The organism is Actinacidiphila oryziradicis, assembly GCF_005047355.1.
GTDB lineage: Bacteria > Actinomycetota > Actinomycetes > Streptomycetales > Streptomycetaceae > Actinacidiphila > Actinacidiphila oryziradicis.
Genome location: NZ_SUMC01000041.1, coordinates 1 through 56,877, shown reverse-complemented (window position 1 = coordinate 56,877; position 56,877 = coordinate 1). Strand labels below are relative to the sequence as shown.

At 69.9% G+C, this 56,877-nt stretch carries 49 protein-coding genes and 2 pseudogenes (1 of these 51 only partly in view); 34 read left to right on the top strand and 17 right to left on the bottom strand.

Annotated elements, in window-relative coordinates:
• Positions 1-904: the 3' portion of an APC family permease gene (locus FCI23_RS32750; RefSeq protein ID WP_211265542.1), read on the top strand. Its footprint begins 320 nt before the window's first position; 904 of the gene's 1,224 nt are visible here — the last part of the coding sequence; its start codon lies beyond the left edge, outside the window; its stop codon occupies positions 902-904.
• 233 nt (positions 905-1,137) lie between these two features.
• On the opposite strand, the gene FCI23_RS32745 is transcribed toward FCI23_RS32750, so the two are convergent.
• Entirely contained in the window at positions 1,138-2,193 is a 1,056-nt protein-coding gene (locus FCI23_RS32745) for a DUF2786 domain-containing protein (RefSeq protein ID WP_136727663.1), read from the bottom strand.
• Positions 2,194-2,273: 80 nt separating this feature from the next.
• The gene (locus FCI23_RS32740; RefSeq protein ID WP_136727647.1) at positions 2,274-3,155 is read right to left on the bottom strand and encodes an LLM class F420-dependent oxidoreductase; all 882 of its coding nucleotides are present in this window, start codon (positions 3,153-3,155) and stop codon (positions 2,274-2,276) included.
• Between the two features lie 232 nt (positions 3,156-3,387).
• Between FCI23_RS32740 and FCI23_RS32735 the strand changes: the two genes are divergently transcribed.
• Positions 3,388-5,817, top strand: a complete 2,430-nt coding sequence (locus FCI23_RS32735) for an endonuclease/exonuclease/phosphatase family protein (RefSeq protein ID WP_136727646.1) — start codon at positions 3,388-3,390, stop codon at positions 5,815-5,817.
• A gap of 148 nt (positions 5,818-5,965) precedes the next feature.
• Complete coding sequence (locus tag FCI23_RS32730) at positions 5,966-7,177, top strand: S8 family peptidase (protein ID WP_136727645.1); 1,212 nt, start codon at positions 5,966-5,968, stop codon at positions 7,175-7,177.
• 338 nt (positions 7,178-7,515) lie between these two features.
• Here the strand turns inward: FCI23_RS32730 and FCI23_RS32725 are convergent, their stop codons facing one another.
• Positions 7,516-9,702, bottom strand: coding sequence for a SpoIIE family protein phosphatase (locus tag FCI23_RS32725; protein WP_136727644.1), 2,187 nt, complete (start codon positions 9,700-9,702; stop codon positions 7,516-7,518).
• A gap of 636 nt (positions 9,703-10,338) precedes the next feature.
• Between FCI23_RS32725 and FCI23_RS32720 the strand changes: the two genes are divergently transcribed.
• Positions 10,339-11,286 carry a terpene synthase family protein gene (locus FCI23_RS32720; protein WP_136727643.1) on the top strand — a complete coding sequence of 316 codons (948 nt, stop codon included), beginning with the start codon at positions 10,339-10,341 and terminating at the stop codon, positions 11,284-11,286.
• A 55-nt stretch (positions 11,287-11,341) separates the two neighbouring features.
• Here FCI23_RS32720 and FCI23_RS32715 read toward each other — a convergent pair whose 3' ends face one another.
• The 7 genes from FCI23_RS32715 to rho all read right to left on the bottom strand — a co-directional run bounded on the left by FCI23_RS32715 (position 11,342) and on the right by rho (position 17,567).
• Positions 11,342-12,805, bottom strand: a complete 1,464-nt coding sequence (locus FCI23_RS32715; protein WP_407646062.1) for a cytochrome P450 — start codon at positions 12,803-12,805, stop codon at positions 11,342-11,344.
• Positions 12,802-13,443 carry a GTP-binding protein gene (locus FCI23_RS32710; RefSeq protein ID WP_136727642.1) on the bottom strand — a complete coding sequence of 214 codons (642 nt, stop codon included), beginning with the start codon at positions 13,441-13,443 and terminating at the stop codon, positions 12,802-12,804. The genes FCI23_RS32715 and FCI23_RS32710 overlap by 4 nt, the downstream gene beginning before the upstream one ends.
• Positions 13,424-13,783 (bottom strand): DUF742 domain-containing protein, encoded by a 360-nt coding sequence (locus FCI23_RS32705; protein WP_136727641.1) that lies wholly within the window; start codon positions 13,781-13,783, stop codon positions 13,424-13,426. Before FCI23_RS32705 ends, FCI23_RS32710 begins: the two co-directional genes overlap by 20 nt.
• Positions 13,780-14,184, bottom strand: coding sequence for a roadblock/LC7 domain-containing protein (locus FCI23_RS32700; RefSeq protein ID WP_211265544.1), 405 nt, complete (start codon positions 14,182-14,184; stop codon positions 13,780-13,782). The genes FCI23_RS32705 and FCI23_RS32700 overlap by 4 nt, the downstream gene beginning before the upstream one ends.
• 5 nt (positions 14,185-14,189) lie before the next feature.
• Complete coding sequence (locus FCI23_RS32695) at positions 14,190-15,758, bottom strand: sensor histidine kinase (protein ID WP_211265543.1); 1,569 nt, start codon at positions 15,756-15,758, stop codon at positions 14,190-14,192.
• A 420-nt stretch (positions 15,759-16,178) separates the two neighbouring features.
• Entirely contained in the window at positions 16,179-16,373 is a 195-nt protein-coding gene (locus FCI23_RS63195) for a hypothetical protein (RefSeq protein WP_211265541.1), read from the bottom strand.
• Between the two features lie 51 nt (positions 16,374-16,424).
• Positions 16,425-17,567: a transcription termination factor Rho gene (rho, locus tag FCI23_RS32685; protein WP_136727638.1), complete on the bottom strand. Its 1,143-nt coding sequence runs from the start codon at positions 17,565-17,567 to the stop codon at positions 16,425-16,427.
• Between the two features lie 643 nt (positions 17,568-18,210).
• Between rho and FCI23_RS32680 the strand changes: the two genes are divergently transcribed.
• From FCI23_RS32680 to FCI23_RS32600, 17 genes are all read left to right on the top strand, one after another.
• The gene (locus tag FCI23_RS32680; RefSeq protein WP_211265540.1) at positions 18,211-19,092 is read left to right on the top strand and encodes an ABC transporter substrate-binding protein; all 882 of its coding nucleotides are present in this window, start codon (positions 18,211-18,213) and stop codon (positions 19,090-19,092) included.
• Positions 19,092-20,696, top strand: coding sequence for an amino acid ABC transporter permease/ATP-binding protein (locus tag FCI23_RS63190; protein ID WP_136727636.1), 1,605 nt, complete (start codon positions 19,092-19,094; stop codon positions 20,694-20,696). Before FCI23_RS32680 ends, FCI23_RS63190 begins: the two co-directional genes overlap by 1 nt.
• Positions 20,693-21,103, top strand: coding sequence for a RidA family protein (locus tag FCI23_RS32670; protein ID WP_136727635.1), 411 nt, complete (start codon positions 20,693-20,695; stop codon positions 21,101-21,103). Before FCI23_RS63190 ends, FCI23_RS32670 begins: the two co-directional genes overlap by 4 nt.
• Positions 21,100-22,215 carry an acetamidase/formamidase family protein gene (locus FCI23_RS32665; RefSeq protein WP_246144272.1) on the top strand — a complete coding sequence of 372 codons (1,116 nt, stop codon included), beginning with the start codon at positions 21,100-21,102 and terminating at the stop codon, positions 22,213-22,215. Before FCI23_RS32670 ends, FCI23_RS32665 begins: the two co-directional genes overlap by 4 nt.
• Positions 22,216-22,318: 103 nt before the next feature.
• On the top strand, positions 22,319-23,035 hold the full coding sequence (locus tag FCI23_RS32660; protein ID WP_136727634.1) for a FadR/GntR family transcriptional regulator: 717 nt from the start codon (positions 22,319-22,321) through the stop codon (positions 23,033-23,035).
• A gap of 208 nt (positions 23,036-23,243) precedes the next feature.
• Positions 23,244-23,597 (top strand): hypothetical protein, encoded by a 354-nt coding sequence (locus FCI23_RS32655; protein WP_136727633.1) that lies wholly within the window; start codon positions 23,244-23,246, stop codon positions 23,595-23,597.
• A 1-nt stretch (position 23,598) separates the two neighbouring features.
• Positions 23,599-25,617: an erythromycin esterase family protein gene (locus tag FCI23_RS32650; protein WP_136727632.1), complete on the top strand. Its 2,019-nt coding sequence runs from the start codon at positions 23,599-23,601 to the stop codon at positions 25,615-25,617.
• 50 nt (positions 25,618-25,667) lie between these two features.
• Complete coding sequence (locus FCI23_RS32645) at positions 25,668-26,096, top strand: DUF2267 domain-containing protein (protein ID WP_136727631.1); 429 nt, start codon at positions 25,668-25,670, stop codon at positions 26,094-26,096.
• 1,162 nt (positions 26,097-27,258) lie between these two features.
• Positions 27,259-29,439 carry a hypothetical protein gene (locus FCI23_RS32640; protein ID WP_211265539.1) on the top strand — a complete coding sequence of 727 codons (2,181 nt, stop codon included), beginning with the start codon at positions 27,259-27,261 and terminating at the stop codon, positions 29,437-29,439.
• 50 nt (positions 29,440-29,489) lie between these two features.
• Positions 29,490-30,980 carry a GT4 family glycosyltransferase PelF gene (pelF, locus tag FCI23_RS32635; RefSeq protein ID WP_136727630.1) on the top strand — a complete coding sequence of 497 codons (1,491 nt, stop codon included), beginning with the start codon at positions 29,490-29,492 and terminating at the stop codon, positions 30,978-30,980.
• A 470-nt stretch (positions 30,981-31,450) separates the two neighbouring features.
• On the top strand, positions 31,451-32,872 hold the full coding sequence (locus tag FCI23_RS32630) for a hypothetical protein (protein ID WP_136727629.1): 1,422 nt from the start codon (positions 31,451-31,453) through the stop codon (positions 32,870-32,872).
• Between the two features lie 52 nt (positions 32,873-32,924).
• The gene (locus tag FCI23_RS32625) at positions 32,925-33,929 is read left to right on the top strand and encodes an SDR family NAD(P)-dependent oxidoreductase (RefSeq protein WP_136727660.1); all 1,005 of its coding nucleotides are present in this window, start codon (positions 32,925-32,927) and stop codon (positions 33,927-33,929) included.
• A 16-nt stretch (positions 33,930-33,945) separates the two neighbouring features.
• Positions 33,946-34,659, top strand: a complete 714-nt coding sequence (locus tag FCI23_RS32620) for a nucleotidyltransferase family protein (RefSeq protein WP_136727628.1) — start codon at positions 33,946-33,948, stop codon at positions 34,657-34,659.
• A gap of 10 nt (positions 34,660-34,669) precedes the next feature.
• The gene (locus tag FCI23_RS32615; RefSeq protein ID WP_136727627.1) at positions 34,670-35,581 is read left to right on the top strand and encodes an NAD-dependent epimerase/dehydratase family protein; all 912 of its coding nucleotides are present in this window, start codon (positions 34,670-34,672) and stop codon (positions 35,579-35,581) included.
• Positions 35,578-36,366, top strand: coding sequence for an endo alpha-1,4 polygalactosaminidase (locus FCI23_RS32610; RefSeq protein ID WP_136727626.1), 789 nt, complete (start codon positions 35,578-35,580; stop codon positions 36,364-36,366). The genes FCI23_RS32615 and FCI23_RS32610 overlap by 4 nt, the downstream gene beginning before the upstream one ends.
• A gap of 42 nt (positions 36,367-36,408) precedes the next feature.
• Positions 36,409-37,056 (top strand): spherulation-specific family 4 protein, encoded by a 648-nt coding sequence (locus FCI23_RS32605; RefSeq protein ID WP_246144271.1) that lies wholly within the window; start codon positions 36,409-36,411, stop codon positions 37,054-37,056.
• Positions 37,057-37,191: 135 nt separating this feature from the next.
• Positions 37,192-37,974 carry a meso-2,3-butanediol dehydrogenase gene (locus FCI23_RS32600; RefSeq protein WP_136727624.1) on the top strand — a complete coding sequence of 261 codons (783 nt, stop codon included), beginning with the start codon at positions 37,192-37,194 and terminating at the stop codon, positions 37,972-37,974.
• 47 nt (positions 37,975-38,021) lie between these two features.
• Here FCI23_RS32600 and FCI23_RS60395 read toward each other — a convergent pair whose 3' ends face one another.
• Positions 38,022-38,183 carry a hypothetical protein gene (locus tag FCI23_RS60395; RefSeq protein WP_246144269.1) on the bottom strand — a complete coding sequence of 54 codons (162 nt, stop codon included), beginning with the start codon at positions 38,181-38,183 and terminating at the stop codon, positions 38,022-38,024.
• Between the two features lie 290 nt (positions 38,184-38,473).
• Between FCI23_RS60395 and FCI23_RS32590 the strand changes: the two genes are divergently transcribed.
• A complete protein-coding gene (locus FCI23_RS32590; RefSeq protein ID WP_136727623.1) occupies positions 38,474-38,698 on the top strand; it encodes a hypothetical protein in 225 nt (74 codons plus the stop codon).
• Positions 38,699-38,838: 140 nt separating this feature from the next.
• Positions 38,839-40,083: an MFS transporter gene (locus tag FCI23_RS32585; protein ID WP_136727622.1), complete on the top strand. Its 1,245-nt coding sequence runs from the start codon at positions 38,839-38,841 to the stop codon at positions 40,081-40,083.
• 319 nt (positions 40,084-40,402) lie between these two features.
• Here the strand turns inward: FCI23_RS32585 and FCI23_RS32580 are convergent, their stop codons facing one another.
• On the bottom strand, positions 40,403-40,615 hold the full coding sequence (locus tag FCI23_RS32580) for a zinc-binding dehydrogenase (RefSeq protein ID WP_246144268.1): 213 nt from the start codon (positions 40,613-40,615) through the stop codon (positions 40,403-40,405).
• 317 nt (positions 40,616-40,932) lie between these two features.
• On the opposite strand from FCI23_RS32580, the gene FCI23_RS32575 reads away from it, so the two are divergent.
• The 7 genes and pseudogenes from FCI23_RS32575 to FCI23_RS63980 form a co-directional block, all read left to right on the top strand.
• A complete protein-coding gene (locus FCI23_RS32575; protein WP_136727620.1) occupies positions 40,933-41,745 on the top strand; it encodes an FAD:protein FMN transferase in 813 nt (270 codons plus the stop codon).
• Positions 41,742-43,166, top strand: a complete 1,425-nt coding sequence (locus FCI23_RS32570) for a ferredoxin reductase family protein (RefSeq protein ID WP_169317038.1) — start codon at positions 41,742-41,744, stop codon at positions 43,164-43,166. Before FCI23_RS32575 ends, FCI23_RS32570 begins: the two co-directional genes overlap by 4 nt.
• A gap of 47 nt (positions 43,167-43,213) precedes the next feature.
• Positions 43,214-43,735 (top strand): FMN-binding protein, encoded by a 522-nt coding sequence (locus FCI23_RS32565; RefSeq protein ID WP_136727618.1) that lies wholly within the window; start codon positions 43,214-43,216, stop codon positions 43,733-43,735.
• Positions 43,736-44,230: 495 nt separating this feature from the next.
• Positions 44,231-46,294 (top strand): carbohydrate binding domain-containing protein, encoded by a 2,064-nt coding sequence (locus FCI23_RS58440; protein ID WP_211265538.1) that lies wholly within the window; start codon positions 44,231-44,233, stop codon positions 46,292-46,294.
• A gap of 32 nt (positions 46,295-46,326) precedes the next feature.
• Positions 46,327-47,808: a carbohydrate binding domain-containing protein gene (locus FCI23_RS32555; protein WP_136727617.1), complete on the top strand. Its 1,482-nt coding sequence runs from the start codon at positions 46,327-46,329 to the stop codon at positions 47,806-47,808.
• 23 nt (positions 47,809-47,831) lie between these two features.
• Positions 47,832-48,311, top strand: a pseudogene (locus tag FCI23_RS63985) (ricin-type beta-trefoil lectin domain protein); the annotation flags it as partial.
• Positions 48,312-48,326: 15 nt separating this feature from the next.
• Positions 48,327-49,004, top strand: a pseudogene (locus FCI23_RS63980) (polysaccharide lyase family 7 protein); the annotation flags it as partial.
• Positions 49,005-49,092: 88 nt separating this feature from the next.
• Here the strand turns inward: FCI23_RS63980 and FCI23_RS32545 are convergent.
• The 4 genes from FCI23_RS32545 to FCI23_RS32535 form a co-directional block, all read right to left on the bottom strand.
• Positions 49,093-49,533 carry a hypothetical protein gene (locus FCI23_RS32545; protein ID WP_211265537.1) on the bottom strand — a complete coding sequence of 147 codons (441 nt, stop codon included), beginning with the start codon at positions 49,531-49,533 and terminating at the stop codon, positions 49,093-49,095.
• Positions 49,534-49,652: 119 nt separating this feature from the next.
• The gene (locus tag FCI23_RS32540) at positions 49,653-50,147 is read right to left on the bottom strand and encodes a peptidylprolyl isomerase (RefSeq protein ID WP_136727614.1); all 495 of its coding nucleotides are present in this window, start codon (positions 50,145-50,147) and stop codon (positions 49,653-49,655) included.
• A 15-nt stretch (positions 50,148-50,162) separates the two neighbouring features.
• Positions 50,163-50,333 carry a hypothetical protein gene (locus FCI23_RS56890; RefSeq protein WP_169317036.1) on the bottom strand — a complete coding sequence of 57 codons (171 nt, stop codon included), beginning with the start codon at positions 50,331-50,333 and terminating at the stop codon, positions 50,163-50,165.
• Positions 50,334-50,584: 251 nt separating this feature from the next.
• On the bottom strand, positions 50,585-51,271 hold the full coding sequence (locus FCI23_RS32535; RefSeq protein WP_136727613.1) for a DUF2848 domain-containing protein: 687 nt from the start codon (positions 51,269-51,271) through the stop codon (positions 50,585-50,587).
• Positions 51,272-51,378: 107 nt separating this feature from the next.
• Between FCI23_RS32535 and FCI23_RS32530 the strand changes: the two genes are divergently transcribed.
• Both FCI23_RS32530 and FCI23_RS32525 read left to right on the top strand, forming a co-directional pair.
• A complete protein-coding gene (locus FCI23_RS32530; protein ID WP_136727612.1) occupies positions 51,379-52,746 on the top strand; it encodes an MFS transporter in 1,368 nt (455 codons plus the stop codon).
• Between the two features lie 67 nt (positions 52,747-52,813).
• A complete protein-coding gene (locus FCI23_RS32525; protein WP_136727611.1) occupies positions 52,814-53,611 on the top strand; it encodes a carbon-nitrogen hydrolase family protein in 798 nt (265 codons plus the stop codon).
• Between the two features lie 57 nt (positions 53,612-53,668).
• Here the strand turns inward: FCI23_RS32525 and FCI23_RS32520 are convergent, their stop codons facing one another.
• Positions 53,669-54,316, bottom strand: coding sequence for a GntR family transcriptional regulator (locus FCI23_RS32520; RefSeq protein WP_246144267.1), 648 nt, complete (start codon positions 54,314-54,316; stop codon positions 53,669-53,671).
• A 144-nt stretch (positions 54,317-54,460) separates the two neighbouring features.
• Between FCI23_RS32520 and FCI23_RS32515 the strand changes: the two genes are divergently transcribed.
• Together FCI23_RS32515 and FCI23_RS32510 are read left to right on the top strand one after the other, a co-directional pair.
• Positions 54,461-55,249 carry an RNA polymerase sigma factor gene (locus FCI23_RS32515; RefSeq protein ID WP_136727610.1) on the top strand — a complete coding sequence of 263 codons (789 nt, stop codon included), beginning with the start codon at positions 54,461-54,463 and terminating at the stop codon, positions 55,247-55,249.
• Between the two features lie 187 nt (positions 55,250-55,436).
• Positions 55,437-56,186 carry an SDR family oxidoreductase gene (locus tag FCI23_RS32510; RefSeq protein WP_136727609.1) on the top strand — a complete coding sequence of 250 codons (750 nt, stop codon included), beginning with the start codon at positions 55,437-55,439 and terminating at the stop codon, positions 56,184-56,186.
• Positions 56,187-56,877: the final 691 nt, after the last annotated feature.

The window sequence follows — 56,877 nt, the reverse complement described above, 5'->3', positions numbered from 1 at the left end:
GCTGACCGCCGGCTCCTATATATGGCCGGGACAGGAGCGCGCGGTCGCCGTGGCGGCGGTGGTGGCGCTGACCGCCGTCAACTACCTGGGCGTGCAGAAGGCGGCGTGGCTCACCCGGGCGATCGTGGCGATCGTGCTGGCGGTGCTGGCAGCGGTGGCGGTCGCCTCGTTCGCGGGAGGCAGCGCGCGGGCGGCACGGCTGGAGTTGGGCGGCGACGCGTCCGCGGAAGGGGTGCTGGAGGCGGCGGGACTGCTGTTCTTCGCCTTCGCGGGATACGCGCGGATCGCGACGCTCGGGGAGGAGGTCCGGGACCCGGCCCGGACGATCCCGAGGGCGATCCCGGTCGCGCTGGGGATCACCCTGGTGGTGTACGCGGCCGTGGCCGCCGCCGTACTGGCGGTGCTGGGCCCGGACCGGCTCGGGCATGCCGCCGCGCCGCTGGCGGAAGCCGTGCGCGCGGCGGGGGCACCCGGGCTGGCGCCGGTGGTGCGCGTCGGGGCCGCTGTCGCCGCGCTGGGCTCGCTGCTGGCGCTCATTCTCGGCGTATCGCGTACGACGCTGGCGATGGCACGCGACCGGTATCTGCCGACGGGCCTGGCGAACCTGCGCCATGCCGAACTCGCCGTCGGCGCGGTGGTGCTGGCGGTCCTGGCCACCGGGGCGGACCTGCGTGGCGCGATCGGCTTCTCGTCATTCGGCGTCCTCGCCTACTACGCGATCGCCAATGCCAGCGCATGGACGCTGCGGGCCGACGAAGGCCGCCTGCCCCGCGTCGTCCCGGCCCTCGGGCTGGCCGGGTGTGTGACGCTGGCCTTCGCTCTTCCGCCGTCGTCCGTCGTGGCCGGCATCGCGGTGCTGGCGGTGGGCGCGGCCGCGTACGGGGTGCGCGCGGCCCGCACGTAGGGCCTGCCCGGCCGGGCTCCGCGGGAGGGGATCCCTGCGACCGCAGGGAGGGGCGGAGGTGGTGGTACCTCCCTCACAGCGGTGGCTGGCGGAGACGGCGACGGCACCATCGTCGACCGACGACAACGACGCGTGTGCCGGTGCCGGGCGGCGCGACCGCCACGGCCACGCCGCGCCGGCGGCATATCGGCCGCAGAGGCCGGACATGCCGTAACGCCCCGGCGGCCCCGTACTCACCGCCCCAGGGCAGCCCGGTCCGCCGCCGCTGTGCCGTGCTCCCAGCCCTCGCCGTCCCGGACCCGGAGGCGGTGGGTGGTCGTCTCGGGGAACATCCGCTGGGCGGCGGCCCCGACCGCGACCTCGCGTGCGGCCAGTACGGGGAGCAGCCGGGGCCCGGCGGCCTCCTCCTCCGCCGCCGCCTCGGCCGCCGCCTCCCCGGTCGCGGCGGCCAGCCGCTCCCGGATCCGGCCGGCGTAGGCGATCAGGAAGGACTGCCGGAAGTTCTTCGACCGGGAACGGCCCCGGTTCAGCGCCTTGTCCGCCTGCACCAGCAGCGAGGTGTAGAGCAGCTCGACGGCTTCGAGGTCGGCCTCGTATCCGACGACCGTCGAGAATCCGAACTCCGACGACCACACCGCCTGGCACCGGTTCGCCGCCGCCACCGCGTCCAGCAGCAGCGCCTTCGCCCCCTCGTACGGCGGGTCCACCCCGACCCGCCGCGCCCCGGGGCCGTCCCCCGTCGCCCCCGCTCCGGCCGCTCCCGCGAGCAGCGCCTCGTCGATGCTGTGCCGCGCCATCAGGTGCTGCGCTTTCGCGCTGAGCGCTTCCGCCTCCTCCGGGAAGGCCGTCGACTCGGCCTTGGCGAGCAGCGCCCGGATCCGCCCCAGCATCTTGTGCTCACCGCCCCGGTGGTCCCCGGCGGGTACCGCCAGCGGCGTGATCCTCGGCAGCCGCCCCCACAACCGCAGCAGCTCCAGTACACACGTCGCCGCCCCGAACCGGTCGAGCCTCTCCAGCCGCAGGCCCCCGCCCCCGCTCAGCTCCTCGGCCGGCCGCACATGGGCCGCCCCCAGCTCGCGCCGCGCCATCCGTACCAGGTCCGCCGCCAGCCACCCCCGGTCCTCGCACGCCCGCACCACCCGCGCCGCCAGCGCCTCGGCCGCCGCCAGGCCGCCGGGCGCCGCCGCTATCACCGACGCCCCGGCGTCGACCGCCGCCTCAACGCCCCGGTCGGGGGCGTTCAGCGCCCCGAGGTACGCCGCCTCGACAGCCTGTGCTGTTTCGTTCATACGTGCTGCCACGCCGCCCAGCATCGCATCCGGCGCCGACCGCCCTCCCCCGGGCGGGGCCCCGTTGGGTCAGTGCGCGGTCAGCCGAGCTCGGCCAGGCGCCGTGCCGCGGGTGCGCAGCGGCTCTCGATCCACGTGGCCGCGACGGCGTCCTCCGGCGCGACGATGGCGGTCTCGATGCCGAGCTTGGCGTAGCCGGCCATGTCGTCGACGAACGCGTCGATGTCACCGTCCCGGATCGAGGCACCGACGTAGATCATGGTCTTGCGGATGCGGGAGTAGTCGCGTCCGGCCTCGTCGCAGTGCCTGCGCAGCACGTCGAGCTTGTGGGCGACCTCGGCCTGGGACGAGCCGAAGAGGTTGCAGGCGTCCCCGTACTGGGCGACCAGCCGGAGCGTCTTCTTCTCGCCCCCGCCCCCGATCATGATCTCGGGGCGCGGCGCGCTCACGGGCGGCGGCGTGCACCTGGTCTCGGCGAGTTGGTAGTGCTTCCCCTCGAAGGGGCCGTTGTTGTCCTGGTCCCACATCTGCAGACAGATGCGCAGCGTCTCCTCCAGGCGCTCGAAGCGCTCGGCGAGCGGCGGGAACGGCACGCCCAGGCCCTGGTGCTCGCGCTCGTACCACGCGGCGCCGATGCCCAGGGTCGCCCGGCCGCCGGAGAGGATGTCGAGCGTGGTGGCGATCTTCGCCAGCAGCCCGGGGTGGCGGTAGGTCGTCCCGGTGACGAGCACCCCGAGCCGCACCGAGGAGGTGTGGGCCGCGAGGTAGCCCAGCGTCGTGTAGCACTCCAGCATCGCGGCCTCGGCGCCGCCGTTGTGCTCCATCTGGAAGTAGTGGTCCATCACCGACAGCCAGCTCACGCCGGCTGCCTCCGCGGCCGCGCCGGCCGCGGCCAGCTCCGGCCCGAGACCGGCGGACCCCTGGGGGTGATCGAACTTGTTGATGTGTACACCCAGTCGCACGTGGGTCTCCGTCCGCGTCGTCGTCTAGACAGTCACGACGGTATGCCTTGGAGCGTGCTCCAGGTCAAGGCCGTCAGCCCTTGCCGGCGGCACCAAAGGCGCAGCCGGGAGGCGTCGAGGGTTATCCCGACGCATTGGCCCGACGCACAGATTTAACCTCCGACATCTTGTCATGTCCAGTTCTACGCGCGTAACTTGGGCCGACTTCAGGCTGAAGGAGACGAAACCGCCCATGGCCCACGCCCGAACGCCCAGACGCCGCATCGCGCTGATACCGGCCGCGATCGCCACCTCGCTCGTGCTGACCCCGCTCCCGGCGGCGTTCGCCGCGCCCTCCGCCACTGCCGTGATCTCCGAGGCGTACGGCGGCGGGGGCAACTCCAGCGCGACACTGACCCGCGACTTCGTCGAGCTGGCGAACCGCTCGACGACCGCATACCCCCTGGACGGCTACAGCGTCCAGTACCTGCCCGCCGCCGCGAGCGCGAGCTCGGCGTGGCAGGTCACGCCGCTCACCGGCGCGCTGGCGCCCGGCGGCAGCTATCTGGTCGCCGAGGCGGCGGGCAGCGGCGGTACGACGGCGCTGCCGACCGCCGACGCCACCGGCACGATCTCGATGGCGGCGGCGAGCGGCACGGTCGCGCTGGTGTCCGGCACAACAGCGCTGACCTGCAAGACAGCCGCGGACTGCACCGGCGACAGGCGGGTGGTCGACCTGCTGGGCTATGGCACCGCCGTGGTCAGGGAGGGCACGGCCGCACCGGCCGCGAGCAACACCACCGCCGTGGCCCGAGCGGCGAGTCTGGCCGACACGGACGACAACTCGGCGGACTTCACCGCCGCCGCCCCGGCCGCCGTCAACTCGGCGGGCGAGACGGCTTCCGGCGGTGACGGCGGAGGCCCGACGGGCCCGACCGAGCCGGGAGCGTTCCGGATCCACGATGTGCAGGGCACGACCCGGCTCTCACCGCTCGCCGGGCAGAAGGTGACCGGGCTGCCGGGCATCGTGACCGGCGTCCGTACGTCGGGCTCGAAGGGGTACTGGATCCAGGACCCGGCGCCGGACGCGGACCCGCGCACCAGTGAGGGCGTGTTCGTCTACACCGGCAGCGCCGCGCCGACGGTCGCGGTCGGGGACTCGGTGCTGGTCAGCGGCAAGGTCAGCGAGTACTACCCGAGCAGCACCGCCCAGTCCGTCACCGAGCTGAGCAGCCCCGCCGTCACCGTTCTCTCCTCCGGCAACGCGCTCCCGGCGGCCGTCACCCTGGACGCCTCGTCCATACCCGCCGAGTACACGCCCGCCGCCGCCGACGGCGGCAGCATCGAATCGCTCGCCCTGAACCCGACGACGTACGCCCTGGACTTCTACGAGTCCCTGGAGGGCGAGCGCGTCCAGGTCGACAACGCCCGCGTGGTCGGCGCCACCACCGCGTACGGCGAGGTATGGGTCACCGCCAAGCCCGGCGAGAACCCGTCCGTGCGCGGCGGCACCGTCTACGGCTCCTACGACCAGCCCAACACCGGCCGCGTCAAGGTGATGTCACTCGACCCCGCGAACCCCGTCCCGACCGCGAACGTCGGTGACACCCTCGCCGGCACCACCACCGGACCGCTGGACTACGACACCTACGGCGGCTACAACCTCCAGGCCACCGCCGTCGGCACGCTCACCTCCGGCGGCATCACCCGCGAGGTCACCAAGAAGCAGCGGCGCGACGAGCTGGCCGTCGCCACGTACAACGTGCAGAACCTGGACCCGGGCGACAGCGACGCGAAGTTCGCCCGGCTCGCCGAGGGCGTCGCCGTCAACCTCTCCTCGCCCGACATCGTCGCCCTGGAAGAGATCCAGGACAACAACGGCGCCACCGACGACGGCACCGTCGCCGCCGACCAGACCATAGTCAAGTTCACCGACGCCATCGTCGCGGCCGGCGGCCCCCGCTACGACTGGCGCTCGATCAACCCGGTCAATGACCAGGACGGCGGCGAGCCCGGCGGCAACATCCGCCAGGTCTTCCTCTTCAACCCCAAGCGGGTCTCCTTCACCGACCGCGCCGGCGGCGACTCCACCACCGCCGTCGCCGCTGTGAAGACCAAGCACGGCGTGCGGCTCTCCGTCTCTCCCGGCCGGATCGACCCCACGAACGACGCCGCCTGGGCCGACAGCCGCAAGCCGCTGGCGGGCGAATTCCGTTTCCAGGGCGAGAGCGTCTTCGTCATCGCCAATCACTTCGCCTCCAAGGGCGGCGACCAGCCGATGACCAGCCGCTACCAGCCGCCGGTGCGCAGCTCGGAGACCAAGCGCGTACTGCAGGCGGCAGAGGTCCATGACTTCACCGCCCAGCTGCTCGCGGCCGACAAGAACGCCAAGGTCGTGGTGCTCGGTGACCTCAACGACTACGAGTTCTCGAACACCGATGCCATCCTCACGAATGGTGGCGTCCTCACCGACCTGCTGACCACCCTCCCGGCCGACGAGCGCTACACCTATGTCTACGAGGGCAATTCCCAGACCCTCGACCACATCCTGACCAGCCCCGCACTGGACGACGTGGACTACGACGTGGTGCACCTCAACGCCGAGTTCGCCGACCAGGCCAGCGACCACGATCCGCAGATCGTACGGATCGACGTCAAGAACTGCGGCAAGCACCGGAAGTAGTACCGGGCGGCTGCTGGGCCCAGGGCCTGTCCGCCGGACAGGCCCTGGCACGCGTTTGGCCCAGCAGCGCTCGCAGGGCGGACGGCACCGCTGTAGACAGGCTCTGAGGGGGCGTAAGGATCACCAGCCTGTCAAGGAGCTCGCCGCAATGCGTCTGTCCCGCCGCTGGACCGCCTTCGCCGCCGTGGCGGCGGCGGTCGCCGCGCTCGCCGTGCCGGCCGCTACGGCCGCCTCTCCCGCTCCCACGCCGGGCACCAGGGCTGTCCCCGCCCCGTTGCTTTCCGTGCGGGACGCCATCCCGGGGGAGTACATCATCACACTCACGCCGGGCGCCGACCCGAAGACGGTCACCGACAAGGTGGGGGTGACGCCCCGTTACGTGTACCGGAGCGCCCTGCTGGGCTTCGCGGCGCCCCTGACCGGGCCGCAGCTCGCCACCGTACGGGGCATCAAGTCGGTCGCCGCCGTCGAGCAGGACTCGACGGTGACGGTCCCGCCGGAGGAGCGGATCGCTGCCCGCACGGTCCGTCGGGCGGGCCGCGGCACCCCGTGGGGCCTGGAGCGGATCAACCAGCAGGCGCCCAACCAGCACGGCTTCTCCGTCAAGTCGACCGGCGGCAAGGTCACCGCGTACGTCATCGACAGCGGCATCGAGTACACCCATCCCGAGTTCGGCGGCCGGGCCGTCCCCGGCACGGACCAGACCAACCCGGCCGGCAACGGCGAGGACTGCGCCGGTCACGGCACCCATGTGGCGGGCACCATCGGCGGTACGACGACCGGGGTGGCCCGGCAGGCGACGCTGGTCTCCGTCAAGGTCCTGGACTGTACGAACACCGGCCCCAACTCCGGCGTCATCGCCGGGATGAACTGGGTGGCCGCCAACGCCAAGAAGCCCGCCGTCGCCAATCTCTCACTCGGCGGCTACTACTCGCCGACCATGAACAGTGCCGTGGACGGCCTCGCCCGCTCAGGCGTCTTCCCGGTCGTCGCGGCCGGCAACGACAACGTCAACGCCTGCATCACCTCCCCCGCCAGCGCCTCCCAGGCCTTCACCGTCGCCGCCACCGACGAGAACGACCGCAAGGCGTCCTTCAGCAACTACGGCAGCTGCGTCAATCTCAACGCCCCCGGTGTCGGCATCACCTCGGCCTACCTGGACAACTCGTACGCCGACATGAACGGCTCCTCCATGGCCGCCCCGCACGTCACCGGCATCGCGGTCCTCTACAAGGCCACGCACGGCGATGTCCCCTTCGAGACCCTCAAGAAGTGGCTCGTCGACAACGCCACCCCCAATGTCCCGCTGGCCGCGCCCTGGGGCACGCCCCGGAAGCTCGCCTTCACCGGAGGGCTGTGACGTTTCTCCGCCGGTGGGTCACCGGGAACCTCCGAGGATGCCCCGGCCTTCAGGCCGGGGAGGAATCGGACTCCTGCGGAGCAGGGCAGGGAACGGGGTTTCGCCCCCAGGGCGAAAGACCGCCCACCCGGTCGGGTACACCGAGCGCCGTGCGTTGCGAGAACGAAGCGCGTAAACCGTGCTGATCGAGAGCCAAGACAGCACACGCACCTCCGAGCTTTGCTGTAGCGACCCAGGCTGGTTTCAACCCGGCTGGCGTTGATCGTGGAAGACCTGCTGGGTCGCTGACCCGCAGGCAGCGTGAGCCAGGAATCCCGCTGCTTCAACTGGGGGAGGATTCAATGCTGTCCATCATCCGCGGTCTGGTCTTCATGTTCGCCCCGCAGAAGTACTGGCGAAGCGGCATCCTGCTGGGCAGCCTCCGGTAGCGCCTCGCTCCCCAGGGTCTGCTCGGCCCAGATGGTCTTGCCGGCGGGGGTCTGCCTGCTGCCCCAGCGCTGGGTGAGCTGGGCGACCAGGAGCAGGCCCCGGCCGCCTTCGTCGAAGATACGGGCCCGACGCAGGTGGGGGGCTGTGGAGCTGGCGTCGGAGACCTCGACGATGAGGGTGGCGTCATGGATGAGACGGAGCTGGATGGGGCCGCCGGCGTAACGGATGGCGTTGGTGACGAGCTCGCTGACGACGAGCTCGGTGGTGAAGGCGACCTCGCCCAGGCCCCAGGTCGACAGCTGCTCGCTGACCTGTTTGCGGGCCTCGGCGACCACGGCCGGCTTGGCCTCCAGGTCCCAGATGGCGACCTGCCCGGCGTCCAGCGCCCGGGTGCGGGCGAGGACCAGGGCCATGTCGTCGACCCGGCGATTCGGCCGGAGCTCGCGGATTACCTGTTCGCAGAGGTCCTCCAGTGAGGACCCGGGGTCCTGGAGGGTGCGGCGCAGCAGGCCGAACCCGTCGTCCATGGAGCGCTCGGCGGACTCGACGAGGCCGTCGGTGTAGAGGGCGAGCAGGCTGCCCTCGGGAAGCTCCACCTCGGCGGACTCGAAGGGCAGGCCGCCCACGCCGAGCCGCGGCCCCTGCGGTAGGTCCAGGAAGTCGGCGGTGCCGTCGGGGCGCACGACGACGGGCGGGGGGTGCCCGGCCCGGGCGACGGTGGCTCGGCGGGAGACGGGGTCGTAGACGGCGTAGAGGCAGCTGGCGCCGACCTCGCCGACGTCACCGGCGAGGCGGCCCGCGGTGTCCTGCTCGCGGTCCAGGCGCAGCACGAGGTCGTCGAGCTGGGTGAGGAGTTCGGCGGGCGGCAGATCGACGTCGGCGAGCGTGCGGACCGCGGTGCGCAGGCGTCCCATGTGGGCGGAGGCATGGATGCCGTGGCCGACGACATCGCCGACGACGAGCGCGACGCGGGCGCTGGAGAGCTGGATGACGTCGAACCAGTCACCGCCGACGCCTGCCTGGGAGTCGGCGGGCAGATAGCGGGAGGCGACCTCGACAGCGGCCTGGCGGGGCAGGCGCTGCGGGAGCAGACTGCGCTGGAGGGCCAGGGAGGTCTTGCGCTCACGGGTGAAGCGGCGGGCGTTGTCGATGCTTACGGCGGCTCGCGCGGTGATCTCGTCGGCCAGGAGGAGGTCGTCCGAGCTGAAGGGATCCGGGGTGCGATGGCGGATGAAGAAGGCCATGCCGAGGGTGGTGCCACGGGCCCGCAGTGGCACGAACATCAGCGAGTGCACGCCTACTTCCTTGGCCGCGCGGGCGCGGATCGGGTCGTTCGCGATCCATCTGCGGATCACCGGGTCGCCGACCGAGTGCCGGGTGGCCCGGCCGCTGACGACCGCGCGGGCGATGTAGTCGGGGTAGCTGTGCGTGCTGCCCACCGCCACCACCGATTCGGGGGCCCCGTCCAGGACCGACTGGTGCGCGGTCCGGCGCAGCTCGACCGGTTGCCCGTCGGCGGGCGGCGCGGGCTCCTCACCCTGCAGTACGGACTCGAACAGGTCGACGCTGACGAAGTCGGCGAGTCTCCCGGCGGAGGCCTCGGCCAGCTCCTGGGCGGTGCGGGTGACGTCGAGGGTGCTGCCGATGCTCTTACTGGCTTCGTTGAGCACGGCGAGCCGCTCGCGGGCCCGCAACTGCTCGGTGGTGTCGAAGACGGCGGCGGATACGCCGTGGACCCGGCCGGTCTCGTCCTTCAGCGGGAAGAAGTACATCGTCCAGGCGTGCTCGCGGGTGTCGCCGGGGGCGCGGGCGTAGGTTTCCAGGCGTACCGTCTCGCCGGTCCGGATCACCTGCTCCTGAAGCCGGTCGTACTCGGCGAAGGCCGGCAGTGGCATGAAGTCCTTGAGCCGCTTGCCGACCAGCTTGTCCATGGGCATGCCGATCTGCCGCCCCATGGCGTCGTTCGCCTCCACCAGCCGCGCCTCATGGTCGTAGACCGCCAGCGGGATGGGTATCTGGGCCAGCGTCCAGTCCCGCAATTCGGCGGCCGAGGCCGTGCCGGTGCCGTCCGGCCTTTGGGCCGGGTCTGCTTCCATACCTGCCTGTCTCTCGCCCACACCGCGCCCCGGCCCGGGTCCTCCGCAGGTCCGGAATACACGGCTCCACCCTCTGCATCCTCCCTCTCCCGGGCCCCGGAGACCACCCCAGAACGGCCAATCCGGTATTCATCACCCCCAGGCCGATCTTCCCTGGGAGGCACTTTCAAGCCCCTCCGCCGATCGGGCACCGCGCAGCGCGGGCGCACCCGTGCGCTCCGTGACAACTCCATCACCACGGCGCACAGCCCTGCACACCGCCCATGAAGTCCTGGCGCGTGCGACGGCTTTGCCAGGTGCATGTTCGCGCCAACCAACACCCAGAAATGGTCAATTCAGCCATTTGATCAGGTGGTTAATCGACACATCCGCAATTGAGAGTAATGGTGGACGGACGTCTTCCGTTGGCCGAAAAATCACCTTCCGGCCGGTACACAGGAGGCCAGGCATGCCGCCGACAAGGAGAAGAAGAGCATGACGGACTTAGCGGATACCGCGCGCGCGGAAACTCGAACACCAGTTCAAGAATCACCGCAGACACCGGTGCAAGCCCTGGCCGTCAAGCCCTTTTACTGCCCGATAGCCCCTGCCGTACATCCAGGTGAACGCGCATTCGATACAGCGTCCATCGCGTGGATGTTCCAACACGGCCTCGACACCGACCACCGGCAGCGCCAGCGTCTCGCGCTCTGCGACTTCGGCGGCCTCACCGCCAAGACCATGCCCTACGGCCAGTCAGCCCCGCTGACCCTCATGGCCAAGCTGCACTCGGTGCTCTTCTCGCTCGACGACGGCCTCTGCGACGAGGTCGGTGCCACCGCACACGGCCTCGCCCATGAGACCCAGCGCATCCTGCGCGCCCTGGAGGCCCCCGCTCCCCAGTGGCCCGATGACACCCCATGGGCCGCCGCCCTCCGCGAGATCCGGCTGGAGCTCGCCCAGCACGCCACCCCGAGCCAGGTCCGGCGCTGGACCGAGGGCATGCGCACCTACCTCTCCGGCCTGGTCTGGGAAGCGGCCTGCCGCCACGATCCTGTACTGCCGTCGCTCAACGACTACGTCACGATGTGGATGCGCGCGATCGGCATGGCGCCGTCCACGACAATGATCGACATAGTGGGCGGCTTCCAGGTCTCCGACCACGACCTGGAGCGGCCCGAGGTCCGCGCCCTCACCGAGATGACCTGGACCCTGGTCAGCTGGGACAACGACTTCTACTCCCGCAACAAGGAGATCCTGCGCGCCGAGGACCACCTCAACCTTGTCGACGTCCTTGTCCACGAGCGGGGCCACGAAGCGGCCTACGCCCTCGAAGAGGCCAATATGATGCGCGACCGCGTCATGGTCCTCTTCCTCCGGCTCCGCGAGCAGGTCCTCCCGACCGCCAACGACGTTCTCCGCCGCTACCTCGACGGCCTCGCCCAGTTCGTCCGCGGCCACCTCGACTGGGCCCAGGTCTGCGCCCGCTACGCCGACGGCATACCCTCGGGCACCGGCTGGTGGAAGCCGAGCCCCTACGACGACAGCCTGGAACCGTTGCCCATCCCGACCATCGCCTGGTGGTGGGACCAGCTGAACCGCTAGCGCGGTGCCCGGTCCTCAAACGCCGGACGGGCTGGATTGCCCGCGCGTCAGCGCGTCAGTGGCGGCGCAGGCTCCGCAGCAGCCTGACCCACCACGACCTGCGCAGCTGCGGCTCGCTCACCCCCGCCACGGCGACAACCGCGGCATCCGGAAGGGGCGCCCCGGCCGTGGCGACGGTGAGCGGGAGTTCGGTCTGGCCGGTGGTGCCGCCCTGGGCGATGGCACGGTGGGGGCTGAATTCCACCGGCAGGGCGACGAGGTGCCGGGACATGATGGAGGAGACCCAGCGCAGTTCGCCCTCGGGGACGGCGAGCCGGAGATCGGGCAGCCGTGCGAGCAGGGCGTCGATGCCGGTGTCGGCGATCGCGCGGGCCATGTCCTGGCCGGGGCATTCGTGGGGGCCGCCGCTGAAGGCGAGGTGCGAGCGGTTGCCGTGCACGGGCACCGAGAGATCGGGGCGGATCTCGGGGTCGACATTGCCGGCGGCGAGCCCGGAGATGATCAGGTCGCCCTTGCGGATGGGCTTGCCGCCGAGCTCGGTGTCGCCGGTGGCCCAGCGGCCGAGGAGGGTGATGAAGGGCGGCTCGTCCCAGAGCACCTGCTCCAGCGCGTCCGGGAGGGTCATGTGGCCGCCGGCCAGATTGGCACGGAAGCGGTGGTCGGTGAGCACCATCCGCAGGGTGTTGGTGATCAGGTTCGCGGTGGTCTCGAAGGCGGCGATGAGGACCAGCCGCAAGTGCTGCTCCAGCTCCTCGTCGCTGAGCTCGGAGTGGTGGGTGATGAGCCAGGTGGTGAAGTCCTGGGCGGGCTTCTCACGCTTGTTCGCGACCGTCTGCCGCAGCGTCATGACGACGTACTCGTTGCTGGCGACGGCCGTCTCGGTGCCCTTGAGCATGTCGCGGGCGGCGGAGACGAGACGGGGGCCGTACTCGTCGGGCATGCCGAGCAGCTGCGTCATGGCGAGCATCGGCAGGTGCTCGGAGAACTGGCTGACCAGCTCGGCCCGGCCGTCGGCGGAGAACTCGTCGACCAACTGGTTGGCGAAGCGGGTCACATGGCGGCGGATACCGCGCCGGTCGAACCGTCCCATGGACTCGGTGATCGCCTTGCGGTACCGCTCGTGCTCCTCGCCCTCGGTGAGGTTGGCGATCGGCTGCCAGGTGGTGAGGGGGGCCAGCGGGTGGTCCGGCGGGACCTTCCCCTCCTGCATCTCGCGCCAGTGCCGGGAGTCCCGGGAGAACCGGGACGGTGTGCGGGCGAGCTCCATGTTCTCCCGGTGGCCGAGCACGATCCAGGCCGGGATGTCGCCGTTGACCAGGACCGGGGCGACCGGGCCGTGTTCGGCGCGCAGCCTCTCGTACAGCCCCATGGGGTCGGTCTCGGCCTCGTGCCCGAAGAGCCGTCGCAGACCGCCGGGGCCCAGGCCGTGCGCGGGGCAGCCGGGGGGCGGGGCGGCGGAGGCCGCGGGCGTGGGGCCGACGGCGCTGTCGGCGTCGGAGGAGAACGAGGGGGAGGTCACGATGTGGGCTCCGGAGTCACGGCGAGGGAGTGGAGATAGCGCATCAGCGTCATCAGCACGTCACGGCTGGACGAACGCAGCCGGGCGTCACAGTTGACAATCGGTACATAAGGCGGCAGGTCCAGGGCCGCCCGCAGGTCCTCGAAGGGGTAGCCGGGCGCCTCAGCGAAGGTGTTTATCGCGACGACGAAGGGCACACCGCGCTCCTCCAGCCGCCCGATGACATCGAAGCTGACCTCCAGGCGGCGGGTGTCGACGAGTACCACCGCGCCCAGGGCGCCCTCGAACAGGCCGTTCCACAGAAACCAGAAACGCTGCTGGCCCGGTGTGCCGAACAGATACAGCACCAGCTCCTCGTTGAGGCTGATCCGTCCGAAGTCCATCGCGACCGTCGTCGCGCTCTTGCGTTCGATGCCGACGGTGTCATCGACACCGACGCCGGCCTGGGTCATGGTCTCCTCGGTGGTGAGCGGACGGATCTCGCTCACCGAACCGACCAGGGTCGTCTTGCCGACCCCGAAGCCGCCCACGATCACGACCTTCACCGCGGCTGTGGCCGATGACGGCAATATGTCCTCGGTCCGCGGCCCCACGACCGTGTCGGTCACGCCGACGGTGTCAGAGCTTTTGAAGTCCATGCATCACCGCCTCCAGCAGTGCAGCGTCAGGAAGTAGGGCGGGCGGCACCGGCGCGCGGGCCACCACCTTTTTGTCGCCCAGCAGATCGGCGAGGAGTACGGTCACCACGCTGATCGGCAGGCACAGATATGCGGAGATCTCGGCCACCGACAGAGGGGAGTGGCACATCCGTACGATCGCGGCGTGTTCCGGCTGCATCCCCGGCCGGGGCCCCGACTGGGCCACGATCAACGTGACCAGGTCGAGACCGGCATCCCCGCCGGAGGCACTGCGCCCCCCCGTGATCACATACAGCCGCTCGGGATCGTCCTCCCCCCACCCCGGGTCCGAATCACTCATGCAACCTGCCCGTCGCTACGCGGTGGGCTGCTGAGGTGTTCACCGATCCGGGCCACCAGGTCGCGCATCCGCGCTCCGATCAGCCCGGCGTCAACCCCGTCGTCGGCCAGTACCGCCAGATACGCTCCGGCGCCGGCCGCCATCAGGTAGAAGAGGCCGCCGGTGACCTCGATCACCACCAGCCGCATCCGACCGTCGCTGCCCGGGAACTCGGAGGCGACCGCGACCGCCAGGCTCTGCAGCCCGGCACAGGCCGCCGCCAGACGGTCGGCGCTGTCGGTGTCGGCGCCGTACTGGGCCATCCGCAGGCCGTCCGCCGACAGCACCACCACCTGACGGGTCTGCGGAACGCTCTCCGCCAGGTCCTTGAGCATCCAGTCCATATTGGCCCGCTGCTGCATCACGGCTACTCACCCTTATCTGACGACTCGTCACTGTTTTGGCGGACAGGAGCGGTCGTCGGGGTCTCACCGTTCACTCCGCTCATGAAGTCCGCCAGCCACATACCGGGCTGCACGGGCTGCTGCTCGTCCGTCGCCGAGGCAGGCGAAGCAGTGACAGGACCGGCGGCGGCAGGCGCGTCGGCCGTCCGGGCCGTCGGAACCGTCGGGGTACGACGGCGGCGCTGAGGCAGGCCGTTGGAGTTGCGCTCGGTGACGATCGGGGCATCGTCGTCCAGCTCGACGGGCCGGGGCCCGGTGACCGGCCGGGCGGCCCGGACCGGCGCGGCGGCCGGCGCAGCCTCCGGGGCCGGGGCCGCAGTGGTGGGAAGCGGCTCCGGGCGCGGCCCGGACGAGGCGCCGATACCGTGCGCCCGGCCGGTCGCCGGGGCCGTGGTGACCAAATCCTGCGGCACGATCAGCACGGCGCGCACACCGCCGTACGCGGACGAGCGCAGCGACACCTGGAACCCGTACGCCTGCGCCAGCCTGCCGACCACGGCCAGGCCGAGGCGCGGGGTCTCGCCCAGGTCGTTGAGGTCGATACCGGCCTGCGCCTGCTGGAGCATCCGCTCGGCCCTGGACCGGGCCTCCTCGCTCAGGCTGACGCCGCCGTCCTCGATCTCGATGGCGATCCCGGACTGCACCTCGACCGCGGTCAGGTGCACCCGGGTCTGCGGCGGCGAGTAGCGGGTCGCGTTGTCGAGCAGCTCAGCGAGCGCGTGGATCAGCGGCTCGACGGCGGGGCCGGTGACGGCGATCTCGGTCACCGCGTGAAGGTCGACGCGCTGGTATTCCACGATCCGCGACATGGCGCCGCGCAGCACGCTGAACAGCGGCACGGCCCGGCTCCACTGGCGGCCGGGGCGGGCACCGCCGAGCACAGCGATGGAGTCGGCGAGGCGGCCGATGAGCGCGGTGCCGTGGTCGAGCTTCAGCAGGTCTCCGAAGACCATCGCGTCCCGGCCGTGCCGGTCCTCCATCGCCCGCAGGTCGGTCGCCTGCTGGTGCACGATCGCCTGCACACGGCGGGCGATGTTCACGAACGCCCGCTGCGCGGACTCGCGCAGATCCTCCTCGGCCTGAACCGCCTCCACGACCGAACGCAGCACCTCGCCGTGCGCGGCCTTGAAGTCGGCGCTGAGGTCTTCTTCGTTCTCGTAACTCACCCTGGACAATGCGTCGTCGGCGAAATTGCCCTGCTGCATCCGGGCCACCACCTGTGGCAGCAGCTTCTCGGCCAGCCGTACCGTCTCGGCCTCCTGCCGCCCCAGCTGATGCTGCAGCGCGGCCTCCCGCTCGGCGAGCCGCTCGCGCATCGCGGCGAGCGCCCGCCCTCGGCGGGCGGTCTCCGCGGCTATGACCGCCACGGCTATGGTCGCGGCCACGCCGCACCACATGACGGCGGTGCGCGCCCCGGCATCAACGGCCAGCACGGTGAGCGCGGCAGCCGCAGCGGTCACCACCGAAGGCAGTAACCACACAAGGGCAGAGGCACGGCGTTGGCCTCCGGGTGACGATCCAGCATGAACCATCAGCATCCTCAAACCATCAAAAGACTATGGAACTGGAACGACAACGCAAATGAATACGGCGCCGACGACGGCCCGCGGGGGCCCAAAACGCACGGCCCGAGCAGCGGCAGCGATCAGTGGCAACAACGTACGGCAATTGCCCCGTCACGCTGAGCCGCAAGCAGCATAACGGGTTCCCATACGTACTGAGTCACCGTCACTGGGTATTCGATTCACGGCAGTTGGCGGAATGCGCTTGCTTCGGTCATACGTTCAGAAAGATACGTACGTGCGTTTGCGCTATCGAATACAGCTTCGTATCGACCGAATACGCTCCCCATTTCGATCAGGGATACTGGTTTGAGTCACGAGCGTGCGTACGAGTGCCTTGGGCGGTTGGGGCTCGTGCGGCGCGAGGGCGCGGTCCCCCGTCCACAGGCGCTACGTCGTGGGGCTCACGTCCAGGAGCTTGGCCAGACGCTCGACCGAGGCCGGGGCCTCGCGGTGCAGGGCGGCGATGTCCAGCCCGTCGTCGCCAAGGATCACCAGCAGCGCCTGCTCGCCGATCAGCTCGCCAGGAAAACGCCTGGCAGGAAAGTATCCGAATCCCTGGGACGCGTCCCGCGCTGATGGCATGAGGGCCGACCGCGCAGGCCCGCCCGGCGCCCGGGGGTCAGGCGCCGGGACTCAGGCACCGGGGACGGTCTGGTGGATCTGCTGGAGGAACGCCGCGTTGCTCGGCGTCTTCTTGATCTTCTCCAGCAGCACCTCGAGCGTCGTGTGCGACTCCCTGCCGAGCAGGGCCCGGCGCAATCCGTGCACGGCTGTCAGTTCCGCCGCCGGAAGCAGGAGTTCCTCACGCCGGGTGCCGGACTGGATGACATCGATCGCCGGGAAGATCCGCTTGTCCGCGAGCGAACGGTCCAGCCGCAGCTCCATGTTGCCGGTGCCCTTCAACTCCTCGAAGTAGTAGTCGTCGGCCCGGGAGCCGGTGTCCACCAGCGCGGTGGCGAGAATGGTCAGCGAGCCGCCCTCCTCGGCGAGGCGCGCCGTGCCGAAGAGCCGCTTGGGCCCTTGCAGGGCTGCGGCGTCGACGCCGCCGGTGAGGGTGCGGCCACCGCTGGCAGCCGCGTTGTTGTAGGCCCGGCACAGCCGGGTCAGGGAGTCCAGGAGGATGACCACGTCCTGGCCGAGTTCGACCAGCCGCTTGGCGCGTTCCACGGCGAGTTCGGCGAGCGCGATGTGCTCCTTGGCCGGGCGGTCGAAGGTCGAGGCGAGCACCTCGCCGCGTACGGAGCGGCGCATGTCGGTGACTTCCTCGGGCCGCTCGTCGAGCAGGACCACCATCAGATGGCAATCGGGGTGGTTGTCGGCGACGGCGGCGGCGAGTTGTTGCAGGAGCACGGTCTTGCCGGTCCTGGGGGGCGCCACGATCAGGCCGCGCTGCCCTTTCCCGACGGGGGCGACCAGGTCGACGACACGGGTCGTCAGAATGCCGGCCGAGGTCTCCAGTCCCAGCCGCTGCCGGGGGTGGAGCGGGGTCAGGTCGCCGAAGTGCACCCGTCCGCGCAGTGCCTCGGGCGGACGGCCGTTGACACGCTCCACCTGGGCGAGTGAACGCGGCCGGCCCGTGACGCCTTCGATGGCGTCGCCCTTGCGCAGGCCGTACTGATGGATCTGAGCCGGCGGCACCTGTACGTCACCCGACGTAGGCAGATAGCCGGCGGCGCGCAGGAAGCCCTGGCTGTTCACGATGTCGAGGACCCCGGCGACCGGGACGGCCTGAAGGTGCTGTTGGCGGGCAAGCGGGCGTTCAAGAGTGCTGGTCATGCAGAGTCCTTTCAACGGACAAGGTGAGACAGAGGCCCGGCGGTCCGGCGGGGGCGGAAAAACCACGCCACACGCGGGAGGCCAGGGGCCGGGGAGGTAAGTACGACAGCGCTGGATTGCCGATCAGAGAAGGACGGGCCCAGCCGCGCCGTCAAGGGCATTGAAGCACCGGCGCCGGAGACCGGCGTACACAAGTGCTGGTTCCCATGATAACACCCCGGGAGCGGAAACGCCATGAACGCCCGCACGGCCAGGGGCGCGCCCGCCATCCGCCCTCGGGCCCAAGCTCGGGCCCGGGCTCGGGCCCAGGCTCGGGCTCGGGCCTCGGTCCGACGGAAGCTCCTCCCGTGCCGGTTCGACGAGCACTCACCGAACCGGCGGGTACCCGCCGGGGAGGACGTGACGTGACGCCGCGGCCGGCCGCAGCATTTGCGGCGGTCCGGTTTCGCCTGGATGTCCGGGACCTCCATGGCGGCCTCAGTTTGTTGCATTCCTGTAAGAACGGGTTAACGTTTGCGGTCGGCTACTGACGGACGGGCGTTCGCAGGTGACTCTGAATTGGTCGGACCATCCGTCCACTGACTCCCCCGCACCAGTGACCGAGAGGCACAGCCCTATGCGCCACCTTCTGCCGATAGCAGCGGTGTCCGCCGCTTCACTCGCCCTTCTGACGGCCTGCGGCTCAAGCTCGGGCTCGGGCTCCGGCTCGACAACAAACGCCGCAGCATCCACCGCCCCGGTCTCGGCCGCCTGCAAGCAGCTGCAGACCACGTACCCGACGCTCAAGGGCAAGACGTTCACGAACGCGATCAACCCGCACACGCCGGGCTACGAGGCACTCGATCCCAAGGATCCGAGCAAATACGTCGGATTCGACATCGATCTCGGCACCGCCCTGGGCGACTGTCTGGGCTTCAAGCTGAACTACAAGGCGGTGGCCTTCCCGGCGCTGCTGACCACGCTGCAGAGCGGCCAGGCCGACCTCGTCATCTCCGACATCTACGCCACCGCCCAGCGCGCCAAGGCGGCGGACTTCGTCACCTACTCCAAGGTCTACGACGGAGTGCTGGTGCGCAAGGGCAACCCGAAGAAGCTCACGGGCATCAACACCTCCCTCTGCGGGTCCACGGCCGCGCTCAACACCGGCTTCGTCGAGGTGCCGCTCGTCCAGAACCTCGCCAGTGCGTGCAAGGCCGCCGGCCGTCCTGCTCCGCAGGTGCAGCTGTACGACAACAACGCCCAGTGCATCCAGGCGATCCTCGCCGGCCGGGCGGACACCTACATCAACGACGTCAACACCGTGGACCAGGCGGTCAAAGCGAACCCGGGGACCCTGGACAAGGCGACCGCCGTGACGCTGCCGTACTCCATCGGCATCGCCGTACCGAAGAACAAGACCCAGTTCCGCGACGCCATCAAGGCCGCGGTCACCGAGGTACAGAAGAGCGGCACCGAGACGAAGCTGCTCAAGAAGTGGGCGCTTCAGACGGGCACTCTGGAGGCACCCAAGCTGGTGACCGGCTGATGTCCGGCTTCCTTCACTACCTGGAGATGCCGTATCTGCTGCAGGGCATCCTCATCACCCTGCAGCTGACCGCGCTGGGGCTGCTCGGCGGTCTGGTGCTGGGGTTGGCACTGGCGAGCATGCAGTTGTCCAGGCATCGGGCGCTGTCCGCGGTGGCGCGCGGATACACGGTCATCTTCCGGGGCACCCCGCTGATCCTGCAGCTGGTCTTCGCCTACGACGCCCTGCCGCACATCGGGCTCATGCTGAGCCCGATGATGGCGGCCGGACTCGCGCTCGCGGCCAACGAGGCCACCTTCATCGCGGAGGTCTTCCGGTCCGGTGTGCTCGGGGTGGACAAGGGCCAGGTCACCGCCGGCCAGGCGCTCGGTATGACACCGCGCGTGATCATGAGGCGCGTTGTCGCTCCGCAGGCGATCCGCCTGATGGTCCCGGCCCTCGGCAACGAAGCCGTGACGACGCTCAAGAACTCCTCGCTCGCCTCGTTCATCGCCGTCCAGGAACTGACCCTGCGCAGCACCCAGCTCGCCTCGTCCACCTTCGACTTCTTCTCGATCTTCTTCGCGTCAGGGGTGATGTATCTCGCCCTCACCGGAGCCATCAGCGCCATACAGCTGGCGGCCGAGCGCGCGCTGGACCTGGATCGCCCCGCGTCCCGGTCGTGGGCGGCCCGGCTGCTGCCGGTCCGCCGGCCGGTCGCACCGCTCGCGGAGAAGGACGCCGGTGCCGCGGCGCCCGCCGAGGCCGAGGAACCATGGCTGCCGCCGGCCCCGCCCGAGCCGTGGGAACGGGAAGCCCGCGCCGCGGCGCTCAACGGCGCCCCGGCGGCCGTCGAGGTCCGCGACCTGCACAAGCGGTACGGGGAGCACGTCGTGCTCAACGGGCTGGACATGACCGTGACGACCGGCGAGGTCGTCGCTCTGCTCGGCCCCAGCGGGTCCGGCAAGAGCACGCTGCTGCGCGGCATCAACCACCTGGAGGACGTGGAGTCGGGGGCGGTCCTGATCGGCGGCCGCCGTATCGGCTACACGGACGACGGCAGGCCGCTCTCCCCCACGAAGGTCGCCGGTGCCCGCGCGCAGGCCGGAGTTGGCATGGTCTTCCAGCACTTCAACCTCTTCAGCCACCTCACCGCCCGTGAGAACGTGGCGGGACCGCTGCGGTGGGTGCACGGGATGCCGGCCGCGCGGGCCGAAAGCAGGGCGGACGAGCTGCTGGAACAGGTCGGTCTGGCCCATCGGGCGGACGCCCTGCCGCGGCACCTGTCGGGCGGTCAGCAGCAGCGCGTGGCCATCGCCCGGGCGCTCGCGCCCAACCCCCGGGTGCTGCTGCTCGACGAGCCGACGTCGGCCCTCGACCCGGAACTCATCCACGAAGTGCTCGAGGTGATCCGCGGGCTCGCCCGCGAGGACGGGCTGACCATGCTCATCGCCACCCACCAGCTGCGCTTCGCTCAGGAGGTCGCCGACCGGGTCGTGTTCATGAGTGACGGGTCCGTCACCGAGGAGGGGCCCGCCGAGGAGATCCTCACCCGTCCCAAGCACCCGGCCACCGCGCGGTTCCTGCGGATCATGGGCGCGGAAAGCGTTGGAGAGGTCGCATGACAGAGAAAGAGACCTTCGTCTTCTCGCCCGAGGACGGAGTGCCGCCGCAGGTGGGCCCGTTCGCGCACGCGACCCGCTTCGGATCGCTGGTCTTCATCACCGGGCAGATGCCCACCGACCCGGCGACAGGCCGGTTGGTGGAGGGCGGTGTGGTCGCCCAGGCGGAGCAGGTGTGCCGCAATCTGGAGGCCGTACTCCGGCAGTTCGGCCTCACGCTCGATGACGCGCTGATGGTCCGGGTCTACCTGACCTCCTTCGACGACTTCGGCGTCTTCAACAAGGCCTACGAAACATGGTTCGGCGGCCCCCTGCCGAGCCGCACATGCGTCGGCGTCACCGGGCTGGCCGTGGGCGCCGAAATCGAGATTGACCTGATCGCCGGAATACCGGAGAGGAACGAGTCATGAACATGCCCCTCCTTCAGCCCCACGAGGGACCCATCCCCGGCCGGCACTACCTGGCGTCGACCGTCGAAACGGTCACCTGGGGATGGCTCCCCACCGAGGGCGCCACACAGATCGCCGAGATGGGCTCCGGGGAGACGATCACCGTGGACACCGTCTCGCACGAGGGCATCGTGGAGGACCACGGCAGAGATCCCCGGACCTTCTTCGGACAGTTCGGGGTCGGCCCCGACGACGTGTTGCGCGACGCCGTCGACATCGCGGCCGGATTCCCCGTCCGCGACGCAAGTGCCGACGGACCGCATGTCGTCACCGGGCCGATCGCGGTCAGCGGGGCCAGGCCCGGCGACGTACTGAAGATCGACTTCCTGGAGCTCGTGCCGCGAGCGCCGTACGGAGTCATCTCCAGCAGGCACGGTTACGGCGCCCTGGCCGGGGAGCTCCCGCCGCTGCCGTACGCCGGCTTCGAGCCCGATCCGAGCGACCCGGAGAAGGCCGGCCACGTCTCCAAGTTCTGCCGGGCCTCGGCGGACTTCACAGGGAGCCTGGCGGTGCCGGGCGGCCGGGAGCTGCGCTTTCCCCTCGCGCCGTTCCTCGGGCTCATCGGGGTGACGCCCAGTGGTGCCACTGCCCTCAACTCCGTGCCGCCCGGGCCGTTCGGCGGCAACATGGACGTCAAGGACCTGGTCGCGGGCACCAGCCTGTACCTGCCGGTGCAGGTGGACGGCGCCGGGCTGTTCATGGGAGACCCGCACTACGCCCAGGGGCACGGCGAGGTGGCTCTCACCGCGCTGGAGGCCCCGCTGCGCGCGACCCTGCGTGCGACGGTGCTGCCGGCGGAGGAAAGCCGCGCTCTGCTGGGCTTGCTGCAGCGGCCCTTCGGCGAGACCTCGGAGCACTGGATCGCGCTCGGCCTGCACCGCGACCTCAATGAGGCGTTCCGCGAGGCGGTCCGCGAGGCCCTTCGCGTACTCACCGATCTGTACCAGGTGCCGACCGACGACGGCTACGCCTATCTGAGTGCCGCCGCGGACTTCGTGGTGACCCAGGTGGTGGACGACGTCAAGGGCGTCCACTGCCTGATCCGTAAGAGCGACTTCGCCGCATGGACATGATCGTAGAAGACTCTCGGTGCCCGCCCCGGCCGGGGATTGAAGCCCGGACCGCGGTGAACGGGCACTGTACGCTGACTGCACAGTGGTCGAGGAGGTACAGGGCATGGGAGTGGCGAAGGTGCCGCCGCTGCGCACCCGTGTCCGCAGCGTAAGCGACGCGCTCGTCGCCCACCTGGAGCAGATGATCGCACTGGGCGAACTCGGCCCGGGTGACAGGCTGCCGTCGGAGCGCGAACTGGCCGAGTCGCTGTCGGTGTCACGGACCTCGCTACGGGAAGCCCTGCACAAGCTGGAGGACAAGCACCTCATCGAGCGACGGCAGGGCAGGGGCACCGTGGTGCTGGCGCCGCCCGCGCAGGTCAATGAGCTCTACGCCAGGCTGGCCGAGTTGGGCGAGACCGACCGGGAGCTGGCGAATGTGGCCGAGCTGCGGACGGTCATCGAGCCGAAGATCGCCGAGTTCGCGGCATTGCGGGCGACCAGCGCCGACCTACTGCAGATGGACGACATCCTGCACGCCACGGACGAGAACCTGCTGGGCGCCAAGTCGCTGGAGCTGGACATCCAGTTCCATCTGACTCTGGCCCGGGCGAGCCACAATCCGCTGCTCACCGCATTGAGCACGATGGTCAGTTCGTGGACCACCCCGGTACGCAAGGACTCCCACAGCACCCGGGAGGGACGCCGGTCGTCCCTGGCCGGCCACCGGGCGATCCGTGACGCGCTCGAGGCCCGTGACCCGGCGGCGGCGGCCGGGGCCATGATCCTGCATCTCGCCGATGTGGACCAGTTGATCCGGCGCACGCGCCACCAGGCCTGACTTCTCCGACCCTCTCCGATCTTCCCCCGCTGGGCGGGACCGGCCCGCCCAGCGCCACGGACCTGCCTGCCTGGACCGGACGCCCCGAAGTGAACGGAGGTAGGCTCGTAGCAGCGGCATTCCCGAAGTGACAGACGCTTTTTCCCCGCAGAATTCCCCGCAGAATCCCCACAGACCCACGGCACGGTCCGGGCGTCGGAGGTGGCTTATGGCGGTGAGGCTGAACAATCGGGCTTTCGATCATGCCAAAAGGCTGGTCAAGGAGCAGCTGGTCGTCCTGGACGAACGGGATGACTGGAGCGAGCACCGGCCCTCGGCCAAGGAAGAGAACAGCTACCTCGAAGAACACGGCTTCGCCGGATACCAGGTGTGGTATCTCGGCCTGGACGATGAGCAGGCCGAGGAAAACAAAGGCCGGTACAAGTTCCCGTACGGAGACTTCGAGAAAGTGCACCGGTGCGGTCTGCTCACCGTGGAGTCACGTGCCGGGCAGTACAAATACACCGACATTGAGCTCGCAGCCGCGCACCTGCATGGAATGCTCGACCAATTGAGGGGTTGAGATGGCGGTTCGTCTGTTCCGGGACCGAAGGGACGCCGGCCGGAGCCTGGCCGGGCTTCTTGAGCACTACTCGGGCGACCCGGCGGTCATTGTGCTGGGGTTGCCGCGCGGCGGTGTGCCGGTGGCCTACGAGGTCGCCATGGCGCTCGGTGCCCCGCTCGACATCTTCCTGGTCCGCAAGCTCGGTGTCCCGGGCCGTGAAGAGGTGGCGATGGGGGCGATCGCCGACGGCGGGGTGGCGGTGCTCAACGACGACGTCATCCGTGGCCTGGACATCCCGCCGGAGGCCATCCGGCGGGTGGCCGAGCACGAGAGCCGGGAGTTGCTGCGACGGGAGCAGGCCTACCGCGAGGGGCGCCCCTCGCCGGAGCTGGAGGGCAGGACGGTCATCCTGGTCGATGACGGCCTCGCGACCGGCGCGAGCATGCGGGCCGCCATCGGAGCCCTGCGCCGTCACCGGCCGGCGCGCCTGGTCGTCGCGGTGCCCGCCGCGCCCGGGGTGACCTGTGAGGAGCTGGCCGGCACGGTGGACGAGGTGGTGTGCGCCACGACGCCGTCGCCGTTCGTCGCGGTGGGCGAGTCGTACTGGGACTTCACCCAGACGACGGATGAGGAAGTGCGGGACCTCCTGCGGGCGGCGGCGAGGACGAGCCGCGTTTCAGCGGACGACGGGGGTCTGACGGAGGTGGCCCTCATCCGGGCCGAGGCGCTGCCGGTCGAGGACGGCGTGCCCAGCGACGAAGCGCTGTTCGCCCTGGTGGGCGACGCGCACTTCGTGCTGATCGGCGAAGCGTCGCACGGCACCCACGAGTTCTACGCCGCTCGTGCGCACATGACCCGGCGCCTCATCGAGGAGAAGGGGTTCTGCGCCGTGGCGGCCGAGGCCGACTGGCCGGACGCCTACCGGGTGAACCGGTTCGTCCGGGGTCGCAGCAGCGACGACGCCGCTGCCGAGGAGGCACTGCGCGGATTTGAACGCTTCCCGACCTGGATGTGGCGGAACACCGCCGTACTCGACTTCGTGGGCTGGCTCCGGGAGCACAACGACCGGCACCGTCCCGACGAGCGGGCCAAGGCGGGCTTCTACGGACTCGACGTCTACAGCTTGTACCGGTCGATCGACGAGGTCATCTCCTACCTGGACCACGTCGATCCGCAGGCCGCGGCTCGCGCCCGTGAGCGGTACGCCTGCTTCGACCACTACCGCGGCGAGGACGACGCGCAGGCCTGGGGCTTCGAGGCGGCCTTCGGAGCGGGCGAGACCTGCGAGCGGGAAGTGGTCGAGCAGCTGGTCGACCTGCGGCGGCACGCGGTGGAGTACGCGCGGCAGGACGGACTTCTCGCCGAGGACGATCTCTTCTACGCCGAGCAGAACGCGCGCACGGTGCGGGACGCGGCGACTTACTACCGCATGATGTTCGGCGGCCAGGTCTCCTCCTGGAATCTGCGCGACCGGCACATGGCCGAGACCCTCGACGCGCTGGCGGACCACCTCGGTCAGCAGCGGGGCGGGCCCGCGAAGATCGTGGTCTGGGAGCACAATTCGCATCTCGGTGACGCCCGGGCCACGGAGGCCGCGTCCCGGGGCGAGCTCAACGTCGGCCAGCTCGTACGCGAGGGACACCCCGGCGACTGCCGCCTCCTGGGCTTCACCACGCACGCCGGCACAGTGACCGCCGCCGACGACTGGGGAGGGCCGGCCGAACGAAAGGCGGTGCGCCCGGCACTGGCCGACAGCGTCGAGGAGCTGTTCCACGAGGCCGCCCAGAAGGAGTTCCTGATCCCGTTCGACCGTGCGCCGCGGGTAGCGGAGGCACTGCGTGCGGCGAAGCTGGAGCGGGCCATCGGCGTCATCTACCGCCCGGAGACCGAGCGGCAGAGCCACTACTTCCGGGTACGGATGGCCGACCAGTTCGACGCCGTGATCCACATCGACGAGACCCGGGCGGTGGAGCCGCTGGAGCGCACCCCCGGGTGGGAGTCGGGCGAGGTGCCCGAGACCTACCCGTTCGCGCTCTGAGCGGACCGTGCTTCCCCGAAACCCCCGCTTCTCCAGGAAGGACCGAGCCCATGGCCGAGACGGGATTCGCATCGTTCAACACGACGGTGGACAAAACCAATCGGATACTCAGGCAGATCGAAGAGGCCTACGGATGGCCGAAAGAGCTCCGGAACATGTCGTACGCGGCTCTGCGAGCCGTCCTCCATCAGCTCCGGGACCGCCTGACGGTCGAAGAAATCGCACAGCTCGGCGCGCAGCTGCCGATGCTTGTACGAGGCATCTACTACGAGGGCTGGGACCCGAGCCGCGTGCCCGTGAAGATGGACAGGGACGAGTTCCTCGCCCGGGTGCGGCACGAGTTCCCCTACACGGTGGAGGGCGGCACGGAGCCGCTCGTCCGCACGGTACTGCGGGCCCTGAGCCCCCACGTCAGTGAAGGTGAGTGGGAGGACATCAAATCCACCGTCCCGAGGGATTTGGCAGCCCTGCTGCCGTAGGCCGCCGCCTCCGGAGCGACACGTAGGGCCCGGGTGCTTGACCCGGGCCCTACGTGTGGTCTTCTTCGGAGGTCGTTCAAAAGGAGGCCGTCCCAAAGGGCGGTTCCCGGAATTTTCTGAACAACTCGTCGCGTATATCAGAAGCCGCCGGGAACCTGGCCGGTACCCGGCAGGTGCCTCTTGCAAGGCCCTGTCGTGGTTGACCGGTCCTATTTCCTACGATTACTCCGATTTGCCCCGTGGTCAAGCGATCCCGCGAGATTGTTTCAAGCGTCGCCGGGCCCCAGGCCGGACCCGCCATCCCGGGCGCCACGACCGTGCCGGCGCCGCGCCTGGCGGCCGTCCGCCGTACGGACAGGGCCGGCCGACACCGTGTAGCACGCGACTCGCCCGGCGAGCTGATCCAACCGAATGGTCAGAGCAAAGCGCCCAATCTCTGGGCAAGAACCATCAGGAGTGATCATAATATGTGACAGGCGGCATCCTGGCCGAAAATGAACGGTGCTTCGGGGGCCTATTCATGACGTCAACCGCTGCGTGCACCGGGCCCGCTCTGCGGCCGGGGAGATGGAGCCCTGCCCGAGTGCCGCCCGCATCCTGATCCGGCCGAAGGCACCGGGCGGCGCGCGCTTGGACCGCACGGAGCCGGGACCGCAGCTCGTCCCGGCGTTCAGCCGGGAGGGGAAGGCTGCCGAGCAGGTCGTGAGTCCACCGCAGGTGCCCGGCGACCGCCGACGCCCGACTCTGGCCGTTCACCATCCGCTGTTCCATCACGCCGTCGGCGTATGGACGGTTGTGGGGCCAACTTCCCGTCGGACGATGGGATCGGCACGATACGGGTGAGCCGATTCGCAGCGGCGGGCGTCGCTGTTTCACCGGCCATACGTCCCGGCGTTTTTGTTACGGCAACGTAAATCTGACCGTACGGAAGGAAAACAGCGGCAGACATCATTCAGCCAACTCAACAGAAGCTCTACAGAACATCCGCACCACCCTGGAAGATATGGCGGGGCAGCGGACGACAACGTCGGGCACGTCCAGCCGAAGGATTGTCATGTCCAAGTCCATAGGCATTACATGGGAATTCCATAGGCGTTACACAGGGGAGTGCGGCAGCGGCCTGCCGCAGCCAACCTCCCGGAGAACCGGAGAAGGAGACACCATGGGCTGGACAGCCAGAGCCGCAGAGGCCTGCGTTGCCGCATTACTGCTGGTCGCCGCGTCACCGGCCGCACACGCCGATACCGCGTCGACCCCCCGAATAGACCTGCAGATCCTCGTCGTCGACGACGGCGGCCCGGCCACCGGGGCGATTACCGCCGAACTGGACGCCTCAGGCTCACCGTATACGCGCGTAGATCTCACCGATGCCGCCCGCCCGCAGATCACCGCGAGCTTTCTCAGCGACACCGTCGACGGACGGCCCCGGGCGAAGTACCAAGCCGTGGTGGTGCCGAACGACAGCCCGTTCGGCAGCGGGTCGGCGGAGATGACCGCGCTGACCTCGTATGAGCAGTCCTTCGGCATCCGGCAGGTCGACGCCTACACCTACGCGAGGCCCGAGGTCGGGCTGAACTACGCACAGAACCCCGGCTACATCGGTTCGCTGGACGGCACCACCGCCGAGGTCACTCCCGCCGGGACCGCGGGCCCCTTCGGCTACCTCAAAGGGAGCGTCCCGTTCGAGGACAACTCCACCACGGTGTCCGAGAGTTACGGCTATCTGGCTGTGCCGCTGGCGCAGCAGGCGGCCGGCGCCACCTTCACCGAGTACGTCGGGGCGCCCATTCCCGGGGGCTCCGGGAGCGGCTCGCTCATCGGCGAGTACGACCACGACGGGCGCAGCGAGCTGGTCGTCACCTTCGTGTACAACCAGTACCAGCAGCAGTTCAGGCTGCTGGTGCGGGGCATGGTGGAGTGGATGACCCAGGGTATCCATCTGGGCGCCGACCGCAACTACTTCTCGGTGCACGTCGATGACGTCTTCCTCGGCGACGACCGCTGGAACACCGAGCTCAACTGCACTCCGGGCGACATCGACTGCCCCGCGGGCACCGGCGACGACGCCAACCCGATCCGCATGACCGCGGCCGACGCGCAGTACGCGACGCAGTGGTCGAAGGCGCACGGGATGACCCTGGACCTGGTGTTCAACGGCGGCGGCAGCGCGGACTACGTGGCCGCGAACGGCGGCACCGACCCGCTGGCACAACAACTGATCGCCGGCAAGGACACCTACCGGTGGGTCGACCACACCTACAACCACCCCTTCCTCGGCTGCGTCCAGGACGTCACCGTCGTGCCCTGGAAGTGCGCCACCGACGCTTCCGGTGCGACACAGTGGGTGAGCGAGTCCGACATCAGCTCGCAGATCACCCAGAACACCGACTGGGCGGCGGCGAACGGGATCAGCCTCGACACCGGCGAACTGGTCACCGGTGAGCACTCCGGGCTGAAGATCCTGCCGCAGCAGCCGGAGGACAATCCCAACCTCGCCCCCGCGCTCGCCGCCAACGGAGTGACCGCCCTGGCCAGTGACGCCTCGCGGGAATCCGAACAGCGCGCGGCCGGTTCGGCGCTGACCGTGCCGCGCCACCCCATGAACGTCTTCTACAACGCCGGCCGGACGAACGAGGAGGTGGACGAGTACAACTGGATCTACACTAGTGTGGCCAACGGCGGCAGCGGCACCTGCGAGACGTCCACCACGTCCACCTGCCTGTCCGCCCCGCTGGACACGAGCACCGGCTACGCCTCGTACATCGTTCCGCTGGAGAGCCGGACCGCGCTGGACCACGTGCTGGGCAACGACCCGCTGCCGCACTACATCCACCAGTCGAACTTCGCCGAGGACCGCATCGCGTACCCGCTGCTGGAGAAGATCCTCGGCGACTACCAGAACCTCTTCGCGGACAACACACCGATCGTCAACCTGCGGATGCAGGACACCGCCACCGAGCTGCAGCACCGCGCCACGTGGAAGGCGGCCCTCAAGGCCGGGCAGGTCACCGCGTACCGCATCGGCTCCGCAGTCACCATCAGCGCCCCGGACGGCGTCCCGGCCATCGCCACCATGCCCGCCGGCACCACGCAGTCGCTCGCGCTGGGCGACAGCGCCTTCGGCACTTCCTACGCCGGCCTGCTTTCCGGATGGACGGCCCCCGGCGATCTGCAGAGCGACGTCAGCCTGACCTTGGCGTCCTCGGCCACGCCCGCCGCGGTCGCCGCCTCCGCCACAACGGCGGACGTGACCGTGCCGGCGCCCGCACACAGGCTGCCGGTGCCCGCCGGTGCCTCGGACCCGGTGCCGTTTCAGCCGGCCACCGCCGCCGGACAGCGCTGAGCTGAGGCCGGCAACCGCATTCCGCTCCCGGGGAGAACGGACCAGCAGCCATGGACAAACCACTCCGCTCCACGGTGACCCTGCTCACCGAAGGAACGTATCCGCACAGCCTCGGCGGGGTGAGCGTGTGGTGCGACCAGTTGGTCGAGGGCATGCCCGACGTCGACTTCCGGGTCGTCGCGATCACGGGCAGCGGCCAGGAACCGCTCGCCTGGAAGCTGCCCGCCAACGTCCATGACGTGAGGTCGCTCCCCCTTTGGGGGCCCGTGCCGCAGGGCCGGGCCCCCAAAGGGAAGCACCGCAGGGCCTTTCTGGCCATGTACGAGCAGTTCCTGCTGTCCTTGCTCGACCCGCAGGAGGAACCGCGCTTCCCGACCGCGCTGTACGCGATGGCCGGGCACGCGCGGCGGGGATCGCTGGCCGCCGCACTGCGCTCGGAGGCCGCGGTACGCCTCCTCGCGGACGTCTGGCGCCGACCGAACATCGCCGCCTCCGCCGCCCGCCCCACCCTGCACGACGCGCTCACCGCCACCGAGTTGCTCGAACACGCGCTGCGCCCGCTGGCGGCGGTCCTCCGCGAGGGGGGCGTGTCGCACGCCGTCAGCGGCGGCCTGGCCGCCCTGCCGGGGCTGGTGGCCAAGCGTTGGCACGGCACGCCGCTGCTGCTCACCGAGCACGGCGTCTACCTGCGCGAACGCTATCTCGGCTACCGGACGGGCCCCTACAGCTGGCCGGTCAAGGCCCTCCTGCTCGGTTTCTTCCGGCTGCTCGCCGAGGAGATATACACCCGCGCGGACCTGGTCACCCCCGGCAACCGCTACAACCGCCGCTGGGAGGAGCACGGCGGCACCCCGCCCGAACGCATCCGCACCGTCTACAACGGCGTCGACCCCAGCGCCTTCCCGCCGGCCGGCCCCGAGCCGCGACTGCCGACCCTCACCTGGGCCGGCCGGGTGGACCCGATCAAGGACCTGGAGACCCTGATCCGTGCGTTCGCCCTGGTCCGGCACGAGGTCCCCGAGGCCCGGCTACGGCTGTTCGGGGGCACCCCGCGCGGCGGCGAGGCCTACCGCGAGCGGTGCGAGGCGCTCGCCACCGAACTGGGCGTCGCCGACGCCGTGGTCTTCGAGGGCCGGGTGCCGGACATCCGCGACGCCTACGCGGCGGGCAGCGTGGTGATGCTCTCCAGCATCAGCGAGGGTTTCCCGTTCACCCTCATCGAGGCCATGTCCTGTGCCAGGCCCACCGTCTCGACGGACGTCGGAGGCGTCCGCGAAGCGGTCGGCGACACAGGACTGGTGGTCCCCCCGCGTGAGCCCAAGGCCATGGCCGCGGCCGCGCTGGAACTGCTGCGGGACCCGGCACGCCGCCTGGCGATGGGCGAGGCCGCCCGGCTCCGGGTGATCGAGCAGTTCACCCTGCGCCAGACCATCGACGCCTTCCGCGCCATCTACGGCGACCTCACCGCGGAGCCGGCGGCCGGCCTGCGGGCTGCGGAACCGGCGTTCCAGTACGAGGCGATCGCGGGAGGCCGACGATGAGCGGGCCGCTGCACCTGGTCAAAAAACTGACGACAGAAGGCGACGAGGGCGCCCTGCCCTTCCTGCCGCGGCCGGCCGCGGGGCCTGTCCGGCCGTCCGTGGAGGAAGGAGCGGGGTCTGGTGCCTGTGAATCGCAGGGAGCGGGCGGAGGTGGCGGCACCTCGCGGCCGGAGCCTGGGGGAGGAGGCGACGCGATGGGGTGTGCCCCCTGCTCGAGCGGAGCCGAGAGCTTGGTGGGAGCACCTCCCGGACGGAGTCCGGGAGAGAGTCGTCGACCGACGACAACGCCGCGAGCGCTGGTGCCAGGGCACACGACGCCACGGCCACGCCGCAACTGGGGGCACCTCCCAGCGGTAGCAGCCGGGGGAGGCATATCAGCCGCAGCGGCCGGACAGGCCCCGAGACCGTCATGGGCCACGGACCCGCTCGACGAACTGGCGGAGCGGCTGGCGGACGTCTGCGGAGCGGCGGTGCACCCGGACGAGATCGCGGCCGTGCTGGAGTCGGACGGGCTGGCCGAGGAGCAGATCAAACGGCGATACGGGCGGCAGGACCTGTTCGAGGTCGCCCAGGAACTGTACGCGCGAGTGCCGCGCCGCTTCCCCGACGCCGGGCCGGTGGCCGATCCCTGGCGGGCGGATCCGTGGCGGTGCGTACTGCGCGGGGTGGTCTTCGCGCTGCCGGGGCTGGGGTATGTGCTGGCGGCCCCGCTGCTGGCGGGCAGGGCGGCGGGGACGACTGCGCTGGGCGCGTCGGCCCTGTTCGCCTGGGCGTGGAATCAGGCGCTGGCCCACCGTGCGTACGTATGGCTGGGCCTGGGCGACCGCCGGTCCATGGCAGGCGCTCTGCTGCTGGGTGCCCCGGCGGGGGCGGCGGGCGCGACCTGCGTCTCGCTCGTCCTGTCCGGCCCCGGGGCGGTATCGGTCTTCGCCGCCGGGCAGGCGGTGTATCTGGCGGCGGCGACCGTGCTGCTGGTGCTGGGGCGGGAGCGCCTCCTGCTGCTGGCGCTCGCACCGACCGCGGCCGGCGCCCTGCTGCCGGACGTCCTGCGCACCGGGCTGCTCATCGCCTCGCTGGCGGGCGCGCTCGCCGCGGCCGGCCCCGCGATCGTGCGGGCCCGGCGGACCGGCCCAGGAAAGGCCGCCGCCGGGAACAGCCAGGCGCACGAAAGGCAGTGGACCAGCCTGCGGCCTCGGGCGGCTTCGCTCACGGCTTCGGCCCGGGCCTCCGTCTCGGCTTTGATCGCGAGGCGACGGAACGCGCTCAGGCTGGTCTCCTGTGCGCGTTCGGGCGATCCGGGTAGTGCGCCAGGTCGTGAGCCCGAGTCGCGGCCGACGGCCGGCCCGGCGTTGGCCGACTCCGTCCCGTACGGGCTGTTCGGGCTGGGCAGCGGGGCGCTGATCCTCCGGTCGTCGGCGGACGCGCACGCCGTGGCCGCGCTAGCGCTGAGCATGGGGGCGGCGGAGTGGCTGCTGTACCGGTACCGGGGGCTCGGCCTGGCCGCGCTGCGGCGCAGCCCTACGGCGGCGGGGTTCCGGGTCCGGGCAGGGGGCGCGCTGGCACTGTGTCTGACCGGCTACCTCGCCGTACTCGCCGCTCTGGCCGCCGTCGCCGGGGCGCTGTGGCCGGGCGGCCCCCCGCACGGCGTGCCGCGGTCACTCGTCGCGGCGGTCGCGTTGGGCGCCGTCCTCTGGGTGGCGCTGCTGCTCCAGGCGTTCGGCAGCCCGTGGCCGCCCGCGGCGGTCTGCCTGGGCGCGGCCCTGGCCGAGACCGCCAGGGCGGCCCCCACGGCCGACCCGGCGGTCCTGCGGTCCGCCGTCAGCGTCGTGTCGGCGGTCCTGCTGCTCACTCTCGCGTACTTCCTGCTCGGCCGGGCGACAGCCCATCGCTGATCCCCAATCCCCCCATCCATCCCCCCACGCACGCACAGGAGACCTGAACGTGATCCCACCCCCACCTGTCACCGTCGCCGTCACCGGCGCGGAAGGCTTCATCGGTTCGCACCTGGTCGAGGCGCTCGTCGCCGCGGGCCACCGGGTGCGCGCGATGGCCCAGTACAACTCCTTCTCCTCCTACGGCTGGCTGGAGAACCTGGCGCCCGACGTCCTGGACAGCGTCGAGGTCGTGCTCGGCGACGTACGCGATCCCGGCTCCGTCCACGAACTGGTCGCCGGTACGGAGGCCGTGTACCACCTGGCGGCGCTGATCGCGATCCCGTACTCCTACCGGGCGCCGCACTCCTACGTCGACACCAATGTCACCGGAACGCTCAACGTCCTGGAGGCCGTGCGCCACCTGGAGATCCCGCGCATGGTGCACACCTCCACGAGCGAGACGTACGGCACCGCGCGAACCGTCCCCATCACCGAGGACCACCCGATCAACACCCAGTCGCCGTACGCCGCCTCAAAGGCGGGCGGTGACCGCCTGGCGGACAGCTACCACGCGAGCTTCGGCACCCCGGTGGTCACTCTGCGCCCGTTCAACACCTTCGGGCCGCGGCAGTCCATGCGGGCCGTCATCCCCACGGTGATCGGCCAGGTCGCCGCCGGGGAGCGCATCATCACGCTCGGCGATCTGCGGCCGACCCGTGACTTCACGTATGTGAAGGACACCGCCGCCGCCTTCCTCGCCGTGGGCACGGCGCCCGCCGAGGCCGTCGTCGGCCGCACGTTCAACGCCGGCACCGGCGGCGAGATCTCGGTCGGCGAACTGGTCGGCCTGATCGGCAAGCTGATGGGCGTCGAGCTGGACGTGACCGAGGACGTGCAGCGCATCCGGCCGGCGAACTCCGAGGTGATGCGGCTGGTCTGCGACGCCTCCCGGCTGCGCGCCGCCACCGGCTGGGCACCGGCTCACAGCCTGGAACGGGGGCTTGAGCAAACGATCGGTTTCTTCCGCGACCCGGTGAACCTCGCCCGGTTCAAGACCGCGATCTACAACATCTGACACCAGGGGGCCACCCATGCACGCAGTCATTCTGGCCGGCGGAAAAGGCGTCCGACTGATGCCGTACACCACCGCGTTACCCAAGCCGCTGGTGCCGATCGGCGACCAGCACGCGATTTTGGAGATCGTGATGCGGCAGCTGGCCGCCGCCGGGTTCACCACGGTCACTCTCGCGATCGGACATCTGGGACACATCATCCGCGCGTACGTCGGCAACGGCTCCCAGTGGGGTCTGCGGGTCGGCTACTCGACGGAGGACAGCCCGCTCGGCACGATGGGGCCGCTGCTGACCATGCTGGACCGGCTGCCCGAGCACTTCCTCGTCATGAACGGCGACATACTCACCGACCTGGACTTCGGGGACGTCTTCCGCCGGCACGACGAGTCCGGGGCGCCACTGACCATCGCGACCTACGTCCGGCCGGTGAACATCGACTTCGGAGTGCTCACCACCGAGTCCGGCCTGGTGACCGGCTTCATCGAGAAACCCACCATGGACTACCGGGTGTCGATGGGTGTGTACGGAATCTCCCGCGCCACCCTCGCCGGCTACACCCCGGGGCTGCCGCTCGGTTTCGACGACCTGGTACTGGACCTGCTCAAGACCGACGCCCCGCCCGCCTCCTACGAGTTCGGCGGCTACTGGCTCGACATCGGCCGCCCGGACGACTACGACCGGGCCAACGCCGAATTCACCACCCACCGCGACCTGCTTCTCAAGGGAGCGTGACGGCGCCGCCATGCGCATCCTCGTCCTCGGTGCCTCCGGCTTCCTGGGCCGGCACACCGCCGAGCAGCTGCGCGCCCTGCCGGGCGTGCGGCTGCTCGGCGGCGGCCGCGCCCCCGGCGCCGACCTGCCGGCCGACCTGGCCACCGCGGCCGTCCCCGAGCTCGCCCGGGCCCTGCGCGAGCTCGCGCCCGACGCCGTCGTCAACTGCGCGGGGGCCGTCAGCGGCGGCCCGGTGGACCTGGCCGGGACCAACGCCCGCGGACCGGCCGCGCTCTGCGAGGCACTGGCGGCGGCCGTCCCGTCCGTACGGCTGGTCCACCTCGGGTCGGCCGCCGAATACGGGGCGACCCCGGCGGGGACACCGCTCACCGAGTCCTGCGACACCCGGCCGGCCGGCTTGTACGGCGCCGCCAAACTCGCCGGCACGCTGGCGGTCACCTCATCGGCACTGGACGCGGTGGTGCTGCGGGTCTTCAACCCCGTGGGGCCTGGCGCACCCGCCACCGGCCTCCCCGGGCGGCTCGCCGCCGAGCTGCGCCGGGCCTTCCCGGACCGGACGGTGCGGGTCGGCGACCTGTCCGCGTACCGGGACTTCGTGGACGTACGGGATGTGGCCCGGGCCGCCGCGCTGGCCGCCACCGCGCCGGGCCCGCTCCCCCGCGTCCTGAACATCGGCAGCGGCACGGCCAACCCGGTACGGGCCGTCGCCGACGGCCTGGTCGCGGCCTCGGGGTTCCGCGGCCGGATCGAGGAGACGGGCGGAGGCTCGGCGCGCTCGGCGGCGGTCTCCTGGCAGGAGGCGGACACCTCGGCGGCCCGGGCCGCGCTGTCCTGGCGCCCGCAGCGGCCGCTGGCGGTCTCGCTCGCCGACCTGTGGAAGGCGGGTGCGGATGTGGACGCACCGGCCGGGGCCGCGGAATGATCCGGCGGGCCGCCCCGCTGCTGGCCTTGCTGCTGGTCCTGCTGCCGTTCGTCGGATGCGCCGGAAGCGGCGGTTCGGACGGCGGCCGGCGATGGCGCCCCAGGCCGGGCACCGCCTGGCAGTGGCAGCTCAGCGGGCGGATCGACCTGGATGTCGACGTCCCCGTGTACGACATCGACGGCTTCGAGAACAGCGCCTCGACCGTGGCGGCGCTGCACGCCAGGGGCCGCAAAGTGATCTGCTACATCAACGCGGGCGCCTGGGAGGACTTCCGTCCCGACCGCAATGCGTTCCCCGCCTCGGTACGCGGGCGCGGGGACGGCTGGAGCGGCGAACGATGGCTGGACATCCGCCGTATCGACGTCCTCCGGCCGCTCATGGCCAAGCGGCTGGACATGTGCCGCGCCAAGGGCTTCGACGCCGTCGAGCCCGACCTGGCCGACGCGTACACCAACCGCACCGGTTTCCCGCTGACGGCCGCCGACCAGCTCGCGTACAACCGCATGATCGCCGGCCTGGCGCACGACCGCGGGCTCGCGGTCGGGCTGAAGAACGACCTGGCGCAGATCCCGCGGCTGATCGGCGACTTCGACTTCGCGGTCAACGAGCAATGCGCCCAGTACGGCGAATGCGCGGCGCTGGAGCCGTTCGTACGGGCGGACAAGGCCGTCTTCCACGTCGAATACACGGTGCCCACCCGCGAGTTCTGCCCCCAGTCACGGCGGCTGCGCCTCAGCTCCATGGCGAAGCGGCCTGCCCTCGGCGCATGGCGCGAACCCTGCTGAACCACGGCGTACGCGTACGGTGCCATGGTGGAAACCCGCAGCATGCTTGTACCGCTCTATGTGCACCCACTGGTGGATCCGGCCGCCTGGGAAGCCCTGGCCCGATCCGCTCCCCGGCTCTACGGCGTTGTGCTCAACGCCGCCGACGGGCCGGGCAGCACCTACGACCCGGCCTTCGCGGACGCGGCCGAGCTGCTGCGCGCGGCGGGCATCCGCGTCCTCGGGTACGTCGACACGGCCTACGGAGACCGTCCCGTCGGCGATATCGTCGCCGACGCGCGCCGTCACCGGCAGTGGTACGGGACCGACGGCCTCTTCCTCGACCAGGCCGCAGCCGAAGGGCAGTTGGTCCCGCATTACCGGCGACTGGCAGCCGAGGCCAGGACGCTGGGCGCGCACACCGTCGTACTCAACCCGGGGGTCCACCCCGATCCCGGATACGCCCGGATCGCCGACCTGCTCGTCACATACGAAGGCGGCTGGGACACCTACCACCGCGCCGGGACACCCGGGTGGACGGCGGATCACCCGCCGGAGCGCTTCTGTCACCTCATCCACGGCGTCCCGGCCGGCCTGTCCGGGCTGGCCGCCCGTACCGCCCGGCTGCGCGGCGCCGCCGTGCACTGCGCGGTGACCGGCGACGGCGCCAATCCGTGGGACGCCCTGCCGGAGGCGTTGCACGCAGGCTAGAAAAATAGATTCCCGGACGTTTTACCGACGGAGTTCTGGAAACACGGCAGCCAAAGGTCGCATTGGGCGGCAGGTCATCAAGAGACGAATACCTCGGACGACAGACGAACACCTCGGACGAAGGACATCGGCATCATGACCGAAAACTCTAATGTCTCCTTTGATTTCGACGGAAGGGTCGTTGTCGTAACCGGCGGCGCAACCGGAATCGGATACGCCATCGCTGACCTGTTCGCCCGCTCGGGTGCGACCGTGGTGATCGCCGGGCGGTCGCAGGACAAGCTGGACGCCGCTGTGGCTTCCCTGCCCGCGTCGCGTGCCGTCGCGATCCGGACCGACGTCGGGGATCCTGACGACGTGGCCCGTCTTGTCGATGGCACCCTTGAGCGCTTTGGCCGGCTGGACATCGTGGTCAGCAACGCCGCGGGCTACGTTGCCGGCGACATCCTCGACGTCAGCACCTCCGGCTGGGAGGGCCTACGGAGGACCAACGTCGACGGCTTCTTCCACCTCGCGAAGACCGTCCTGCCGCACCTGGCCGTATCGGGCGGCTCGTTCATCGCGACGAGTAGTGTCTCCGGCCTCGCCGGTGACTGGAACCAGGCGGTCTACAACGCCAGTAAGGCCGCGGTGTCGAATTTCGTCCGTTCGCTCGCCCTTGACTGGGGCGGCCGCGGCGTGCGGGTGAATGCCGTCGCCCCGTCACTCATCAAGACCGAGCCTGTCGCTGCCATCGTGAATGATCCGACGCTCGCTGCCCGGTTCGAGGACCGCATCGCTCTGGGCCGGATCGGAGATGCGGAAGACGTCGCACCCGCCGTCCTCTTTCTTGCCAGCGACGCGGCCCGGTACATCACCGGAGTCGTGCTCCCGGTCGATGGCGGCACCACCGCATCCACCGGCCAGCCAAGGATCTGACGGGATCCCGGGTCATGGCGAAGCCGGGGATCCCGTCAGCCGGCTGATCAGTGTGCCCGGGTGAAGGCGGCGGCGGCCTGCAGGGCGGCGTCGGCCTCGTCGAGCAGCGCGGCGAAACCCTGGAAGACGTGCGGGACCTGCGGCCAGACCTGCAACTGGACCGGCACGTCCTGCTCGGCGGCGCGAGCCGCCAGCCTTGAGCGCGACAAGCGTCGCTATGACCAGGCCGCTGCCCGCGGACTCGCCCACGAATTCCACCGAGATGACGCGGGCGCCGGCGCGGCGGGCGACGTCGGCGGCCAGGCCTACGGAGTCGGCTGCCGAGCCGAGGGCGTACGCGCCGCCGTGAAGGTACAGCAGGACGGACGACGGGTCGCTCTCGGGTGTCTCGACATTTCACCGGCGCGGTGCCACCGCAGCGGTCAGCGCCCGGGCCGGGGTATCAGGGGGTCGGAGTGAGCACGACCTTGCCCCGGATCCGGCCGGCCGCGCTGCCCCGATGAACAACATACGGTGCACCCAGTGCGGTGTGGTCGGACTGGAGCAGGGCTTCGTCGAGGACTCCGGCCAAGGCGCACAGGGGTACGCGCGCTGGATCGCAGGCCCCCTTGAGCGAGGCCCGCTCGGCGGCGCCAAACGCATGGGCAAGCAGCGCTGGCAGGTCGACGCCTTCCGCTGCCCCAACTGCGCACATCTGGAGCTCTTCGCCGCCCAGCGGACCTGACGCCTGTTTCCCGCGCTCGGCGTGAAGCCACTATTGGCCCAATTGGGCCTTATCCATAATTGCCCCCTGGACGAAAGTGAACCGATGACACCTCAATAGACGCGGGGAACAGTCGACGAACGAAGACGCCACGCGTGATAATGGACCGGACAGCCCGTGGAGCGTTGCGGCGGGGCCGCACCGCCACGACCCTGCTGTTTTTACTGTTCGGTACCGCTCTGGGCGCCTGGACAAGCCGCATACCCACCGTCAAGACCCGTCTCGGGCTGAGTGACGGCCTGTTGAGTCTTGCCCTGCTGGCCTTCGCCACGGGCGCCATCGTCGGAATGCTGGTGCTCGGCAGACTCGCCGACCGCTACGGCAGTACGCGCGTCATGATACCGACAGCGGTGCTGGAAGGGCTGCTGCTCGTCCCCCCGGCCTACATGCCCGGTCTGCCGGCCCTGATGCTGGCACTGTTCCTGTTCGGTCTGGTGCACGGCACCCTGAACATCGCCATGAACGCCAACGCGATCGAGATCCAGCGTGCCTGGGGCCGTCCGATCATGTCGTCGTTCCACGCCGTGTACAGCATCGGCGGCTTCCTCGGTTCCGCGGCCGGGGGCCTGTTCGCCCGTCAGGGCGCGAGCGCGGGGGTGACCTTTGCCTCGGTGGGCGGTGCGGTCGTGATCATGGCTGTGTGGGCGGCGTCGTGGGCCCTGCCGCGTGCGCTGGTGCCCGCGCTGCCGGAGAAGGCGCCGACCGGCTCCCCGTCGAAGAGCGTCATCCGCTCGTTCGACCTGTGGTTCCTCGGAACACTGGCGATGTGCGCGCTGGTGGGCGAGGGCACCGCCGCCGACTGGAGTGCCGTGTATCTGCGCGACAGCCTGGACAGTACGGCCGGCTTCGCCGCAGCGGCCTTCGCCGCTTTCTCCGTCATGATGACCGTCGGACGCCTGCTCGGCGACCGTCTCGCGGCCAGGTTCGGGCCGGTGCTGCTCGTACGCGCCTGCGGGGTGTTCGCTTCGGTCGGCATGACCGCGGCCCTGCTGATCGACCGGCCGGTGGCCGGCGTCATCGGCTTCGCCTGCCTGGGGGCGGGTATGTCCTGCATCGCCCCGCAGGTCTACTCCGCGGCCGGACAGCGTGATCCCGCCCGCGCGGGCGCCGCGCTGTCCCTGGTGGTCAGCCTGGGATACGTCGGCTTCCTCATCGGCCCTGTCGTCATCGGCAGCGTCAGCACCTTCATCGGGCTGCCCGGGGCCCTGGCCATCCCCGCGCTGCTGGTCCTCTTTGTGGCACTCGGCGCCTCCGCGCTGCGTTCCCCCGCCCGGGGCCGCGTCCGGGGGGACACCGCCCCGGACGCGGCCGGCCGGTCGCCTCTCGTCTCCGGCATCGACAGCTGAGCACGGCGCCCGGTCCCCTGCGGAAACAGACCGTCCGGCACCGCCGGCACCCACGCCACCGCCTTCGTCGACTACCCCGTCACCGCAGCGGTTCCCGACACCTCCAACCCCGCCACCAGCCAGACGGGCACCTTCACCGTCCCCGCCGACTTCGCCTCCGCGCAGGGGTACACCGTCAACTCCCGCGGTCAGATCCTCATCAGCGGCAACACCACGTCCAACGTGGAGACACTGACCACGATCACCGGCTCGCAGGCACTTGGTCATCCGGCCTCCAGCCGCAAGTCCACACCCTGAGCCGGATGTTCGGGCCCTGAGTTCAGTCGACGATGTCGATGACGACCTTGCCTGCGGCGGTTCCGTTTTCCACTGCCTCGTGGGCGTCGGTGACAGTGCGGAGAGTGAACCGCCGCGGGTCGACGATGGGCTTGAGCGCTCCGGCGTCGGCGAGGGCGGCCGCTTCACGGAGAATCTCGCCGTGGTGGGGTCGTCCGCGGCGGCGGCACTCTGCCCACCGTCTGAGTGTTTTCATCATTCCTTCATATACATCACCGCTTCTGAGATTTAACTTAAACCTCCGCGCGCTGAACGCGGCACCAATCCCTGGACCCCGCGCCCTTCAAGCCCCGTGCCGGCACAGACGGCCTGGTAGCAGCGCTGTCGCCGGGCGGACGGCACGTTCGCACACCTCTTCGGCCGGGTGCGGGCTCAGAGCAGACTCAGAGGTCCACCGGGCAAGGTGCCGAGAGACGTACAGCGGCGCGTAAGCGCGGCCCGCCGCTGACAACGGCCGATTATGAAGGGGCACTTGCGGCAAGCAGGACCGCCGGAGAGGGCAGGTGCGACGAGATGAGTACAGCAAACGAGCTGAGCGCCCAGAAGGCGCAAGGCGCTGCCGGTCCGTACGTCCATGTGGAGCATGTCATGGGCACGACAGTATCCATCGACTTGCGCGGCTGCACGGCCGACACTGCCGAGGCAGGTACCGCAGGTGTCATACGGTGGCTGCACGAGGTCGACGCCGCTTTCAGCACCTACCGGCCCGACAGCGCCATATCCCGCATCGAACGCGGTGAGTTGACGATCGGCCAAGCCGACGACGACATCGCATGGGTACTCGGCCGGTGCGAAGAGCTGCGCCGAGAGACAGACGGGTTCTTCGACGCACGGGCGCACGGCCCCCTGGACCCCTCGGCCCTGGTCAAAGGCTGGGCGGTACAACGGGCCGCGGACGATCTGACGCGCCGGGGTATCACCGATTTCTGCCTCTCCGCCGGCGGAGACGTCGTCTGCCGCGGCGGCAGAGAACCCGGGCTGCCCTGGAGGATCGGCATCCAGCACCCTTACGACCGCGCCGCCGTAGCGGCCGTGCTGCAAGCCACCGACCTCGCGGTGGCCACCTCGGGAACCTACGAACGCGGCTCCCACATTGTCGACCCACACACCCGCCGTGCCCCCCGGGCAGTGGTCTCGGTGACGGTCTGCGGCCCGGACCTGGGCACCGCCGACGCCTATTCGACAGCTGCCTTCGCCATGGGCCACGAAGCCGCCGCATGGACCCTGAGCCTCGACGGATACGAGGCCATGACGGTAACGGAGGACGACACCGTGTTCACCACCCCGAGCTTTCCCCTGGCCGATCCCGGACAGGACACCCGATGACCGTGCCGCGCACATCTCAGCCGCCGCGACCGGCCACGCCCAAGCAGGCAGGCCGACCGCCGGCGCGCCCCCGGCGTCAGGCCCCGGTCCCGCGCCGCCGCCCGGCCCGCCGCCGCCCGCTCGCGGTGGATCTGCTGGCGGCTGCGGCAGGGCTGGGTCTGGGCGCTTCGCTCGCGCTCGGTGTGTCCGCGCAGAGTGTGAGCGCACTGAGTGCGCCCGGCGGGGTGGCGACCGCGCTGGGACGGGTCACCGGCATGCTCTCCGGGTACGCCATGGTCATCACCGTCCTGCTCTCCGCGCGCATCCCCCCGCTGGAGCGCACCCTTGGCCAGGACCGTCTGATCGTCTGGCACCGCCGGCTCGGCCCGTGGGGGCTGTACCTGGTCACGGCTCACGCGCTGCTCATCACCATCGGTTACGCGCGGGCGGCGAAGACCGGCCTGCTCGCCGAGGTAGGCCAGCTGTTGTGGACGTACCCCGGGGTGCTGTCCACCGCCGTCGGCACCGGATTGCTGCTGATGGCCGGCGTCACCTCCTACCGGCGGGCACGGCGCCGGATGAAGTACGAGACATGGTGGGCCGTCCACCTCTATACGTATCTGGGCCTGGGCCTGTCCTTCGTCCACCAGGTCGACAACGGCGCACCGTTCGTGGGGCATCCCCTGGCCCGCGCCTGGTGGACCGCCCTGTGGGTGGGCGCGCTCGCCGTCGTACTGGCCTTCCGGGTGGCGCTGCCGCTGTGGCGCTCCGTCCGCCATGACCTGCGCATCGCCGAGGTCAAGCCGGCCGGGCCGCGCACCTGGTCGGTGGTTCTCACCGGACGCCGCCTGGAGCGGCTGCCGGTGGCGGGCGGCCAGTTCATGATGTGGCGGTTCCTGCGGCGCGGCCTGTGGTGGCAGGCCCACCCCTACTCCCTGTCGGCCGCGCCCAAGCCGGGGCACCTGCGTATCACCGTCAAGGAGCTGGGTGACCACAGCACGGCTCTGGCGCAGCTCACACCCGGCACCCGGGTGGCGTTCGAAGGGCCCTACGGGGTGTTCACCCCCGACGCCCGACGCTCCCGATATGTCCTGCTCATCGGCGCGGGCGTAGGCACAACGCCCATCCGGGCACTGCTGGAGGAATTCCCCCGCGACACCCACGTCATCGTCATCCTGCGCGGCTCGCGCCCCGAGGACATCGCGCACCTCGACGAGTTCACCAAACTCCTCGCCCACCGGCCGGGCCGACTGCAGACGTTGACCGGGCCTCGCGACGAGGTCCGCCTGGACGCCGCCGCCCTGCGGACCCTCGTCACCGACGTGTCACGCCGCGATGTCTTCATCTGCGGCCCGGACGCCTTCACCCGCGCCGTCGTCAGCGCGGCCCTGGAGGCCGGAGTGCCCGCCGCACGTATCCACCACGAAGACTTCGCCTTCTGACCCCCGACCGGCCCCCCGCTGTGTTCCTCTGACTCCTGGAGATTCCGATGCGACGTGCTCCCATCGTGCTGGTCGCCACCATCCTGGGCACCACCGGCGTCCTCATGTTCAAACCGCGCGAGGCGACGATTTCCGTGGCCTCCTCGGCCTCCTCCACATCCACTGGCAAACAGGCCACCGTCAAGAAGAGCGCGGGCTCGACCATCGCCACCGGCACGCCGGTCAGCACGCAGTTCGGCACCACGCAGGTGAGCGTCACCATCAAGAACGGAAAGATCACAGACGTCAAAGCGCTGCAGGTCCCCGGCAGCGATCCCCGGTCGGCGCAGATCAGCAACATCGCCATACCCACGCTCCAGCAGAGCGCTCTCACCAAGCAGAGCGCCGCCATCGACACCGTCAGCGGTGCTACTTACACCAGTAAGAGCTACGCCGCATCCCTCCAGTCAGCCCTAGACAAAGCCAAATTCAAGGCTGCCGACGGCGCCACCGCCCCCACCGCCGCGCCCACCGAAGACGCGAACGGCGGACACGGCGGCCGCGGCGGACACGGCGGTTTCTTCGGCTGACAGCGTCGGAGAAGGGTCCGACGAACCGAGCGAACGACACCACGGCGGTGCACCGGATCGTGGGTCGCCCCACCCATCAACGGTATGGGCGCTCATCTCGACACAGCGCGCGGGACCACACCACTTCAAACTCGCCACGCTGCCCCACCAAGCCCAGCAGCCTGTTGCGACTGATCGCAGACCAGTGATGCTGGTCAGCGAGGTTCGGCCCGGGTCCGGGTCCAGCGTCGGGGGCTTGGCGTTTGCGGGGCCGCTCGCACACCAGGCATATCCCGAAGGCCCTCTGCATGATCCACCCCCTGCCGGAAGGCCCGCGCCGGGCGGCAGCGTCCTGATCCGAATGGCGCACAGCCTGCGGGGCGAAACCGGCCTGGCCTTCGGACAAGTCCCGTAGTCCGTCGCGCCCTTGACGCGGACCAAAGGTCTGGACCATTCTCCTTGTGGAGGTGCGGCGCCCCCTCCCGTTTCCTGCCCGTGCGAGACGAGGAGGAGTCCATGGCCCGCAGATCATGGGCCGCGTTCATCGCGGCCGTCCTTATGCTGCTCGGTTCCGTATCACTGGCCACCGTCGCGGCGGCCGACAGCTCGAATCTGGCCGTCAACCCGGGCTTCGAGACAGGGGATCTGTCCGGCTGGGCCTGCAGTGCGACCACCGCGAGCGTGGTCACCACCCCCGTGCACGGGGGTACACACTCCTTGGCCGGAACCACGACCGGTTCCGACACCGCCCAGTGCACGCAGACCATCTCGGTGCAGCCCGGCTCGGCGTACACCTTGTCGGCGTACGTCGAGGGCGCCTACGTATACCTGGGCGCCGACGGCTACAACTCCACCTGGACGCCGTCCGCGACGAGTTGGCAGCAGCTGTCCACGACGTTCACCACCGGGGCCACCACCACCTCGGTCAAGATCTATCTGCATGGCTGGTACGCACAGGGCACCTACCGCGCCGACGATGTGTCCCTGACCGGCCCCAGCGGCAGCGGCGGCGGCACGGTGACGATACCCGCCGCCCCGACCGGCCTGGCGGTCTCCGGGACGACCAGTAGTTCCGCGTCGCTGTCATGGAACGCGTCGACCGGAGCGACCGGCTACAACGTCTACCAGGGCTCGGCCAAGGTGGCATCGGTGACGACGACCGCCGCCACGGTCACCGGGCTCGCGGCGAGCACGTCCTACGCGTTCTCGGTCACCGCGACCAACAGCGCCGGTGAATCGGCCAAGTCGACCGCCGTCACCGCGACCACCCAGTCCGCGGGCACCGGCGGGTCCACGTCCGCGTGGCACCCTTCGTACCTGTCGGTCGGGACCGTGTACACCCCGGGCAGTACCGTCGACTCGTTCTTCAGCACCCTCAAGACGCACGGCCCGGTACCGAACTACGGGTACGAGTACCTGATCGGCGGCGACTTCTCCAACTGGGCGGCCACGACCACCACACTGGTCAGCCACGCCCAGCAGTTCGGGATGACGCCCGTACTCGTCGACTACGGGATGAACGGCAACGTCGACGGCACAGGCGTCGACTTCACCAACATGCAGAGCGCCAGCTGGCTGACCACCTACTTCCAGTCCCTGAAGAACGCCGCGGCAGCCGCCAACGCCGCCGCGCCCGGAAAGCCGGTCGGCTGGGTGATCGAACCCGACATGCTCGGCTACCTGCAGCAGAACTACGCGGCGACCTACGGCAACGACGCGAGCAAGATGCCGGCCGCCACAAACGCCGTCTACTCCTCCGGCGTGCTGGCCAGCGGCAGCGACCCGGCCTTCGGCAACAACCTCCGGGGACTGACCGAGGCGATCAACTACACGATCAAGAAGTACGACCCGACGGCCTTCGTCGGCTGGCAGGTCAACACCTGGGCCGTGCGGGACGCGCTGAAGGACACCGACTCCCTGGGCTGGAGCGCCGGACGCCAGTCGGTCACCAACGTGGCGACGCAGGTCGCCGCCTTCGTGAAGACGGCCGACATCGGCTACGACGCCGACCTCGTGGCGTTCGACCAGTGGGGCCAGGACTTCGGCATCCTGCGCGACCCGAACCCCGCGGCTGACATCCGCTACCTCAACGCGGCGCACTGGAGCAACTACCTGCTCTACGTCCAGACGATCCGGCAATCCCTCGCCCTGCCGGCGGTCCTGTGGCAGATCCCCGTCGGTCATCTCAACTCGACCCACACGCCGAGCCCGACGTACTGGAACTCCTCCGGGGTGTTCCCTGACCTCGACAACGTGACGACCGAGCAGAGCGAGGACTCGGCGTCCACGTTCTTCTACGGCGATTCCTTCACCTCGAGCGGCAACAACCTGTCCTTCTACAGCAGCAACCCGGGAGCCGACCCGAAGATCTCCGTGAGCGGCTCCACCGTCACCTGGGGATCGCACATCCCGGAAGCCGCGGCGGCCGGTGTCGTGGCGATCCTCTTCGGCGCCGGCACCGGGACCGGCACCTACGGCGTGCCCGAGATGGTCGGCACGAACCAGACCGGGCCGGGCGACTTCGGATACTGGGCGACCCGCACGCAGTCCTACCTCAACAGCCCGACTCCGCTTCCGTGACTTCCGTGACGCCCCACCGTCAGGAGACAGCCATGCCCACCAGCCCAAGACAGCTCGTCGCCGTACTGTCCTCGGCAGCCGTCATCGCCGCCGCAGGCCTGGCGATCACCGCCACCGGCGCCACCAGCGCCTCCGCCGACTCCGTACAGCTGCTGCAGAATCCCGGTTTCGAAACCGGCAACCTGACCGGCTGGAACTGCTCGTCGGGCGACAAGGTGGTGACCAGCCCGGTCGCCGCGGACTCGTACGCCCTGTCGGGAACCACCACCAGCAGCGACTACGCCCAGTGCGCCCAGACCGTGAGCGTCCAGCCAGGCGCGACCTACACCCTTACCGGCAAGGTCCAGGGCTCCTACGTCTACCTGGGCGATTCCGGGACCGGGACCTCGGACACCAGCACCTGGACCTCCTCAGCCGGATGGACCGGCCTGTCCACCACCTTCACCACCGGCGCCTCGACGACCTCCGTCACGGTGTGGGTGCACGGCTGGTACGGCCAGGGCACCTTCGGAGCCGACGCCCTGTCGCTCATCGGCCCCTCGGCGACCGGCAGTCCGACCCCCACCACTACCCCGACACCCACACCCACCCCCACCCCCACCGCGCCGGCCGACACCGGCTTCCAGCACCCCGCGTACTTCATGCCGCTGGACAACACCCCGCAATCCGTCTCCGACATCGTCAGCAACTCCGGGGAGAAGGAGCTCCTGCTCGCCTTCGTGCTCGACTCCGGCAGCTGCACTCCCGCCTGGGACGGCGACAGCGCGCACACCGTCGCCTCGGACACCACCGTCCAGGCCGACGTCACGGCCGTCCGCGCGGCCGGCGGCGACGTCAGCGTCTCCTTCGGCGGCTACAACGGCACCGAACTGGGCGCCACCTGCGGCAGTTCCTCGGCGCTCGCCGCCGCGTACCAGAAGGTGATCAACAAGTACCAGCTCACCCGGATCGACCTCGACTGGGAAGGCGACGACCTCGACGCCAACATGGCAGTGCGTTGGGGCGCCATCAAGACCCTCGAGCAGAACAACCCCAGCCTGAAGGTCACCCTCACCATCCCGATGACCACCGTCGGTCTGCCCGACACCGGCAAGGACGAGATACGACAGGCCATCAGCACGGGTGCCCGGATCGATGTCGTCAACATCATGGACTTCGACTTCGGCCTCACCAGCGGCACCGAGACCCAGGCCGCCGAGACGGTCGCCGGCGACGTCAACACCCAGCTGCAGTCGCTCTACGGCTGGGACGCCGCCACCGCCTGGGCGCACACCTCGATCCAGCTGATGAACGGCCACACCGACCAGCCCAGCGAGCTGTTCACCCAGAGCACCTTCAACGACCTGCTCGCCTTCGCCCAGAGCAAGCACGTCGCCCAGTTCTCCTACTGGGACGTCAACCGTGACCGCGCCTGCGACCCCAACACGGTCCACAACTGGGCCGACGGCGCTTGCAGCAGCGTCGCTCAGAACCCCTACGACTTCACGAAGATCATCACCAAGTACACCGGCTGACCGGTCGTTAAGGAGCCCCCCACATGAAACGCCGCTCCAAACTCCTCGCGGTAGCCACTACCGCGGCCGTCGCCGGCTCCATCGGCCTGCTCGGCAGCACCAGCGCTCACGCCGCCACCGCCGGCCCCATCACCGGCCTCGGCGGCAAGTGCATCGACGTCGCCGGCGCATCGTCGGCCAACGGCGCGCATGTGCAGATGTACGACTGCAACGGCACCGCCGCCCAGGCCTGGACCGTCGGCAACTCCGACAACTCCCTACAGACGCTCGGCAAGTGCATGGACGTGACCTCGGCGTCGACCGCCAACGGCGCCAAGGTCCAGCTCTACGACTGCAACGGCACCGCCGCGCAGCAGTGGACAGTGAGCAACGGCGAGCTGGTCAACGCCGGCTCGGGCAAGTGTCTCGACGCCACCGGCAACTCCTCGGCCAACGGCAACCAGCTGCAGATCTGGACCTGCACCGGCGCGGCCAACCAGCTGTGGACGCTGCCCGCCAGCGGCAGCCTCAACACCTCGGTCGCGCCCGGCGGCAACTTCAACCTGTCGGTGTGGGAGCTGCAGGAGCCGGTGGGCTCGGCCGGCTCGCCGACCACGATCCCGCCGTCCCAGCTCGTGGGAGCGAACGGCTTCCACGACTCGTACTTCTACACCGACACCTCCGACGGCGCGATGACGTTCTGGGCTCCGGAGAAGGGCGTCACCACGCCCAACTCCAGCTATGCGCGGTCCGAGCTCCGTGAGATGAACAGCGACGGCAGCGCCGCCGACTGGTCGCTCAGCGGCACCCACCGGATGAACGCGACGCTGCGTGTGGTGTCGGTCACGAACCACGTCGCCGTGGGCCAGATCCACCTCGGCTCGGGCGGTACGTCGACCAAGCCGCTGCTGGAGCTCTACTACTACGCGAACGGCGACATCATCGTGGGCACGGAGGACTCACCCGACGGTGGCCAGACGCCGCACACGGTGGGCCACGTGGCGGTCGGCACGAAGTGGAGCTACACGATCGGTGTCTCCGGCGGCAACACGCTCGATCTGACGATCAACGGCAGCACGACCCATTACACCATTCCGTCGTCCTTCAGCCCGTACAAGCAGTACTTCAAGGCCGGCTCGTACAACCAGTCGTCCTCGGACAGCACCACCAACGGTGCGCGAGTCGCCTTCTACGCGCTGACCGTCTCGCACAGTTAGGTCCTTCAGGTCCTTCAGGTCCTTCGACGCAATGCGGACAGGCCCGGCGCACAAGCGCCGGGCCTGTCCGCTGCGCGGGGGGCGACTGTCACACCCTTGTCACGGCGCGCGACGGCCCCCTGACATCCCACGGGCGCGGCAGGCCCGCCGCGGGCTGCTGCTCTCCCCGCAGAACATGTCGGACGCCGACCTGATCGGCGTCCGGCTGCAGCGCGGTTCGATAGGCCAGGCCGTCCAGCCGGGCCGTGGCCTGCTCCACCTGGGCGACGGCGAGGTCCGTCCGGTCCAGGTCGCGCTGACCGTGCTGTAGCCGGGCCCCCTTGGCCACCTCCAGCCCCCCGGCGGCCTCGGCCGCCTCCGCCCGCCCGCCCGCGAAGCGTGTCGTCGCGGACACGCTGACCAGATTCAGCAGCACGGCCTTCAGCGGCAGCAGGATCGAGCGGAAGGTGCGGACCAGCAGCACGATCTTCGGCACCACCGGAGCCTTCGTCGGACTCACCTCGGCGGCTGCGGTCGACGCCGCCGCCATCGGAGGCGTCGACCGCGTGGCCCGCTACTTCCTCGCCCCCGCAACCGCCGGCGCGCCTGAGACCTCGCCCCACCGGGGCACGTATGACCGAGCCCGGTGGGTGCCCGAGGTCCCGGGGGTCAGACCGTTCCGGACTCGGTGATCTTGATGGGTGCCTTGGTCTTGCCGGAGTCCATGCCGTAGCCCTCGATCTTCTGGACCAGGTCCATGCCTTCGACGACCTCGCCGAACACGACATGCTTGCCGTCCAGCCAGTTGGTCACGACGGTGGTGATGAAGAACTGGGAGCCGTTGGTGTTGGGCCCGGCGTTGGCCATGGACAGCAGGCCCGGCCTGTCGTGCTTGCGCACGAAGTTCTCGTCGGCGAACTTCTCCCCGTAGATGCTCTTGCCGCCCGTACCGTTGTGCCGGGTGAAGTCGCCGCCCTGCAGCATGAAGTTGGGGATGACCCGGTGGAAGCCCGACCCCGCGTAGCCGAACCCGAGCTCGCCGGTGGCCAGCTTGCGGAAGTTCTCCGCCGTCCTGGGTACCACGTCGTCGTACAGCTTGAAGACGATCCGGCCGGCGGCCTCGCCGTCAATGGAGATATCGAAGTACACATTGTTGCTCGTCATGACACCATCCTCGCATCACCCGGATGCCTCCGGGTCCAGCCGTACGGACGCGCCCGGCGACTGACCGGCCGGGCGTATCGGGCGCTTGTCCTGTATAGCCGCCACCGGCGCCAAGACCGCGAAGGGCTTCGGCGCCACGGGCACCGGCAGAGTGTCGTCGTCACCGTCGGAGTGCGGGACGGTCACGTCACGCCGCGTTCAGCGGGGGGCACGGACAGACACCACCTCGGCACAGTTCACCGGCATGCTCTCGCTATGGCACTTTGACGTCGCCGTGACGCGGCCCGGGGCAGGCTTGGGTCGGATGCCGACTTCCTGCGCCGGGAGCGGCCTCGCGAGCGGCCACGCGGTCCTCTGACCGGCACTGAATCCGATGCCGGAGAGGCGCCGCCGGGCGGCGCCTCTCTCGCCTCACTCTCGCCTCACTCTCGCCTCACTCACCCGATGGGAGCCGGGAGCGGGACGACGTCGTAGGCGAGCTCGATGCTCGCGCCGGTCGTCGGGTCGGCCAGCTCCACCCGCCAGCGCTCGGCGAACTGGTCGATGCCTTCGGCCATCGGGATCGTGCCGGAGATCAGCACGGTGCCGGGGACGAACTGTCCGCGTTCCTTGAGCACCTCGACCCAGTAGTGCGGGGTGAGCAGCTCGGCGGCCGTGCCGCTCTGCAGCGCGCTCTCCTCGGCGCCATGGGTGACCCACGCCTTCAGGGTGAGCGCGTCGATCCGGTCGGCGACGTCCTCCAGACGCCAGGCGGAGCGGGCCAGCACGTCGGGCCCGGCGTTCTTGCTCCAGGCCACGCCGTGCACCTCAAGGGCCCGGTCGGTGTGGTCGCAGGCGGCGGTCAGCAGGACCTCGCCGTCGTCGGCGACCACCAGGGCCCATTCGGCCTCGCCGGACGTACGCCCGTGCTGGACCGCGACCCGCTCGGTCTGCTGGGCGAGGTACGGCGAGACCGGATACAGCGCGGGGGTGGTGGACGGCGCCGGGACGCCCAGCTCGGCGAGTTCCGCGACGTGCGCCGCCACGTCCTGCTGCCTGCGCCCGGCGTAACCGGCGTTGAAGACCTGCACGACATCGACGTCGCGGGTCGTTCCGTCGGGAAGGGTGAAGGTCAGGGCTGTCATGGGGACTCCAGGTGATACGGGGGCGAAGCGGGGAGGGGGTTGCGCATACCATCGGTATACAGGAAGTATGCCAGGCACTGAACCGCGACTGTGCGAGGTTGGAAACCATGACGCGTACCACTCACCGCCCAGGGCAACAGGACCCGGACCCCTCGACGCTGCACCGGGCGTTCGTCGCGAGCCTCACCGGCACGGCACTTGAGTGGTACGACTTCGCGGTCTACTCGGCGACGGCCGCCCTGGTCTTCGGCCGCCTCTTCTTCCCCTCCGCCAACCCGCTGACCAGCACCCTGCTGGCGTTCTCCACCTACGCCGTCGGGTACCTCTCCCGACCTCTGGGCGGCTTTGTCTTCGGACGGCTCGGCGATGTCATCGGCCGTAAGAAAGTGCTGGTCACGACGCTGGTGCTGATCGGTACCGCGACGCTGCTCATCGGTCTGCTGCCGACGTACAGCGCGATCGGCCCGGCCGCTCCCGTCGTGCTGGTGCTGCTGCGCTTCGCGCAGGGCGTCGGTGTCGGCGGCGAGTGGGGCGGCGCGGTGCTGCTGACCAGCGAGTTCGGGGACACCCGGCGCAGGGGGTTCTGGGCATCGGCGGCACAGGTCGGGCCTCCGGTGGGAAACCTGATGGCCAACGGCGTCCTGGCCGGGCTCGGTGTCATGCTCTCCGAGAGCCAGTTCCTGGCGTGGGGCTGGCGGGTGGCGTTCCTGCTGTCCGGAGTCCTGGTGGCGTTCGGCCTCTGGATCCGCCTCAAGCTCGAAGAAACCCCGGTCTTCAAGGCGATGGAGGCCGCACACAGCCGGCCGGAAGCACCGATCCGCGAAGTGTTCACCACCCAGCCCAGGGCCCTGGTCGCGTCGATCCTCAGCCGGATCGCCCCGGACGTGCTGTACGCGATGTTCACCGTCTTCATTCTCACCTATGCCACCGACCACCTCGGCATGTCACGCGGTTCGGCGCTGACCACCGTGCTCATCGGCTCCGGGCTCCAGGTCTTCTTGATGCCGCTGGCCGGAGCGCTCTCCGACCGCGTCAACCGGCGCAAGCTCTACCTGGGCGCGGCGGTCGCGGCGGGCATCTGGCCGTTCATCTTCTTTCCCATGGTCGCCGCGGCCGGCCACGGCCGGTGGTTCATGCTGGCTCTCGGTGTCATCGTCGGCCTGGTCATCCACGCACTGATGTACGGGCCACAGGCGGCTTTCATCGCCGAGCAGTTCAGCCCGCGGCTGCGCTACACCGGTTCCTCGCTCGCCTACACCCTGGCCGGCGTCGTGGGCGGCGCCATCGCACCGCTGCTGTTCACCGCGCTGCTGGGTACGTTCCATACCTGGCAGCCGCTAGCCGCCTACATCGCGGTCACCGCGGCGCTCACGGTGGCCGGTGTGCTGCTGGGGCGGGACGCTGACCACGCCGAGGACGCCGAGTTCACCCGCTCCCTCGCGCGAGCGGAAGCACAAACCGTCGCCACCCGGTGACGTTCCGATACACGTCCTGAGTGATGACCCGAGTGATGACCCGACGCAAAGAGGAAAGAAGCAGACCATGCGGATCGCTCTGAGCCAGCTCACCTCCGTACCCGACCCCCGGCGAAACCTCGACACCGTCCGCGAACAGACGCTTCTCGCGGCGGAAGGCGGAGCGCGGGTCGTGGTCTTCCCCGAGGCGACGATGGCGTGCTTCGGCATCCCGTTGGCGCCGCTGGCCGAACCACTGGACGGGCCATGGGCCACCGAGGTACGCCGGATCGCGCGGCAGGCGGACGTCGTGGTCGTCGCCGGGATGTTCACGCCGGCGCCCGACGGCCGGGTCACGAACACGCTGCTGGCCACCGGCCCGGGCGTCGAGGAGAGCTACGACAAGATCCACCTCTACGACGCGTTCGGCTTCGCCGAGTCCAGCACCGTATTGGCCGGGAACAAGATCGTCACCATCGACGTGGACGACGTCCGCCTCGGCCTGGCCACCTGCTACGACGTGCGGTTCCCGGAGCTGTTCAGGGCACACGCCGACGCGGGCGCGACGGTGTCGCTGCTCCCCGCCTCCTGGGGCGCCGGGCCCGGCAAGCGGGACCAGTGGGAGCTGCTGGTACGGGCTCGGGCGCTGGATGCCACCGTATGGGTGGTCGCCGTCGGCCAGGCGGACCCGACCGCGGGCGGCGCCGGTCCCGCGGCGGGCGGCAGTGCGCCGACCGGCATCGGCTACAGCGCGGTGGTCGGCCCGGACGGCCGGATCAGGGAGCAGCTGGGGGCGGAACCGGGCCTGTTGTTGACCGACATCGACGCCGCCGAGGTCGCTGAGGTGCGCCGGAAGGTCTCGGTACTGGCCAATCGGCGGTTGTGATCGCCGGTCGCCGGTCGCCAGTCGCCAGTCGCCGATCGCCGTCAGCCGCGGCTTCGGTCACCCGGCCAGCAGCACTTTGGACGTCGCGTCGAGGTGGGAGGTGATCGCCGCCCGCGCGGCGTCCGCGTTCTGCTCGACCAGGGCGTCAAGGATCGCCTGATGCTCATCGAGGACGGCCTGCTGGCGTCCCTCCACCCGGAAGAGGGCGACCACGCCGGCCCGGATCTGCCGGCTGCGCAGCCCCTCGTAATGCTTGGCCAGCAGCTCGTTGCCGAGCGCGGCGATCATGGTGGAGTGGAAGAGGTGGTCGGCGGCGATGAATTCCTTGGCCTGCTCGGCACCGAGCAGGGCGCGCTGCCGCTGGAGGATTTCAGTGAGTTCGGCCAGCGGAGCCGTGCCGAGGGCGATCAGCCGCTCGGCGGCGTAGCGTTCCACCACACCGCGCAGTTCCATGAGTTCAGTGATCTCCCGGCCCGACAGCGGTGCGATGTACGCTCCGCGCTTGGGCACGAGCTGCACCAGATCCTCGGCGGCCAGCAGCAGCAACGCCTCGCGGATGGGCGTACGGGAGACACCGATCCGGTCGGCGATCTCCTGCTCGGTGAGAAACCGCCCCTGCATCTCCGGGTCGGTCAGCACCGTCTCGCGGAGGAATTCATAGGCTTTCTCCCGGCCTGACTTCACCAAGACTCCCATGGATTGCATACAGCTGGTATGCAAAATCTACCACCCAGGGAGGGCGAATCGCCGATCGGCTCGAATACGAGGCGCGGGCCCGACGGGGTCATGCCCGCAGCTTGGGTCCAGCCCATAGGGGGAACCTCTGGGGAACCTCGCTCAGAGCCGACGATGGGGAAGCGGATCGTCCGCGCCAAGCGCAAGATCGCTGATGCTCGCATCCCGTACCGGGTACCTGCCGGCGAGGAGCTTCCCGGCCGCGTGCGCGGCGTGCTCCGCGTCGTGTACCTGATCTTCAACGAGGGCTACTCCGCCAGCGAGGGCGATCGTTTGGTACGGGGCGAACTGTGTGACGAGGCGATCCGTCTGGGCCGCCTTGTCTGCGAGTTGATGCCCGATGAGGCTGAGGCGTGGGGGCTGCTGGGGCTGATGTTGCTGCACGACGCGCGCAGCGCCGCGCGCGTCGATGGACACGGGAGCTATGTGGCGTTGCAGGAACAGGACCGGTCCTTGTGGGACCGGGACCGCATTCGCGAAGGGCTTCGCGCGCTTGAGCGCGCGGTGCGGTCCGGGCGGCCTGGCCAGTACCAGCTCCAGGCGGCGATCACCGCGTTGCACATCCAGGCGTCCGATGGCGACGCGACGGATTGGGCGCAGATCGCCGAGCTGTATGGCGCGCTCGGCCGGCTCAACCCCTCCCCGGTGGTCGAGCTCAATCACGCGGCCGCGGTCGGGTTCGCCCATGGCGCCAAAACCGGTCTGGAGTTGCTCGAGCCGTTGCTAAGCGACCCTGCGCTTGAGCGCTACCAGCCGCTGCATGCCGCGCATGCCGAGTTGCTCAAGCGTGCCGGTGACCTGACGGGCGCCGTGCGCGCCTACGAGCGGGCGATCGCGCTTTCCGCGAACGCGGTGGAGCGTGCCGAGCTCGAGCGACGGCTGGAGACGCTGACAGCCGGCTGAGGGTCTTGTATCCCGCCTGTGTCGATGAGGTCTTGCTCGCGCCGGTTGCAGATCGTCAGGCCCCGATCTGCAGGCGCAGGGGGAGTCGGATCTCCGACCGATGAATCCCGCACCTTCTCAGGGTCTCTATTCGTAGAGCCACCGGCCGGCGAACGGCTCACGTGACGAAGAGAATGAGGAGTTGCTCATGTCAATGCGAGAACTAGTCGGGACCACCGCGGTCGTCACCGGCGCGAGCCGGGGCTTCGGCCGGGCGATCGCGTCCGCGCTCGTCGGCGCCGGGGTCCGCGTCGTAGCGGTCTCGCGCGACGGCGGTGCGCTTGAAGAGCTGCGCGGCAAACTGGGCGAAGAGTTCGTCCCTGTTACCGCCGACGCCGCCGATCCGGTCATCGCCGGTCGGCTGATCGAAAGGTACGAGCCGCACACGCTGATCCTCAACGCGGGGGCGAATCCGCTGACCAGGCCGATTCAGTTGCACACCTGGGACACCTTCAGGACCAACTGGGAGGTGGACGTCCAGCAGGTGTTCCACTGGGTACGCGAGGCGCTCCTTCGGCCGCTGACGCCCGGCAGCTCGGTCCTCTCGTTCTCCAGTGGCGCGGCGATCGGGGGTTCGCCGCTCAGCGGAGGGTACGCCGGGGCCAAGGCGACCGTTCGATTCATCTCCGCTTACGCGGCGGGCGAATCGGTGCGGCAGTCCCTCGGCATCCGTTTCGTCTCGATCCTGCCGAAGTTGACCCCGGCGACTGAGCTTGGCGAGAGCGGGGTGGCCGCCTATGCCGCACTTCAAGAGGTCGATGTGCCGACCTTTCTACGTGGACTTGGGCCGACGCTGACCCCGGAGCAGGTGGGCGAGAAGCTGGTGGAACTGTCCGGAGATCCCGGCCTGGACAACCTCGCCTACCTGCTCACCCCAGCCGGGTTCAACCCGCTGTAGCGACGCTCGCCGACGGGCCGCTCCGGCTCTCCGTTGGTTAAGCGGTTAAGAGGCCGCGCGAATAGGTGGGGCGGGTGAAGGAGCGGGGCGAGGGGCAAGCCTGGCAAGGCGGAGGTGGGGGCACCTCCTGGGGGCACCTCCCGGACGGAGTCTCGGGGAGAGTCGTCGACCGACACCGACGGCAACACTTCCAGGCGCCCCCGCCGACGGAGTCGGCTGATGTCACAGCTCGGCACGCGACGCCGCCCCACCTATTCGCGCGGCCTCTAAGGAAGCAGCGACCCCCTGCCGGCAGTCGTCCCGGCGTCGACAGGCCGAGGGTCGCCACGAAAAAATCTACATGCTCCCGCAGCTGCGCTGCGGGCGGTCCTCCTGGTACTTCGCCTTCCTTGGGGAACCATTCATCCCGCTATCAAATTGTCCAGACCAATGGGGAAGTTCAGTAAACGGGTGGCGAACATTCCGTCACGCGGGCGAAAAAACCCGTGGCTTCCGCACCGGATGAGAAAGCTCACCGAGACCTCACCGGCATCTAAGAGAATTCGGGTGCGGTGCGAGTTAATGTCTCATCGCAAGCCCAATCCGGGCCGTCTCTGGGAGTCACCTTGAATACTCGTATCGCCGCTGTTGCCGCGCTGTCCGCCGCGCTCGTCGCAGGAGGCGCCACGGCCGCCAACGCCGCCGCTCCGGC

What these genes read in the sequence shown, in the direction of transcription:
- FCI23_RS32520 (WP_246144267.1), bottom strand. Translation starts at nt 54,316, where the DNA reads ATGCAATCCATGGGAGTCTTGGTGAAGTCAGGCCGGGAGAAAGCCTAT.
- FCI23_RS32645 (WP_136727631.1), top strand. Translation starts at nt 25,668, where the DNA reads ATGGCCGAGACGGGATTCGCATCGTTCAACACGACGGTGGACAAAACC.
- FCI23_RS32710 (WP_136727642.1), bottom strand. Translation starts at nt 13,443, where the DNA reads ATGGACTTCAAAAGCTCTGACACCGTCGGCGTGACCGACACGGTCGTG.
- FCI23_RS32695 (WP_211265543.1), bottom strand. Translation starts at nt 15,758, where the DNA reads ATGGTTCATGCTGGATCGTCACCCGGAGGCCAACGCCGTGCCTCTGCC.
- FCI23_RS32555 (WP_136727617.1), top strand. Translation starts at nt 46,327, where the DNA reads ATGCCCACCAGCCCAAGACAGCTCGTCGCCGTACTGTCCTCGGCAGCC.
- FCI23_RS58440 (WP_211265538.1), top strand. Translation starts at nt 44,231, where the DNA reads ATGGCCCGCAGATCATGGGCCGCGTTCATCGCGGCCGTCCTTATGCTG.
- FCI23_RS32525 (WP_136727611.1), top strand. Translation starts at nt 52,814, where the DNA reads ATGCGGATCGCTCTGAGCCAGCTCACCTCCGTACCCGACCCCCGGCGA.
- FCI23_RS32575 (WP_136727620.1), top strand. Translation starts at nt 40,933, where the DNA reads ATGAGTACAGCAAACGAGCTGAGCGCCCAGAAGGCGCAAGGCGCTGCC.
- FCI23_RS32745 (WP_136727663.1), bottom strand. Translation starts at nt 2,193, where the DNA reads ATGAACGAAACAGCACAGGCTGTCGAGGCGGCGTACCTCGGGGCGCTG.
- FCI23_RS32670 (WP_136727635.1), top strand. Translation starts at nt 20,693, where the DNA reads ATGACAGAGAAAGAGACCTTCGTCTTCTCGCCCGAGGACGGAGTGCCG.
- FCI23_RS32540 (WP_136727614.1), bottom strand. Translation starts at nt 50,147, where the DNA reads ATGACGAGCAACAATGTGTACTTCGATATCTCCATTGACGGCGAGGCC.
- FCI23_RS32590 (WP_136727623.1), top strand. Translation starts at nt 38,474, where the DNA reads ATGAACAACATACGGTGCACCCAGTGCGGTGTGGTCGGACTGGAGCAG.
- FCI23_RS32620 (WP_136727628.1), top strand. Translation starts at nt 33,946, where the DNA reads ATGCACGCAGTCATTCTGGCCGGCGGAAAAGGCGTCCGACTGATGCCG.
- pelF (WP_136727630.1), top strand. Translation starts at nt 29,490, where the DNA reads ATGGACAAACCACTCCGCTCCACGGTGACCCTGCTCACCGAAGGAACG.
- FCI23_RS32585 (WP_136727622.1), top strand. Translation starts at nt 38,839, where the DNA reads ATGGACCGGACAGCCCGTGGAGCGTTGCGGCGGGGCCGCACCGCCACG.
- FCI23_RS32605 (WP_246144271.1), top strand. Translation starts at nt 36,409, where the DNA reads ATGCTTGTACCGCTCTATGTGCACCCACTGGTGGATCCGGCCGCCTGG.
- FCI23_RS32665 (WP_246144272.1), top strand. Translation starts at nt 21,100, where the DNA reads ATGAACATGCCCCTCCTTCAGCCCCACGAGGGACCCATCCCCGGCCGG.
- FCI23_RS32510 (WP_136727609.1), top strand. Translation starts at nt 55,437, where the DNA reads ATGTCAATGCGAGAACTAGTCGGGACCACCGCGGTCGTCACCGGCGCG.
- FCI23_RS32610 (WP_136727626.1), top strand. Translation starts at nt 35,578, where the DNA reads ATGATCCGGCGGGCCGCCCCGCTGCTGGCCTTGCTGCTGGTCCTGCTG.
- FCI23_RS32565 (WP_136727618.1), top strand. Translation starts at nt 43,214, where the DNA reads ATGCGACGTGCTCCCATCGTGCTGGTCGCCACCATCCTGGGCACCACC.
- FCI23_RS32655 (WP_136727633.1), top strand. Translation starts at nt 23,244, where the DNA reads ATGGCGGTGAGGCTGAACAATCGGGCTTTCGATCATGCCAAAAGGCTG.
- FCI23_RS32580 (WP_246144268.1), bottom strand. Translation starts at nt 40,615, where the DNA reads ATGAAAACACTCAGACGGTGGGCAGAGTGCCGCCGCCGCGGACGACCC.
- FCI23_RS32545 (WP_211265537.1), bottom strand. Translation starts at nt 49,533, where the DNA reads ATGGCGGCGGCGTCGACCGCAGCCGCCGAGGTGAGTCCGACGAAGGCT.
- FCI23_RS32570 (WP_169317038.1), top strand. Translation starts at nt 41,742, where the DNA reads ATGACCGTGCCGCGCACATCTCAGCCGCCGCGACCGGCCACGCCCAAG.
- FCI23_RS32725 (WP_136727644.1), bottom strand. Translation starts at nt 9,702, where the DNA reads ATGGAAGCAGACCCGGCCCAAAGGCCGGACGGCACCGGCACGGCCTCG.
- FCI23_RS32660 (WP_136727634.1), top strand. Translation starts at nt 22,319, where the DNA reads ATGGGAGTGGCGAAGGTGCCGCCGCTGCGCACCCGTGTCCGCAGCGTA.
- FCI23_RS32700 (WP_211265544.1), bottom strand. Translation starts at nt 14,184, where the DNA reads ATGCAGCAGCGGGCCAATATGGACTGGATGCTCAAGGACCTGGCGGAG.
- FCI23_RS32600 (WP_136727624.1), top strand. Translation starts at nt 37,192, where the DNA reads ATGACCGAAAACTCTAATGTCTCCTTTGATTTCGACGGAAGGGTCGTT.
- FCI23_RS32640 (WP_211265539.1), top strand. Translation starts at nt 27,259, where the DNA reads ATGGGCTGGACAGCCAGAGCCGCAGAGGCCTGCGTTGCCGCATTACTG.
- FCI23_RS63190 (WP_136727636.1), top strand. Translation starts at nt 19,092, where the DNA reads ATGTCCGGCTTCCTTCACTACCTGGAGATGCCGTATCTGCTGCAGGGC.
- FCI23_RS32735 (WP_136727646.1), top strand. Translation starts at nt 3,388, where the DNA reads ATGGCCCACGCCCGAACGCCCAGACGCCGCATCGCGCTGATACCGGCC.
- FCI23_RS32730 (WP_136727645.1), top strand. Translation starts at nt 5,966, where the DNA reads ATGCGTCTGTCCCGCCGCTGGACCGCCTTCGCCGCCGTGGCGGCGGCG.
- FCI23_RS32535 (WP_136727613.1), bottom strand. Translation starts at nt 51,271, where the DNA reads ATGACAGCCCTGACCTTCACCCTTCCCGACGGAACGACCCGCGACGTC.
- rho (WP_136727638.1), bottom strand. Translation starts at nt 17,567, where the DNA reads ATGACCAGCACTCTTGAACGCCCGCTTGCCCGCCAACAGCACCTTCAG.
- FCI23_RS32720 (WP_136727643.1), top strand. Translation starts at nt 10,339, where the DNA reads ATGTTCCAACACGGCCTCGACACCGACCACCGGCAGCGCCAGCGTCTC.
- FCI23_RS32705 (WP_136727641.1), bottom strand. Translation starts at nt 13,783, where the DNA reads ATGAGTGATTCGGACCCGGGGTGGGGGGAGGACGATCCCGAGCGGCTG.
- FCI23_RS63195 (WP_211265541.1), bottom strand. Translation starts at nt 16,373, where the DNA reads ATGCCATCAGCGCGGGACGCGTCCCAGGGATTCGGATACTTTCCTGCC.
- FCI23_RS32530 (WP_136727612.1), top strand. Translation starts at nt 51,379, where the DNA reads ATGACGCGTACCACTCACCGCCCAGGGCAACAGGACCCGGACCCCTCG.
- FCI23_RS32650 (WP_136727632.1), top strand. Translation starts at nt 23,599, where the DNA reads ATGGCGGTTCGTCTGTTCCGGGACCGAAGGGACGCCGGCCGGAGCCTG.
- FCI23_RS32615 (WP_136727627.1), top strand. Translation starts at nt 34,670, where the DNA reads ATGCGCATCCTCGTCCTCGGTGCCTCCGGCTTCCTGGGCCGGCACACC.
- FCI23_RS32515 (WP_136727610.1), top strand. Translation starts at nt 54,461, where the DNA reads ATGGGGAAGCGGATCGTCCGCGCCAAGCGCAAGATCGCTGATGCTCGC.